The following is a 57,671-nucleotide window of genomic DNA, read 5'->3' on the forward strand; positions in this document are numbered from 1 at the left end:
CCTTACATTAACCTTAAAACAATTCTTTCATAAAAAGAATTGTTTTAGCAGGGCTTATATGGGTCATTCATTTACTGGTAATAAAATGACAAAAGGGACCTTTAAATAAAGATCCCTTTTGTCATTTTATTACGGCTATATGTTACCTGATTTTTAAGAATGGAACATAAGTCTTGACCATTTTTTTGTTAGTACAAATTTTTTATTCCCTCGAATGTTTCCTAAATATTAGAAGGAATTTTTTTCTGGTTGTCTTTCAACATAATTATTCTCTTTCTTCACCTTCTTCCGCTCGAAGCCTAAATATCGAGTTCCTTGAAAGTTTAATATTCCATTATCATTTTCAGAAAGTAACCCATACTCTTTACCAGAAACATGGAATTCCGAACGATCACCACTTTCGAACTCAAAAGTAACAAAGTATTTCGTTTGTGTACTTGAAGAATGGTGGTGATGGCTATCGTGTTGATAATGCATATCTGCCCTTCTGGATACATCTGCTCTTTTTGATTTAACAATAGCTGGCACGCTCAATTCCGGAGACTGTTCATTTTTATGCCACTGACCAATCCCTTTTAAAACAGAAAATAAAATACCACCGATAACTATCACAAAAATAATTCCAATAAAAATAGGGACAATTTGAAACATATGATCACCCATTATAAATGGATCTGACATGTAAACACCCCTTCCATTCCATCATTTATATCCTATACGAGTAAAAGTATGGAAAGTTTCATCAAGTAATGCCATCAAAAAAGCGTTTCTTAGTAATTGCATCAGTTCCCCTCAACAATCTAGCGCTTTTGATAAAATTAATTTCATCGACTGATCACCCAAATTTTGAAAGGTGTAAAAATCCTTAATTCTAGAAAGCTTACTTAATAAAAAAAGAACATAATTCCTAATGCTGAATTACGCTCTTTAATGGAACAATGAAGTATTTAATTTGCGTCTATTAGTAGATAACTAGCAATTAATATGTTTAATTTAAAGCTTTACTTCTACCTCTGTTCCATCCTTCAATTTCGTTTCAACAAGGATCAGTCCACTGCACTTAGATAATCCCTGCAGCAACGGCTTCAAATCTTTTCTATCAATTTCCGGAAAAATAAATTTGCTGCCATCCTTTTCTATGGCTTTATTTATTATTTGATTTATCTTTTTTGATGTAATAATTAAGCTGCCTAAATGTAAAACCGCATAGGGAACAGGAATGAAAAAACGTTTATCCTTTACCTTCACCTTTACTTTTAACATAATCTACTCAATCACCACAAAAACTTTATCACCATTAGCTGAGGTGATGTCAACAATCTGTCCGTCCAATTCATTTTCAATTGCCTCGATGAGCAGATCAACGTTAATATCTTTGACATATTTTTCTGCCTCAGGTATCCTCTCAGCAATATTTGTACCTACTTTTAAAACAGCCTTTACTAGGTTAATTGGTAAATTCACATTTACATTATCGCCTTCTTCAGATGTCACACGAATTTTTAACATCTTATTTCCATATGGGACTTCTTTTTTTAACGTCACTTGCTCTGGCTGCTTTTCACCTTGTAAAACATCAATTAATTCACTTGCTTTTTCCTTATCAATCTTTCCTTCTTCGACCAGCGTTAAGACTCTTGAAATTTCGTCCTTCATTATACTTCCCCCTCTTTTAATAACTGAATGGCTTTCTCTGCTGTAATTTCGCCTTTTTCCAATAATGACACAATTTTTTTCTTATCCACTTCCGATTTCTTTTGAGAGGAATACCCTAAATCAGAAATAATTTCATCTAATTTTCCTCTGACAGTTGGATAGGAAATTCCGAGCTCTTTCTCAACCTCTTTGATATTTCCACGGCATTTCAGAAATATCTCAATAAAATGCAGCTGTTCTTGGCCGAGGGCCGCCAGTTTTGAAACTTCAAATTCATTTTCTACTATTGTCTGGCAATGGGTACATTGTAACTTAGTAATTTTAAGTGCCCTGCTGCATACAGGACAATTAGTGAGTAAAGGATACGCCATACAATTCTCCTCTCTTTTATTTAATCATATCATACACTATTTTTCTCTATTATCAAACAAATAATTAAATTTTTTTATAAAATTTTATAATTTTATTAAATAAATTAATTTTAACATTAACTTATTTAATTTTATTAGTCAATTGAATTAAGTGGGAAACCGAATAATTGAAGTGTCTGTCAGATTGTTAAGACAACGATATGACATTTAATCAACACGCCAAAAAAATATTAGTGAGACAAAAGAAAGAATTTCGGGGGCTCCTGTTACCTCTGATTTGCTCTTTTATTTAAGCAAGCCAAGGTACATGAAAAAATCAAAGTAGAATTAAAAAAGCGCAGTATTATTGTCTCAAGATAAAGAGGTTTAAAAAATAAATAAATGGATAATACTTTTAAGCCTTTTAATATCCAGTGGTTTCTAAATGTGAAGGTCTGTCGGTATGACAATGCAGCAGCAGCCACAGTCATTTTCAAACAAGGTGCGACCAATTATAGGAAGCACCTTTTCGATAATGATTTAAATATTTGTAGTTTAATACTTCTTTTAAAGCCCTAATGAGCCTGGCGAACCAAACAAGCACCCATTTTAAATTATAAATGAAAGATAAGCTCAAGACCTGTTGGTTTTTTATAGAGTGGAGTTTGATATTCTGTTAACTTCAAATCTAGTCCAGAAATATTGTCAGGTAAAGGAGGAGATACAATAAAGTTATAACTTATATGCCCCTCCGTTCCTCCACCGCCAGTTGCTCTACAATCAAATCCTTCTCCTAACGATAACTCCCAAAAACTATGTCGAAGAAATCTTTCTCTAATTTGATCCTCTTCAGGTTCCCAATCAATATTAAAATTAATTACACTTGCATTTGCGTATTGCCGAATAAAAGTTACGGAATACAAACTCTGATCGTTTTCTACAGACTTTAAAACAGGTATATATTTTTGGAAATCAATTGGTTCTACTCGCGGTCGGAAATGTTCATCATTTTCTAATAAACCAAACAAAGACCTTAAGAGATCCTCGTACAAATCAAACTTTTCTGCCCATTTTGAAATATCTTCAAGCGGCGGAAAACCGGAATTATTATTTGAGACTTCCTTTCTTTGTTTTAGTAAAGAACATATTTGCTCATCAATTTGAATTAGTCGTTCATCATAATGCTCGGTCTGTTGATCAAAATGCATTCGTTTCACCACACAACACCTCTTATTTATGATCATTGTTTAAATATACTATTGGCGTTTTTGTGCTAATACTAACTTCGCTAATACCTGAATCATGCTTCTTTTGCTCATGTTTACCTGAAAACCTTCATTAGCTAGACAAAATACCCGATCGTAAATCAATCAAGGCTTTTGAATAACATTTCTTCTAAGTAAATAGGGTACTGTTGATTGACGTTTTATCAATCCCTTTGAATTGGTTACATGTATGAAATCTTCTGCTTTCTGAGAATCCATCCAAGTAATTTCTTCGATTTCGTCTGGCATAGAAATACTCATTTCTCCGCCGATGATTTTCCCTCTAAAAGTAAAGAAAATCACATGATGTCCTCTATCTTCGAAAAATGCTTCACTAACAGAAAAAACACCATTAATCTCAACATCAAATCCTGTTTCTTCTTTAACTTCACGGATAGCTCCTTCCTCAAGTGTTTCTCCTGGTTCAACTGCTCCTCCAGGAAGTGTGTAATAAGAAGAGTTTTCTCCTTTATTTTTTACCATCAAAACATTCTCACTCTGCTCATCAAAAAGAAGTACGTATGTTACATCTACTCGCTTCATAAATTAGAATTCCCCCATAAAGAATGATCGTTATCCTACTATATTTCCTAGTCTATCTATTAGGTTCAGTCTACACATTTCCATGCAAATTTGCTACTTCCAGATCATCCGAGGCTCCAAATATTTGCATCAGAATTATTCGAAACAAATCGCTATTTGTTTCATCTATAAAAACGATTGCAATCTATAGTTATTTTCGATATACGAGCGATTTGTGATAAATGTCATTCTAACTTTTTAGTTAAAGTGATATTTATTAATAGTTCATTAAAAAGAATAGAAAGGAAGTGAATAGAATATGGGTAATAGAAAAACTGTTATTCTAAATTATGGCGCTTTATGCATTGCTATGAATGTTGTATTAGGAACGGTCGTTTCAGCAATGAAAATCCCACTTTTATTTCTTGATACTATCGGAACAATATTAATGGCCGTTATCTTTGGGCCTTGGTGGGGTGCTTTAACAGGTCTGTTGACGAATGTTGTTTTGGGCGTTACAACAAGCCCAACAGCTTTCTTTTTCGGATTAGTTAATGTGGCAATTGCTATTGTTGTTGGATTCATGGCAAGAAAATTCAATTTCACAAAATGGTATATTGCACTTATAACAGGAATTCTTCTTTCTATTATTGCACCACTTATTGGAACCCCTATTGCTGTAGCTGTCTTTGGCGGTTTGGATGGAAGCGGCATGGATGTGATCGTTTTATGGATGAGGGCTGCAGGTGAAAGTATTTTTGCTTCTACCTTTATATCAAGAATCACCGGGAACTTTGTCGATAAAATTTTCACTTGTTTATTAGTCATGTTTATCGTTGTTAAATTACCTATGTTCAAAAAAATATATACAGGAAATCACCGACATGCAGCGTAATAAGAAAATTCTGCTCGTATCCCATTGCATTCTTAATCAAAACACCGTTATTAAAGGGGAAGCACGTAGTTTCGGTGCGATCCCTACGGCATTAGATTGGATTCAAAAGGAAGGTCTGGGGGTTATACAGCTGCCTTGTCCTGAATTCACATTTTTAGGATTAGAGCGCCCATCTATGACGTATGAGGAATATGATAATAAAGAATATCGTCAGCACTGCCGAAAAATTCTATTGCCAGTTATCGAACAATTGAAGGAATACATCAAATGCGGGTATCAAATGACTGGTATTCTCGGCATTCAAAGCAGTCCATCCTGTGACATGACTAAGGGAGTCTTCATGGAAGAGTTAAAAGAGCTCTTTATCGAACACCAGATAACAATTACTACTGAATGGTTTCTTCCGGATCATAAGAATCCAAATTTTAATAGTAAGGAACATTATATTAAGAGGGAATAAAAGATCACTTTTTTGAAAGCCAATTGTTTTGGCTTTTTTTCGTATTCGAAAACAAAAAAACCGTCAGAGCATACTGCTCCAACGGTCATTATTATTAATACATTGACATATATTGCTCACGCTCCCATGGATGGACCTGCGCACGGAACATATCCCATTCAATCTCCTTCGCTTCAACGAAGTGTTCATAAATATGACCGCCTAAGGCAGAAATAATTGTTTCATTTCCTTTTAATTTTTCCAGCGCTTCAGCTAATGTGGATGGAAGATCATCTATCCCTTCAGCAAGGCGCTCTTCCTTGCTCATTACATAAATATTGCGGTCTACTGATGCTGGAGGAACAAGGTTATTTTTAATGCCATCAAGACCAGCTTTTAGAAGAACAGCCATTGCTAAATATGGGTTTGCTGCAGGATCCACACTTCGAACCTCCACACGTGTACTCACTCCACGTGAAGAAGGAATACGAATTAACGGTGAACGATTCTGAGCAGACCAAGCTACATAGCATGGTGCTTCATATCCTGGAACTAATCGTTTATATGAATTAACTGTTGGATTGGTAACCGCTGTAAAACTTGTAGCATGCTTAAGAATCCCTGCAATAAATTGACGGGCATAATCACTCATTTGCAAATCACCTTTTTCATCAAAGAAAGCATTCTTGCCCTCTTTAAAAAGAGACACATTACAATGCATCCCCGAGCCAGCAACACCAAATAATGGCTTTGGCATGAAAGTGGCGTGCAATCCATGTTTACGAGCAATGGTTTTCACAACAAGCTTGAACGTTTGGATTTGATCACATGCTGTCAAAACATCCGCATATTTAAAGTCTATCTCATGCTGACCTGGCGCCACCTCATGATGTGATGCTTCAATTTCAAAGCCCATTTCTTCCAGCTCAAGAACGATATCGCGTCGGCAATTCTCTCCAAGGTCTGTTGGCGCTAAATCAAAATAGCCCCCATTATCATTTAGCTCAAGAGAAGGATCTCCATTTTGATCTAATTTAAACAAAAAGAATTCAGGCTCTGGCCCTAAATTAAAGTCTGTGAATCCTGCTTCTTCCATTTCTTTTAAAATACGCTTTAAATTATTGCGAGGATCCCCTTGAAATGGAGTCCCATCTGCATTATGAATATCACAAATTAAACGTGCAACCTTCCCTTTTTCAGCTGTCCACGGAAATACTACCCATGTATCTAAATCCGGGAATAAGTACATATCTGATTCTTCAATTCGAACAAACCCTTCAATTGAGGAACCATCAAACATCATTTTATTATCTAGCGCTTTTTCCAGCTGGCTTATAGGAATCTCAACGTTTTTGATTGTTCCTAAAATATCTGTAAATTGGAGACGGATAAACTTAACATTTTCTTCTGCTGAAATTCTTCTAATATCCTCTTTTGTAAACTTTGCCATACAAACATTCCTCCTTAGTTGTTAAAGCATCAGTGGAATAAGCGTGTTATACTCCCCTGGCCTGATAATGGTTGATTAAATCTACCTGCTTGTACAAGTTCTTTTCTAAGATGTCTTCTAATTTCATCATTAGACAGTTCTCTCTCTGATTTAGGTTTTAAATCAGATGCAATATTTTCTTGGTTATTCACAAAGAATAACTGTTTAATCCCCGCCATATTGATCCCTTGGTCTAAAAGATCTTTAATTTCAAGAAGTTTATCAATATCATTGAGCGAGAATAATCTTCTATTGCCTTCAGATCGAGCTGGAGAAATCAATTGGTGTTCTTCGTAATATCGAATTTGCCTAGCAGTCAAGTCTGTCAACTGCATGACAGGCCCAATTGGAAAAAGCGGCATGGAACGTCGAATATTGCTTCCAGTCACTTCTTTCTCCTCCTTTACATATTTTCTTTTCTTAGAATAAACGATGTAAGATTTCCTGTCAACTTTATGTTAGGTTTTCTTACATCACTTTTTTAAAATCATTATACTCTTAAACTATAAAAATAGGGGAACCCTTATTTTTCAAGGTTCCCCACTCTTTTAATAACTAAACACTCAGTGTTATTCAATATCTATAACAAATGCATAGGAAACTGTTCCATTAGACCATTCTGCTAAGACTTCATAAATATATTTTCCCTTACTTGAAGGAACGGTTATTTGATTAGCAACCTGTTCGATTTCTTTTTCTCTTCCGTTTTCATTCCATAAATAAACTGAAATTTCCGGTTCTTCTTCGATCTTAATATCAATTGTTTCATTTGGTTTTGCGCTAATAGATTTTATCTTGTTCGCCATTTGATACGGTGATGCGTGGTCAGTTGACACAACTTCAGTCTCTAAACCTTTTTTTCTTTCCCAGTGATAATTGCCCTCTTCCATTTGATACTCTATTCCGTCAATACGGACTAGTCCAGTCATAGCTGGCGGAAATTCACTTTCTACTCCTTTACCTTCTTTAACAGCTGTATTTGAACAACCCATAATCAAAAATATAGAGAATGCGATATTCACTATATACAAATATTTGATTCTCATCATACCCCTCCTTTATAAATTGGACGTTCATTACCTTTTGAAGTTTCACCTTCTAATTTTAAAACCCACCTAATATACAGTTGTAACTAGATACAAATTTTGACACACACGATATTTTTTACAATATCCCCTATAGAAAAAGCCGCATAATAAAAAAACTCGGATGATTCACATCCAAGCTCAATACATGTAATATATTTAAAAATCTGTTTCTATTTGACTTCAATTAACCCTTTTTCTAATAATCCATTAAGCGCATGACAGATAGCAATTTTCACATGAGAATATGTAAGCCCGCCTTGTACATAGGCAACGTATGGCGGCCTTATGGGACCATCTGCCGAAAGTTCAATGCTTGCACCTTGGATAAAAGCACCAGCAGCCATAATCACATCATCCTCATACCCAGGCATCGGGCTTGGATATGGTGTCACATGTGAATTGATCGGGGCCGCAAATTGAATGGCTTGGCAAAATGCCACCATCTTATCACGGTCATCAAATTGAACGGATTGAATTAAATCCGTCCTCTTCGCATCCCATTTTGGAGAAGAATTCATGCCAAATCGTTCTAAAATGGCTGAAGTAAACACTGCCCCTTTTAGTGCTTGACCAACAATATGCGGGGCCATGAAAAAGCCTTGATACATTTCCTGCAGGCTATATAGGCTTGCCCCTGCCTCCGCACCAATCCCAGGTGAGGTCATTCGATAAGAGCATGACTCCACCCACTTTTTCTTTCCGACAATATATCCGCCTGTCTTAGCAATGCCGCCACCAGGGTTTTTTATGAGTGAGCCTGCCATTACATCAGCTCCGATATGACAAGGCTCCAGCTCTTCTACAAACTCTCCGTAGCAATTATCTACAAAAACAATTACATCCGGTTTGATTTCTTTCACAAACCGAATCATTTCTTTTATTTGAGCAATTGTAAAGGATGGCCGTGTCGCATACCCTTTTGAACGCTGAATCCCGATCATTTTTGTGTTTGGTTTAATGGCAATTTCTACTGCTTGAAAATCAATAGAACCATCATTCTTCAAAGGAACACTATTGTAGGAAATACCAAATTCCTTTAATGAGCCATTGCCGCTTCCTCTAATGCCTACAATCTCTTCTAATGTATCGTAAGGCTTGCCTGTTATATAAAGCAATTCATCTCCTGGACGTAGAATGCCAAACAAGGCAATGGATATCGCATGTGTGCCAGAAATGATCTGCGGACGAACAAGAGCGGACTCTCCGCCAAATACTTCCGCATAGATTTTTTCGAGTGTATCTCGGCCAATATCGTCATATCCATAACCAGTTGTTGGGATGAAATGCGAATCGCTTACCTTATTATTTTGAAAGCTTTGTAATACTCTGTATTGATTATCGTCAATCCGCATATCAATTTGTTGAAGGACTGATGCAATATGCTGCTCCACTTCATTTACAATTGGCTGCAGCTTTTCCCCATATGATAGTTGTTGAAACATGTTGTTCTCCTTGTCTATTTTTTATATTTACTTATTTGTCCAGCAATTTGATGATCTTCGAGGTAATATCCTTTGCAAATGTAGATTTGCTTCTCATCATGAAAGGAAAGTTCGCGAAGGACCGTTTCATTTTTTAACTGTGAAAGAAACTTTCCTTCTGAAGAAGGCACCTCTACATGATAGAAACTCATCATACTTAGCACTGTTTCTTCCATTAAATTTTTTAAATGATTTCGATCCTCTTCAATGAATGCACTTATTTGTATGGTTTTCGTTTTTGCTGTTGGGACAAAATTCGGGTGCTGAAGATCTTTTTTATTATATACTACTATTTGCGGGATTTTTTCAATTTCTAAATCCTCTAACAGCTTGTTTACGGTTTGTTCGTGCTGGTAATAATCAGGACTTGAACTGTCAACCAAATGGAGCAAAAGGTCAGCCTCCTTCACTTCCTCCAATGTTGATCGGAATGCCGCAATCAGAGTGGTAGGTAAATCTTGTATAAACCCGACAGTGTCTGTTAACAGTGTTAAGAATCCGCTAGGCAAAATAACTTTTCTCGTCATAGGATCTAGTGTAGCAAATAACTGATTCTCCTCTAAGGAGTCTGCCTCTGTTAACCGATTAAATAATGTTGACTTGCCAGCATTTGTATAGCCAACAAGAGCAATTTGGAAAGCTTTGTTTTTTTTCCGTCTTTCCCGGTATCTATCCCGGTGTTTCACTATAACCTCAAGCTGCATTTTAATGTCATTAATACGATTTCGAATGTGACGGCGATCAGATTCAAGATTTGTTTCACCCGGTCCACGCGTCCCGATTCCGGCACCAAGTCTTGATAACTGTGTCCCCTGTCCCGTAAGGCGAGGAAGTAAGTATTGAAGCTGGGCAAGCTCTACTTGTAATTTCCCTTCTTTCGAACGTGCCCTTCCTGCAAAAATATCCAAAATTAATTGCGTACGGTCGATAATTCTTGCATCCAAGCCTTTAGAGAGGTTTCGAACCTGGCTAGGAGATAATTCATCATTAAAGATAATTATGTCTGCTTCCATCTCTTCCTTTAGAGCAGATAGTTCATTAACTTTTCCTTTTCCTATGTATGTAGCTGGATGGATACGCTCTCTTTTTTGTGTCACGGTTGCTAATACGTTTCCTTTTGCAGTTTCCGTTAATGAAGCGAGCTCCTCCATCGAATAACCAAATCGTTGATCATCTTCATTCGTTTGACAACCAACTAATATGACTTTTTCCAATTCCGTCTTTTGTTCCAATTAACAACCTTCTTTCATTCGTTGATCTAATAACCATCATATCAAAAATTATAGGGCAACTCTAATTTTCGTACAAACCCACGTTATATTTTATTATTTCCAACAGTAATCCTTAAATTATATTAAAAGCATTGTAATTTTCGATATTTTTGATAAAATCATAATGTTTGCATGGAAACTCGGAATCTATAAAAAGTATAAACTTTAGGGGTTCTGGCAAGTTTTACATTCCATCCCCTATTTCAATTGGTATTCATCATCTTAGAGGAGCAAAACTAATGACTTGGGAAGTTTTAAGTATGATTGGAACGATCGCTTTTGCCATTAGCGGAGCAATTGTTGCCATGGAAGAAGAGTATGACATATTAGGTGTGTATATTTTAGGCATCGTAACCGCCTTTGGGGGAGGAGCGATTCGGAACTTATTAATAGGTGTACCAGTATCCGCCTTGTGGGAGCAAGGACTATTTTTCCAAATTGCTCTGCTCTCAATTACTGCCGTTTTCCTTTTTCCTCAAAACTTACTAAAGCACTGGCAAAAATGGGGGAATTTTTTCGATGCAATTGGACTATCGGCTTTCGCTATCCAAGGAGCACTTTATGCTTCAGAAATGAACCATCCGCTAAGCGCGGTGATCGTTGCGGCAGTTCTGACTGGAAGTGGAGGCGGAATCGTGCGTGACCTTCTCGCTAGGAGGAAGCCGCTTGTTTTAAAAGCAGAAATATATGCAGTATGGGCGATTCTTTGCGGATTCGCCATTGGACTAAAAATTGCCGTATCACCATTTGAATTATATGCTTTATTTATTGTCATTACTGGATTAAGAGTCCTTTCCTATACATATAAATGGAAGCTTCCGGCCCGAAGACTAGGTACTTAGCATTCACTTTTCCTAAAAGAAAGGATTCCACAACGGCGGAATCCTTTCTTTTTGCTAATCCTCTTCAAAAACTAAATCATTGCTTCTTATCGTTATTAATTCATGCCGATCATACGTATTTTGCATCAATAACCTCATTGCTTGCGCTCGTATGGATTTTTCAATGACATTTCTAATATATCTTCCATTTGAAAAACTCACTGGGTTTAACACTGTTTTTACCCATATTAAATGCTCACGCAGCTTCTTTTCTGCTTCATGGCTGAAGATATATTCTCTTTCCTTCAACATCCGCTGGCCTATATCCATCAGCTGGATAATCGAATAATCAGGGAAATCGACGACAAGGGGAAAACGTGAATGCAGCCCGGGATTTAATGTAAGAAAATAGTCCATTTCCTTCGAATAGCCTGCAAGTATAAGAATAAAATCATGCTGCTTGTCTTCCATATGCTTGACAAGCGTATCAATTGCTTCTTTGCCAAAATCCTTTTCCCCGCCTCTTCCAAGTGAATATGCCTCATCGATAAAGAGGATTCCGCCAATCGCTTTTTTTATTAAATCACGTGTTTTTTGTGCGGTATGTCCAATATACTCTCCTACAAGATCTGCTCGTTCAGCTTCAATTAAATGCCCTTTTGATAACACATTCATTTTTTGAAAGAGCTTGCCGATTAACCGCGCAACTGTTGTTTTGCCAGTGCCGGGATTTCCTTTAAACATCATATGAAGTGCCTGTTTTCCTGCCTTTAACCCAGACTCCTCGCGTTTTTTATTTACATATATCCATGCATATATTTCTTTAATCATTCTTTTCATTTCTTCCATGCCGACTAATGTGCCAAGTTCCTCTTCAATATCTTTAAGTGCTGCATGTTCTGGTGGAATATCTTTTGGAAGAGGTTGAGATTCAGGTAATTCCTTCGCTAACGTCTTTCGTTTCTGTGAATTAAGGACAATACTGATCTGCCCATTATTTTTCATGCGAATCGGTTGGTCCAAAAGCGTTCACCTCACGTTCTCAAAACAGTATACGCCTAGAAGTAAATTTTTGTGACAAATGCCTATATAAGATCATGGGTTGACTCCTATAAAAAAATACTATATCTATATGTATTCAAGCCGTACTAACTTCATTAAAGATTTTGCTGAAAAACGCACAAAAATCCCCCGCTTCAGCATAAAGTCGTCGTGTGAGTATTACTGAGTTTAACTAAGGCAGAGAAACACACCTTAAAATATAATGCATTAGTATGACCATTCCAAAAATGTAATTATTATGCAGTATACTTTTCCTAGGGTAATTATTGGAAAATTCGGTATTTTTACACATTCTAATTTAATCAATATCCTTATATACTAGTAATACACCAAGAATCAAACTAAGGTCGCTTAACCAAAAATCACGACTTTAGGAGTGTGAAGTGCAAATGTTGTTGAACATGATCTTCGCTGTTTTGATTGGTGGACTAGTCGGTGTGGCAGGGCATCTAAGTAAAGAGGGGAAACTAGTAATGCCCCGAAAAACAAAAAAGTTTATTTATCTAGGATTTTGGGAAGAAGTCATCTTAGGGGCTCTTGGTGCTGTTTTTTTGGTTGTTTATACAGATCCTGATTCAACACTGAAAGTTATCCTCCTTTCCATCATTGCAGGCTTTGGAGGAGAAGCGTTGTTAAAAGGACTGGAGCTTTTAAAGATTCGACAAAAAGATAATAGATAATGGCATCCAAGTTATAGGATCTCTAGAATCCTTTCACAAAGCGTTTAATAATCTTTGAAAATGGCGAACAGTCTTAGTCACTGTTCGCCATTATTTAATTACAATGATTTAGCCCAGCATGCCATTTAAATTGAATAGAACCTGTTCTCTTCATTAAATTGCATTACAACGCTCAAGAAGTTTTTAGTAACCTTTGTTATTTTAAAAAAAATAATGACATCTATCAAACTTTTTTCTTACCCTTGGCGTCTATTTTATGTAACACAGCAAAGATACGTATCTAACAAAAAAGGGCCCTGTAAAACTAAATAATATGGTTGGTAGGGCGGTGTAAGAACCGCTCAAGATACCGCAAAATTAATTTACTATTAAACTGGAGATGATTTTAATGAAAAAACGATATAAATGGATTATTGGATTAACTTCTGCAGCAGCTATCTTTACAGCAAGCGTGAATACAAGCGCATCATTCGCGAAAACTTTATCAGATGTACCTGTAGTTGGGACTATTGTAAAGGGAGTTTCTTTTACCGCTGAAGGAAAAGATGTAGATGCCCAGCTACAAGTTCCTAAAATAGAAAATCTTGAAAATAAAGAGCTCGAAAGCAGCCTTAATCAAAAGTATTTAGCTGAAAACCAAAAATTATATGATGAGTTTAAGAAGGAAATAAATGAAATTAAGGAAAAAGGAAATGGGCATTTAAGCGTCCATACAGGTTATGAAGTAAAAACAGATGATGAACTTATATTTTCTATCGGACGATATACTGATAAAGTTAAAGGCTCTTCATCTACAATAATGAAATACGATACAATTGATAAAAAAGAACAAGTTCTATTAACACTTCCAATTTTATTTAAAAATAATGATTATATAGCAGATATTAGTGAAAATATTAAAAATCAAATGAAAGAACAAATGAAGAAAGATAGCAATAAAGTTTACTGGCTAAGCGATTCAGGCATCGAAGACATAAATAAAGCAGATAGATTCGAGCAAATTACTGCTGATCAGAACTTCTATATTAACAAGGATCATCAATTAGTTATCTCTTTTGATGAATATGAAGTTGCACCTGGTAATATGGGCGTTGTTGAATTCGTTATTCCTACTGAAATCATTTCTAAAGACTTAGTTGGCCATAAATACATTAAATAAGTAAAGGTTGTTAAAGGGGATTGGAATGAATTTATTCCGATCCCTTTTTGCCGAAAATTGATCTTTCCTTATTGAATGAGAGTCTTACAGCCTGTAAATTTACGTTAAATTAGAGCTGCACATAGACCTAGGAAATTACAAGACTCTTCCAGTCATAGCCCATATGGAAATGACGGTTTCGTCCGTATGGTTGAAAAATCGATGCGGAGTTGTACTTTTAAAGCGAATGCTGTCGCCTTCCCTTAATATATACTCCTGATTTCCGAGAAAAATTGTCATCTCACCTTTCACCACATAGCCACACTCCTCACCGGAATGCTCAACAAGCTGCTGATCCTCCTGTCCAGCTTCTAGATGGATCATAATCATTTCAATCGTTCCTTCGTTAATAGGAGTCAGCAATTGATATTTTGAATTAGATTTTGGAAAAGTGACTGTTTTCCGTTCATTTTTTCGTACAATTTGCGTCGTTTGTTCGTCCGTGCCTAAAAGAGTAGATATTGAAACATCCAATCCTTTACATAGTTTGTATAACGTCGTTAAGGTTGGATCTGTGTTTCTTCTTTCAATCTGGCTAATCATACTAAGACTGACCCCTGACTTTTCAGAAAGGTCTTTCAATGAAAGATTTTGTTCTATCCGCAATTGTCTTATTTTTTTTCCATCAAACATTGCAATCGCCTCTTCTAGTCTAGTATTTTACAACTATCATATCATAAAATTAACCCGATAGTTCTAGGACTATCGGGTTCGCTATATTTACAGAATCGTTGAAAACCAAAGACCTAATGTTGTGCCAATATAGTTACCTATAATGTAACCAATCGTTCCGACAACCAAAATGGGGCCAATCAAGTTTTTCCATCCTTTGGCGATTGCCATCGCAGCTGCTGTTGTTGGGCCGCCAATATTTGCATTACTCACCAATAGAATTTCTTCCAGATCGTATTTTAATATTTTTCCTGCGACTAGTGAAATAAGCATGTTAATGACGACGATAATCGCAACGAATACGAGCAGTAACGGAGCGTTTTGTACAATAAGCGGGATGGATGCTGGTATCCCAATAACTACAAAAAATAAATAAATTAAGAATGTACCCATTTCCTGGCTTCCATTAATACTTGCAAAATATTTTGGGAAAAGTGCTAGCACCAAAAATGTTAATGTTGTCAACACCAAATACTTATCCCCTATTAATCCCTTCAATAAGTTTAAGCCAAACGATACATCATCTCCTGATGGAATGACACTGCCGAAAAACGCTGCCAGCTTAAATGAAACAATAACAAGGAAAAAAGAAGTTCCAATGGATAACGCGATATCTTTCAATGATATATCTTTTCGTTTCCAATAACTTTCAGCAAGTGTTTTTCCATCTTCCTTAGATTTGCCGCTTTCCACTTCCCTTACATGAGGATGCGAAAAACGTTTTTTGAAAAACGTCATGGTTGGAATAATCATCAATACAACGAAGTATAGTGCCATCATTAAATTGTCCGCTACAACTGCTGCTGAAACCATTTCTCCAGGCGGAGAAAATTTAGCCGCCATCGCCGCGAAGTTCACGCCCCCGCCAATATAGGAAGCACTCATCATCGCTCCTATTTTATCAAGGTAGGGAATATGATCTTTTAATAAGAAAAAACTGATTATTGCCCCTGCAACCGTACCAATTGAGCTTAGAAGAAAGATGATTAGCAGTTTTCCGCTCTCTTGCCATATCTTTTTGAAGTTAACATGAAAAAGCAGGAGTGGAATCGCTAACGGGATTATAAATGTCCAAACCGCATCATAAACAGGAGATTCTGTCGGAATCACACCAGTATTCGATAAAATGATCGCACCGACAAGCGCAATAATTGCTCCTGAAATTTTCCCTGCCCAGCTATACTTCTGTTCTAAAAAAATACTTGCTGCTGCCCATACGACGATAATACCCCAAAGTGTAATCATATCGTCGGATTGAATGAGTGTATGCTTCATTTTCATTACCCCTTAAACTTTTATTTTCATATGCTTTTCGATAAAATGAAATGCATTATAGAAGCTGATTGCCTCTATCTCTTTATTCGAAAATCCTCTAGCAGCCATACGTTCGAGAAGATTAGGTATTTTTGTGACATCCTCCAAACCTTTTGTGCTTCCAGAAAATGGCGCACCTAATTCATAGGAGGATAAATAGTCGATAAAGTCAAAACCAAATGCTAGATGTTCTGGTCCTACAAGATCCGCTATATATATCGCATGATCGATAAAATGATCCAATGTCGGATTCGATTCTTCGACAAAACCGCCGTATGCATTTAATCCAATTATCCCTCCCCTTGAAGCAACCGCTTTTATTTGATCATTCGTTAAGTTCCGTTCATTATCACAAAGCGCTCGAGCATTACTGTGGGATGCAATAATCGGCAAACTGCTGATATGATGCATATCCCAGAAAGAAGCTTCATCTAAATGAGAAGCGTCCAAAATCCAATTCAGCTCATTCGCTTTCCTTACAGCCTGTTCACCCAATCTTGTAAGCCCTCTTTGTTTTGGTTCTTCAAGTGAACCTGTGCCACTCGCCAATAGATTCCATTCGTTCCATACAAATATGGCATGGCTGACATTGTATTTCTTCAGATCATCGAAAGCGTTTTCAACATTTTCCGATGCTGATTGATTCCCCCATTTTTCTACGAAGCTTAATCCTTCTATTCCTAAAAAAACATTAATTTTCCCTGAACAATCTTTATCTACCATATCATGAACAGTTCGGCAAATATTCGCATGTTCTGATCTTAGCAAGTCTTCCATTACCTCTTGAAAAATCGTTTGGAATCTCGCAATTGGATTGTTTCTAAAAGCAGGCTCAACCCAAAAAACACAAAGAATCGAATCGACTCCCCCTTTTTTCAGACGAGGATAATGAATGTTGTCAAAAATATCTCGTTCACCTTTACTTCTTCGCCAAGCTATATCCGTAAAAAGATCTGAATGAATATCGAATATTTTCAAAAATCACCCCTCCTTTAAAAGTTTATCATTTTCTAAACTTTTAATATATTATAAATTATTCTATATATTAAAACAATACTAGAATAATCATAATGAAATAGAATACTAATTTCTCCGGATCAATCCGCACCAACTCCCGTATACTGTCGATTCGATGCTCAACTTAATTGATATAGGATACTGAAGCGAAGAGGAAAATGAAGAAAAGGAGGATGGAATAGACCATTCCAGTTATTAAAAAGCACCCTCCCTCATCGTGCAGGAGCTGACTACTAACAATTAATTTTAGCTAGGTTAAGATTAATCTCAGCTTGCTAGAAATACTCTGGTTTAAAAACTCTCTCCTGTTTTCTATTTTTATAACTTTCCTACATACTAAAAAAACCCCCGCTCCAATAGAAGCGGGGGTCACGTTCATTTATTTATATAACAGACTTTTATTGGTTATCCATATCCAGCTGTACATTTCGCTGAGGGGCAAAAGTTGAAATAGCATGCTTATAAACAAGCTGCTGCTTTCCTTCAGATTCAAATAGTACAGTAAAGTTATCAAACCCTTTAATTTGTCCTCTGATTTGGAATCCATTTAATAAAAAGACCGTTACATTTGTATTATCTTTGCGAAGCTGATTTAAAAATTGATCTTGAATGTTGATCGATGTTTTCATTCTTTTTCCTCCTCTTTTATCTCTAATAATATGTATTCGATTTTAATTGCAGCTTTCCTTCAATATACGCGGAAATTTCATTAAGTTTTTTTTCAAATCCTTCTAAACCAACAGAGTCAGTCATATCAAACCAGTCGACATTCATTTTATTTCGAAACCATGTTAATTGCCTTTTTGCATAACGTCTGGAATTTTGCTTTAACTGTATAATTGCTTCTTCAAGCGTTACGTGCTCATTAAAGTATTCATAAATTTCTTTATAGCCTATTGCTTGAATCGATTGGCAGTCATTTAACCCCTTTACATATAATTTCTCTACTTCAGGGACAAGCCCCTCCTTTACCATTAAATCCACTCTCTTATTGATACGATCATACAGTTTTTCCCGTTCCATCGTTAAACCAATCATCGCAGTTTCATAGATCAATTCTGGCTGCTGGTTCTCCTGAAAATCGCTTATGGTCTTTCCTGTACAATGGTACACTTCCAAGGCTCTGATTACCCTTCGTACGTTATTCGGATGAATTTTTTGAGCACTCTTTGGATCAACTTCCATCAGTTCCTGATGAATTTTCTCATTTCCTTCTGCTTTTGCTTTCTCTTCAAGTTTAACACGGAAAGCCTCATCAGATGGAGCATCAGAAAATTGATAATCATATATGACTGACTGGATATATAAGCCAGTACCGCCAACAATCATTGGAAGCTTTCCCCTTTGACTAATCTCCGCAATTTTTAGTCGGACAAGTTCTTGAAACTCGGCAACTGAGAACGATTCTTCTGGATTCTTAATATCCAGTAAATGATGTGGAATTCCTTCCATTTCACTCGGTTTAATCTTTGCCGTACCGATATCCATCCCTTTATAAATTTGCATCGAATCGCCGCTTATTATTTCTCCGTTAAACCTTTTTGCTAATTCAATACTTAGTTTCGTTTTCCCCACTGCTGTTGGACCAATTAGTACAACAAGCTTTTCCTTTTTGTTCAATCTACTCTCACTGCCTTTACTGCCTACTATATTATCTATTTCCTAATTGTATAACAAGGATATTTTCCCTTATCGTATCATATTGATAAAATACTTTCCCGTTATTTATCATTCAAAAGCATATTCCGTTTCCACATCTAAACATTATTAACAGAAAATGTACCTGTTATTCACATTCTATTGGATATAATCTGCCATATTCATTTCATTTATTAAATATATTGGTAAATGTTTCTTCGTTTTTTACATTTGATTTACGTTACGATAACAATTCCTTTTAAACCCCCATTTTCATGTTAACGTATTAGAAGATTATATGGAATATGAATGAAAAGAAAATAGGTGGGAAACAATGATTACAACTTATGAACTTGGAATTGATCTAGGAACTGCGAATATTCTCGTATATTGTAAAAATAAAGGAATTACTTTTAATGAACCTTCTGTAGTTGCAATTGATACAGTGACACAAAAGGTGTTAGCTGTCGGTAAAGAGGCAAAAGAGATGATCGGAAAAACACCAGGTAAAATTATCGCAATCCGGCCATTAAAAGATGGGGTTATTGCCGATTATCAAACAACAACGGAAATGCTTCGGTATGTTATAGGGAAAGCTACAAAAAAAGCTGGATTTTCAATTAGGAAGCCAAATGTAATTATATGTACCCCTTCTGGTTCTACAAGTGTAGAAAGAAGAGCTATACAGGACGCGGCAAAAAATGCTGGTGCTAAGCAAGTTCATTTGATTGAAGAGCCTGTAGCCGCTGCCATTGGTGCGGACTTGCCAGTAGATGAGCCAATAGCAAATGTGGTGGTTGATATTGGCGGAGGCTCTACTGAAGTTGCCATCATTTCTTATGGTGGTGTGGTGGCTTGCCATTCTATTCGTATTGGTGGAGACAAGCTAGATGATGATATTATCCAGTACGTTCGCAGGGACTTCAATGTACTTATCGGGGAAAGAACTGCCGAACAAGTAAAAATGGAAATTAGCTATGCCTTAATTGATCATGAGGAAAGAACAATGGACATCCGTGGACGAGACCTAGTAACCGGGCTGCCAAAGACTATCACTTTGTCTTCATACAAAATTCGCGAGGCCCTTAAAGAATCGTTGCTTCACATACTGGAAGCAATCCGAGCAACTTTAGAGGATAGCCCTGCTGAATTAAGCGGGGATATTGTTGATCGAGGAGTTATCCTTTCTGGCGGAGGCGCTCTTATTAACGGAATGCAGGAATGGATTGCTAACGAAATCTCCGTTCCCGTCCATCTAGCTCCGAGTCCACTAGAATCAGTAGCGATTGGGACAGGCAAAGCGTTAAAATATATTGGTAAATTGCAGACAGCAGCTAAGTAATTGAGATAAAAATAGAGTGTACTCCTTCTTTAAAGAGTACACTCTATTTTTAACACACCTTAGTTTACATAATAAAATTATAATATATTAATATTAGTAGATATAATAAATCAGGGAAATATAAAAGGATTCAGTAAAAGGGAACATGGTATTCCCAACTTTAGGGAATTATATTTAAAAGTTACAATCATCATTTAGAAACAAAGGAGAACACGAATGGATAAAAGATTAGCGACAATTGAACAAAAGTTATCAAAGGAACAAAAAGACTTATCTATTTTCGTAAAACATGTATTTGATGAGTATGATAAGAAAGTAGATGAGCATAGACGGCTAATTGCCTCGAATGCATTAGCTGGAGTAAAGACATCTGGAGTTGAAGAAAAGGTTTTTTACGATACAATACAAGAAACAAAAAAATGGATGCTTGATGTCTTGGAACGAACGGCACAAGACTTTGAACACACCGGGGATAAAAACTGGGATAAAAATTATCCTGATGGTGTACATGAATAGTTATATTCTGTAAAAAACGATCCACTTTCCTTCTGATCTATTCCCAACTGATTTTTTTCAAAATAAAAGGCACCTAAATTTAGGTGCCTATCAGCAATTATTCACTTTCATTTAACGCATCAGGATATGCAATCGTATTAATAACCTCTCCGGTTGCCTCACTTTTGATAATAATAGTCACTTTATAATCATCTGCACTAACTCCATTAAATAGCTGATAGTACATTCCTGATAGGCCAAAACCAAATGCAACAAAGCCATCAAAACTATTCTCGTATTTTTCTTGATCGACAATTAATGTAAATTCTGAGAATGATTTATTATGAGTAACATCTTTAATTGAAACATAGTCCTCATTATTCTTAGCATCTTCAATAGATTCTAATAGTTCCGATTCTAATTCTTTCATCATTTCTTTATGCTTTGATTTTGACATCGTAAAAGTTAAGGAACCGTCGGCATTTTGTTTAATGTCATCGATCCCTTCATTCTTTGCATCTGCTATTACCCCATGAATATCTTGGTCTTCAAATAAAGAGGCTGGCAAAGTTATTTCAACATTTAATAGGCCTTTATCAACTTCTATGGATTGTTCTTCAGAATTTTCTTTACCTGTTTTCTCAGAAATATCATCTGACGATTTATTGTTGCCCGTTTCCCCCTGTCCGCACGCTGAAGTCATGGTAATCAATATACTAATCATTAATAAGCAAAATAATTTCTTCATTCGCTTCTCCTCCTTATGTCCTCCTATTATACTACCATAATTGTATACAAATGGAAGTAGGTGTATAACCGTAACTACCACAAGCTATTTAAAGTACAAAGGGTTCCTTTAAGAATCCATTTAATAAAACTCCCGATCTTTTATCAGCAAATGTCCTCTGGAGGAGTTGTAGCTTGATGATTAATTGACTTTATTGCTCCAGTCAAGGGTAAGTCATTTCAATCACCTCATAATAAATGATTGTAAAAATGTATTTTTAATCCTCACTGTTTGTCCATACGTAAATCTCATCTGCTCATAAACTATAACTAATCTTTATAGGAAAGGAGGGTGATTGATGTTGAGTATTAAAATTTCAAAAAGTTGTCAATGCAATGAATGTAAAAAAGAGGAAAATGAGCACCACAACAGATGTAAAGGTTGTATTTGTGATACCTTAAGAAAATTGCAACCTCAAACTGAAGTAGATGTTTTTCTCGATAGCGGTCAAGTGTTAGAAGACGTTCAGTTTATTAACTTAAACAACAGAACTTGTTGTGCTTTCTTCGTAGATCTTGAAACTGAACCAGGTTCAACACTAATTGTTGACTGTCAAAAAATTTCGGCTATTCGTATTGAAGCAGACTGATATCAGAATGGATTGCCATCCTAATGGATGGTAATCTTTTAAGTTTGTAAAAAACCGCGCTTATTGCTTTTATTGGATTTTAATAAGCTTCCTTACTATCATTGCTACTCTCAGGAATATATCCTAATAGAGATTTTCCTTTGGTTGCACCTTTATATAGGCATTGCATCCTTTTTAGAAGATCTACGAGACCAGCATTTATAGCTTTTTCTTCTCTTAAATGCACCGAATTAACACTATATTTCTCTTGCTAATGCAGCTAAAGTAATCTTTAATGTTTCAAATTCTTTATCTTCATTAATCCCAATTAGTCAATTCACATCACCAGCCACTTCCGTTCTTAAGGTTGTACTGCTTTTTTATTTGGTTTTTGTGATTTCCTAATTTAAACATATTTATGTTCTATTTACCAACAAAAAATATATAATCACTTTAGGGAGGTGATTATATGAAAAAGAAACTAGGCATCATCATATTTGCCGTAGCATTATTCGGTGCAACTTCTGCATCTGCAGCATCGGAAATTAAGCCAAATGGCCCTAATTGTTATTGGGTAGGTTCAGTATGGGTTTGTGATCAATAAGACATAATTATATAAACAAAAATACTTAGTACTTTTATTGCCACTTAGAGTGGTTTTTTTATTTAAAAGCAATGTATGTTTTTTGGAAAAAGAATTACTGCTAAACCCCAAATATAATATTAGGATTCTTATAACATTGGCAACATTTTTTTGTTTATAATGAACTTAAACATAATATAAACAGAAAGGATGTTTTTCTTGCTTTTTCCATTTCGAAACGTTCCTAGAAAAACTTTAATACCCTACCTAACCAATCTTGATGAAGAATGTTGGTTTATCAAATCAGATATTTATCCAAATAATCTTGCTTGGATAATTTCTCATATAACCAGCAGTGAGGATTTTTGGATTAATGAAGTTGCTCTTAAAAAAAGTTGTATTTTAAATGTTAACGAATACTGTTCCCCTAAAGAAATCTTAGAAAGCTATATTCAGATTAGAAAATATACAGATGATATCCTATACCAATTAGAAGATTCGCAATTAAATGAAATAGTGGAAATCCCTAAGTTTTCGGACGGATGGACACCACCTACAGTGCCAACTCTAAACTGGCTGTTTGATCATGTTTATTCACATGAAAAACACCATATTGGACAAATTGCTGTTATTGCCAGTATTAATGGTTTTCAAAAACCATTATTTTAAGATTATAACAGGAGGAAACCTTTTTCCCGTATTTACATTTTATGCTTCAAAACCGTACTATTTAAATTGCTTATTTTGTCTCTACTGAAACTTTCACAGTTTTTATTCGTATATTCCATTGAAAATAATGAAAATAATTCTAGGGAGATTACGATGAAAACTTTAAAAATACTATTTTTAATAACTGATATTGGCTTTATTATCTATTGGTTAGTTACATTTCTTGAATTAATTCCAAACGAGTATTTATATAATGACTACAATAACCCTATTTTAGTCGCTTGGAATTGGTCATTTTTCCCTTTAGACATACTCGTATCAATTACTGGTCTAACAAGCTTATATTTATATAAAAAAGGGAATAATATTTGGAGCAAAATGGCACTAATATCATTAGTCCTTACATTTTGTGCTGGACTTCAAGCGATTTCATTTTGGACTTTCAGTAGTGATTTTGATGTTACTTGGTGGATCCCTAATTTGTTCTTACTGATCTATCCATTATTTTATATTCCAAATCTTTTAAGAAAAGTTATATAATCTTATTTGTAGCTCATCAGCCTAGGATGGGCTTTTTTCATAGTCTGAGAGTTAATTACTGATCTATTTTTTTAGACTTATGTTGACAATCTTCTTGAAAAGGTAATTCTAAACGGTAACGAGCTTAATTTATTAAAAGTCCTTAGTCAAACTTGTATAGAAAATGTAAAGATACAAAGTATACAATATACTCACGGTGGTTCCATAATTTTATAGGATAACCAAAATATTACATAAAAAGAGGGGACACTAATGAGTGATTTGGAAAAAAATTCATTAGATAAAGAATGGAAAGAACTTATACTTCTTGCATTTAAAATGGGCATTTCCTTAAAAGAAATCAGAGAGTTCTTTGCCCAAACTTCTTCCGGACCTAAGTAGGTCCCCTTTTTTATTGAACCATTTAAAGGCTGCATAACCACGAAACTTTATCTCATGCATGTTCATTCATGCCTGCTTTTTTTAAACCTTATTTCTAAAAAAACGTAATAAGAATTAAAACATAAATATTAGGGGGATAATATGAATAACCAAATTCAAATTTGCAATTCTTGTGGGAGTAAAAAGTTCACAAAAGGTCGATTAGATGGTTATGCGAAAGTTAGACCACTTAACAAAACATTTTCATTAGGATCAGGTATAATTCTTACTTTTTGCAAAAATTGTGGTGAAGTATTTTCTATGAAAGTGGAAAATCTTAATAAGTTTTAAGAAAATTAGTAAATAAATAAGGAGAAGCCCTTATAAATCAAGGCTTCCCTATTCTTTAAAATTACATCACCCGTTTAAACATTTTCTCCATCTCATAAATTGAATATTGAATGATGATAGGCCGTCCGTGCGGGCATGTAAATGGATCTGAAGTGTGTCTAAGCTCATCAAGCAAAGCTTGGATTTCATCATTTCTTAAATGGTGATTTGCTTTAATGGAAGCTTTACAGCTCATCATGATGGCTGCTTCTTCCCTTAACTTTTTAATATCCACTCTTTTCATAGAAAGGAGCTGTTCAATCATGTCCTCGATAATTTCTTTCTCTTCCCCTTTCGGAAGCCATTGTGGATGGGAGCGAATGATAAAACTATTGTGTCCAAATGGTTCAAGGAAGACACCAACTTTTTCAAGTTCATTTTTATATTCGTCAATTTTAATATAATCGTCGGTGGAATATTCAAAAGTAAGTGGAATCAGCATTTCTTGAAGCTCACTCTCAACTTGTCCAACCTTTTCTTTAAAGTATTCGTATTTAATCCGTTCCTGCGCAGCATGCTGGTCGATAATATACAAACCCTTCTCATTTTGAGCAAAAATATATGTGCCATGCATTTGCCCAATTGGGTATAGAGGCGGGACTCTTGAAGCCTGAATCTGGTTGGGTTGATTAATGTTTAATTGGCTCGTCACCTCATCCAGTTTTTCTTCAATATTAGGTACATACGGATCAGCAGCATGATCCATTTCTTCGTACATTTCATTCGGATAACTAGAAGAAGCATCCCTTTTCGGCTCATTTTCGACCATATTTTCACGAATATAGGAAGGACTAGACTTTTCCACAGCTGCTTCGCGTATTGGATTAAAAACTGGAACATGATCCAATTCTAAAAATGTTTGTTCCTCCCTCGGCTTAACTGGTTTCGGTTCTGTAAAGCCTGTTGGGATTAATTCTTGTGACTTAAAGGCGTTCTTAATTGCACCAGCAACAAGTTCATTTAATTCTTGTTCTTTACTTAAGCGAACTTCCATTTTTGAAGGATGGACATTCACATCGACAAGTAACGGGTCCATCTCAATATTCAAAAGGACAATTGGGTAGCGCCCGATTGGCAGCAGTGTATGGTATCCCTCTTGAATCGCTTTTGCAAGCGTGTAATTTTTGATAAAGCGCCCATTAATCATTGTAGAAATATAATTCCGTGAAGCTCTAGTAATTTCAGGCAGGGCAGCATAGCCACTAATATGGAAATCGAGAGAAGTAGCGACTATCGGCACCATTTTCTTCACAATGTTCATGCCGTAAATTGATGCTAATACTTGACGGACATCGCCATTCCCATTCGTATGCAGTAATTTCCGATCATTATGAATGAGGCGGAAAGAAACTTCCGGATGGGCAAGAGCCAAACGATTGACCACATCGGTAATATTTCCGAGCTCCGTATGAATAGTCTTCATATATTTGAGTCTTGCTGGTGTATTGAAGAACAGATCGGATACGGTTAAATCTGTTCCCTTCCGTCCTGGAGCTTTTTCAATAGCTTCCACTTTTCCTCCCTCAACCTGAATGCGTGTCCCAATTTCTCCTGTCGAAGTTTTCATATCAATTCTCGAAACAGAAGCAATACTGGGCAATGCTTCCCCACGGAAACCTAATGTTCGAATTCGAAATAGATCTGTTTCATCTTTAATTTTGCTCGTTGCATGGCGTTGGAAGGCCGTCAATACATCGTCTTCCTCAATGCCATCCCCATTATCAATGATGCGAATTTTTGCTAATCCTGCTTCTTCCGCCTCTATTTCTATAATGGTACTACCAGCATCAATTGAATTTTCCACTAGTTCTTTTACGACAGAGGCTGGCCGTTCAACTACTTCCCCAGCGGCAATTTTATTTGAGAGTGCGTCATCTAGCTGAATAATTTTGGACATTGCCTACACCTCCATGTTCAAGCGGTTATCCTTTTAATTTCTTGTGTAGTTCATATAGCGTATTTAGTGCTTCCATTGGTGTCATATCTAAAATATCTATATCTCTTACTTTTTCAATAATCCGTTTTTCCTTTGTACTCAATGCCGCTGGTTTCTTCTCAACAGGTTCATCAAAGAAGGAAAGCTGAGCAGCATCTTCAGCGATATTATGCATGTTCTTTTCAGGAGGAGGCTGCGTTGTCTGCTCATCCTTCTGTTCAAGCTTCGTCAAAATTTCATTTGCTCTCGTAATTAGTTCCTCAGGTAGCTCAGCAAGCTGTGCGACGTGAATCCCATAGCTCTTGTCAGCAGCTCCTTCTTTTATTTTATGAAGAAAGACAACTTTGCCATTTTGCTCAATTGCACTGACATGGACATTTTTAACCATTGGAAGTTCTTCTTCTAATACTGTCAATTCATGATAATGGGTGGAGAATAATGTTTTCGCACCTAAACGGTTATGGATATATTCAATAATTGCCTGCGCTAGCGCCATACCGTCATAGGTTGATGTTCCACGGCCGATCTCATCAAAGAGTATAAGGCTATCCTGAGTGGCATTAACAATCGCATTTTTCGCTTCTAGCATCTCAACCATAAACGTACTTTGACCGGAGATAAGATCATCTGCTGCGCCAATTCTTGTAAATACTTGATCAAATATAGGTAGAACAGCTTCTGACGCAGGCACAAAGCAGCCAATTTGCGCTAAAATGGCAGTTAAAGCAATTTGTCTCATATACGTACTTTTACCTGACATATTTGGCCCAGTTATTAGCAGCATTTCTCTTTCTGCATCCATATAACAATCATTTGGTACATATTCTTGTGCGTTCATGACTTTTTCGACGACTGGGTGTCTGCCATCTTTAATCACAATTCTACGTTCCTTTGTGAACGAAGGCTTCACATAGTGTCTTTCCTCACTAACTGTAGCAAAGCATTGCAGGACATCAAGCTCACTTACCAACTTTGCAAGAGATTGCAATCTTGGGATGAATTCCTTCACATATTCACGGACTGCTGTAAATAATTCGTATTCCAGCTCTACGCTTTTTTCTTCCGCCTGTAAAATAAGTGCTTCTTTTTCTTTCAAATCAGGTGTGATAAATCGCTCAGCATTTGTTAAAGTTTGTTTGCGCTCATACTGCCCTTCTTTTAATAGATGTAAATTTGCTCTTGTCACTTCAATATAATAGCCAAATACACGATTGTAGCCAACCTTCAATGATTTGATACCCGTTTTCTCCCGCTCCTGTTTTTCAAGCTGGGCAATCCATGTTTTCCCATTCCTTGTAGCATCACGATATTGATCTAATTGCTCGTCGTATCCATCCTTGATCATATTCCCATCTTTAATAGACAAAGGCGGATTCTCTGCAATAGCACGATCCAAAAGATCGACAACTTCCTCACAGGCATCAAGCTTTTCAGCAAGTATTCCCGCCTCATCGTTAGAAAGCTTTCTGAGCAATTGTTTCAGCTCAGGAATCTGGAGCAAAGATCGTCTCAATTGGACCAAATCACGCGCATTTACATTCCCAAATGCTACTCTGCCTGCAAGACGCTCAAGGTCATAAACCTCTTTTAGCTTCTCTCTTAATTCTTCCCGTTCAAAAAAGGCGGCAATAAAGGTTTCAACAAGGGTTTGCCGGCGAATAATTTCCTTCGCATTTACAAGAGGACGATCTACCCATTGCTTTAACAGCCTGCCACCCATAGCCGTCTTTGTTTCATCGAGAAGCCATAGCAACGAACCCTTTTTTCCTTTGGAACGAATCGTTTCGGTTAGTTCCAAGTTTCTTTTGGAAAAATAATCAATTTTCATATATTGATTCGTTTGGTAAGTAGATACCGTCTGTAAATGATCTAAACTTCTTTTTTGCGTACGATATAAATAGTTAAATAGTCTAGCAGTTGTTTGACGAAGCTTGTCCTGATTAATCTCCTCTAGTAAATGCAGATAGCTCTCTTTGCTCGTACAATCCTCTTCGAACGAGATGGTCAGAACAGAACGCTCTTTCATTTTTCGCTGCCACTCTCCATTGAAATCGTGTGCAATAATTACTTCTTTCGCACCTGAAATGGATAGCTCATTCAATACCTCATCAAAGCCAGTGCTAATCATAGTGACCTTCGTTTCACCAGTCGAAAGATCATTGTAGGCAAATCCAAAGGTTTCATCAGCAAAATAGCTGATCGAAGCAATAAAATTGTTTTCCTTTTCATGAAGACCTTTGCCTTCCATCATTGTCCCAGGCGTTATTAATTGAACAACTTCCCGTTTAACGACACCCTTTGCTTGTTTCGGATCTTCCGTTTGTTCACAAATAGCTACTTTATATCCACGTTCAACTAATTGTTCAATATAATGTGGTGCAGAATGGTATGGAACCCCACACATCGGAATGCGGTCTTCTGAGCCGCCTTCCCTGCTCGTTAAGGTGATTTCCAGCTCCTGTGATGCTTTAATGGCATCGTCGAAAAACATCTCGTAAAAATCTCCAAGACGAAAAAATAAAAAGGCATCCTCGTAATCTGCCTTTACTCTCAAGTATTGCTGTATCATAGGCGTATAAGCTGCCATAATATCCTCCAAATGTTCAAATGTAACTTTTTATATACCTATTATATCATAAAGTATTATTTATTTTTGTTTCTTATAACAAAGAAAAGCAGGATCATAAAATTAAGATCGCTGCTTTCACTGATTCAATTATTAATATATTTTTCAAACACATAACCAAAATCTTTTACATTGTATTTCTTTCTGCTATTCATAAGCCAATTAAATGCGGTTTCATTTAATACTCTAAAGTTATCTACAAAATTATTATCCTGCGGAATTGCAGAACGGCTAAATGTATTTGAAGTTAATTCCAAGCTCCTTTCGGCATAAGACATGGACACTTCATTTTCATGGCAAATTTCCGAAATACGAATAAGTGCTTTATATAGATCTTTCAATTCTTCAATATACTTTTTGTGAACATCAATCGAAAAATGAACAGGCCCGATCACAAATTTTATCTCCACATCCAAATCAACCGTGCCAGCTGTTTCAAGCATTACATCTGAAATCGCATGTTCCTTGTATGCATATCGCTTTAAAGTTCGCTTTTTACTCATTGCACTCGTGCCGTCTAAATGAATTAATGCTTTATTGGTGAAGCAATATTCATCCGATTTTGATTTAATTAAGAAGTAAATTTTTTCGTTGTCCTCATGAAGAACGTAGTCATCTGCATCTACTTTGTCATAATCAACAGGCTTGATCACACTTCCAACATCACTTAACCCTAATACATCTGAAGCAACTTTTTTGAACATAAGCCTACCTCCTAGGTTTCTTTCAATTAATCATTTTAACATGTGAAGGAAGAAAATAGGATACACCGATTGTAAATAAGGACTATTTAACCAATCAAACTAGTTCTTTTCCAAAGCTAATTTTAAACCAAATAGTATCAATACTCCTCCTGTCACCCCTTCTACTGCCTTTATCGTTGAAGGCTTCTTCATAAAGTCACTTATAAAATGAATTAAGTATATATAGAAGAAAAACCAAATCAATGTTAATAAGGTATAGGTTAAGCCTAGTGTTAAAAATTCAAAAAATGCATGATCACCTTTTCCGGCAAATTGAGGCAAAAAGGTAAGGAAGAATACTGCTACTTTTGGATTTAATAGGTTCGTTAAAAACCCTTGCCTAAAGTTTGATTCTTTACCATATTTGTTAACCTGCTCAGAGTTAGCAGCAGCTTGTGGCTGTTTTTTTATAATAAATAAAATCGATTTGCAGCCAAGATAAATCAGGTATACAGCTCCTGCATATTTAAGAATAGAAAAAAGGAAAGCCGATTTAACAATCAGAGCGGATAAACCAAACACAGCTGCCGTTGTATGAATGAGTAATGCTACAAGCGTGCCAGCAGTTGTTTGTAACCCTGCAGATTTTCGCTTGGTGATTGTATTTTTTGTAATAACCGCTGTGTCCGGGCCCGGTAAAATTATCAGCATAAATGCCATGAATATAAATAGAAAATAATTCCCCACCAGGAAAGCCTCCCTTTTTAAATTTTTATTTATTATAATCTAAATTTACAGACAATTAAACATGAAACTTGCTGCTTTATTTCGCATAAAGGGAGATGATCTGACAAATTGAAAGAGGATTAAGATTGGATAAGATATTTTCGAGATTTTTATTATTCATAGACCACAAAATTATTTATTGATGAGAGGGAAATTCCATACATTTCTAGAAATAATTTGATTGTAATAAAATTTGAATGGGGGTTCGTTCATGTCTAAAATATTTCAACGGATTGACACAGTGTTTGTTCCAACAAAAGATATTGAAAAATCACTAAACTGGTATGTTGAAATCCTAGGAGGAATTCCAGACTGGAAAAGTGAAAGAGGAGAATATCAGTGTGTGAAATTCGGGGATACATCTATTACTTTATTCCTCACTAACGATCAAAATTATTTTCAACCAAGACGAAGTTCTTTTAACTTTTATGTACCTAACGCACAAATAGCTTATGAATACTTAAGAACTAACGGAGTCAAAGTTGAAGAAGTAAAGGAATATGGCGCTAAATACTTCCAATTTTTTGATGTAGACGGGAATTGTTTAGAAGTATGTGAGTATTAACACAATTCTAGTTAGAACATACAAATATAAAGGAAACTTCTAACTCCTACAATCACTTAACCATTAAAGATAAAAGAAAGGCAAGTGACCTATTCAATAATAGATGATCATTTGGTTGCTTTTTGGTCACTTGCAAATTTTTAAAAGAAACAAATGCTAGATTGATAATACTAAAAAAGAAAAAACTAGGAAGCAGGCCCTCCTAGTTATTACTCTTCTTCATCTCCAACTAAAAAATCTGGATTTAAATCTTCGAATGCATCATCTTCGACTTCATCTAAGCCCCATTCATCATCATCACAATCACATTGATCATGATGAACAGCTACACATACTTTCGTTTCACCAATCACTTCAACGAGAAATTCTCTTTCCACGTGAACGATAATTTTATTTCCATTTGGTGAAATCACACATTCACAGCAGTTAGGCTGCTGCAATACGCGTGCCACTACTTCATGGTCGTCAAGGCAATCAGGATCACGGTATTTTAATTTAATGACATCTTTATAATTAACACGTTCTGTAACAACCTCTGTTTTTGTATTATTATCAAAGGAATACCAAACGTTAATGTCATAGTAGCCGCTAACCTCGACTGTTTTACCGACCTTTTTCGCCTCGTACGTATGGTTTATAATCCAGCAGCCAAGGATGCTTGACGGATGGTGTTTAGGGCATATCGTATGATTGGACTGGGTGAATTTTCGTCCTTTTGCAACGACCGCCTTTGTTATTATCTCTCTGTATTCTCCCATTGCGAGCGAACCTCCTCATTCATTTTCAATTCATCCTATGCGGGATATTAGACTAGTGTGCGATATTTCTTGATGAATGTTAGGTAAATGTATTGGCATAATTCATAGTATGCTTTTTCAGGGCGAATGTGCCATATTACTAAATTAGAGAGCACATATCTTATAAACAGGTAATTGTTCGTAGAATAGGTTTCCTTTATAGACATATTTTTTCATCATTTGTTCTTTTGCCAGTTGCACCGTTTGGCAGTTTCATAAAAATATATGTTTGCCCTCATTAAAACGCGGATACAGCTTGGCTTTTTCACCAATATAATACAGTAACGAGAAGGAGGTGATCAGCATGGCCAACTTAGATGGTTCCAATTTGAAAATAAATTTCAATGGCAAAGAAATAAATGGAGAAAAAGCCAAAGAGTTAGCAGATAAAATTTCAAAAACTTTAGCAGAGTCATTGAATGGACTTGTTTCTAATAAGTTAAGTAACTTATCAGCAAATCCCCTGAACGGAAATCTTTTCAATGGAATAAACCCATTAAAAAACTTAAACGGAATATTCAGCGAAAATTCTTTAGGGTCTAACGGTGTTCAGAATATTCTCCCAGCACTTAGCAAATTATTGCCTGTATTTGAAACATCTGATGATAATAAGAAAATAAAACTTTCATTAAATGGTGTATCATTACTTGATTTAGATCTTACTGATCTTACAAATAATAACTCCACTGAAAAGGAGTAAGGAACAATTAATACATTGGAGGAGGTGAGAAATGATGTTGGCAAATAGATGTTATGAAGACTCTCAGACAAGCCCTGTAAAGAATGAAAGACAAGCTGTTAATGGCGTCAGCAGCAACGGAGATGCATTTAAGGCCTTTACTTTCGCAGCGCAGGGAAATAGTCCGCAGGTGAACATCCCTGTACAAATCCCTGTTTCACTTGGCGGTTTTGCAGTTAATGCATCACTAATCAATATTCCAATCCTATCTGCTCAATTTAATGTGGCAAATGGTGGTGATTCACAAGCAATTTCAGTGAACAACGCAAATCAAGTAGAAAGCAACCACGCTTAGAAAGGGAAAGGCGAATTGCCTCTGTCCTGAAAAGCACAGTAGAACCAGTGATTGTCCAAAGAGAAGGGAGGTATGGAAAATGCTTGATAGAAATAAAAATAATAAATTACAATTAGATCCCGAAGTACTCAAACAACTTGGAGTTCCTGAAGAATTGCTTGAAATGGCTGCTGAAGCTGGTATCCCCTCTATTAATAACCATGCTGCAGGCGGAACGGGTGGACGTGCCATCAATTTAACCTACGTAGATAATTATTCAACCTTGCTTCTCGTATATACTTTCCTTCTCAACTATTTGGGCAATGATTCCAATCAAAATGGTTCAAAAACTTTAAATGAATCTTTACTTTCCACGCTGAATGCTGCGCTACAGGATCAGCAAGAATACAGAAAAGAATTTTTAAGAGCAGTAGATCTGCTTAGAAATAATTAGCCTCCACAACCCGAACCAGGCCGATTATACCTCCTTTTAACTATAGAGAAACCCCCTGAATAATTTCAGGGGGTTTTCCGTCTATCTAATGCTGTCTTGCTTCAGCGCCTATCGCCTATCGTACTTCAGATCCCCTCCCTACGATAAGTCAACATCGATTCGCCTAACGGCTTATCGTGTTTCCTTTATCTCAGTCAGGGCTCTTCCAGTCCGTACGGCGATGAACAAGGCGCTTTTCGCATTACTAATGATGGTGTGAGCAATCGCTATTTTTTATTTGTGACCCCGTTTCGCCGCTCAGCAAATCTCCACCTGTTGAAAGGATCACCTCATCAGTTACTGTGTTAGAAATCGCATTAGCAACCATTTGCAGCAATTCATTCACTTCAATTTGAGATTGCTTGAATTCCTGTACAACTGGGATTTCATCTAATTCATTTTGAAGGGCTTCTAGCTTATCTTCTGTTTTTTTCAACGCTTCCTTTTTACCAAAGTGCTGTAAGTTAACTGCTTGTTTTTGCAAGCCCTTTATATTTGAAATCGTTGCACGAACTTTTTCATTCTCGTTTATTTGTGCCTCTGCACGCTTAAAAAAGTCTACCTCTTCCGTTTCTGCAATCATTCGTGCAAGCTCTTTCGCTCGAGCAATAATGTCATCTTTTGTATATTTTGCCATTTCACTCCACCTCTACCACATCAAGTTCTTCTATCATTTCTCCGTTTAATGACCATGTTTTTGCATCGGTAACTTTTACTTTCACAATTTTCCCAATAGCAGATTTTGGCCCAATAAAGTTGACAAGTTTATTTTTTCTTGTATAGCCTGCTAATACATCAGGATTGTTTTTACTCTCTCCTTCTACTAGAACTTCAACAATTTGACCCTGATACTTTTTCATCGCTTCAGCGGAAAGCTCATTTACAAGTCCATTCAAACGCTGTAGACGTTCTTTTTTCACTTCCATAGGAACATTATCCTGCATTTTTGCTGCTGGTGTTCCTTCTCTAGGAGAATAAATAAACGTATAGGCAGACTCATAACCCACTTCACGATATAGTGAAAGCGTTTCTTCAAACTGCTCTTCTGTTTCATTCGGATAGCCGACAATAATATCTGTAGTAAATGTTGCGCCTGGAACAGCAGCCTTGATTTTACGAATTAGCTCCAAATAATGTTCTCTCGTATATTTTCGTGCCATGATTTTAAGCACTTCATTTGAACCAGATTGAACTGGCAAATGAATATGTTCAACGAGATTTCCGCCTTTTGCAAGTACTTCAATTAAGTGATCATCAAAATCGCGAGGATGACTTGTTGTAAAACGGATACGCGGAATATCAACTTTGCGAATTTCGTCCATTAGGTCGCCTAGACCGTATTTCATATCCTCGAAGTCTTTCCCATAAGCATTAACATTTTGACCAAGAAGGGTGATTTCTTTATATCCTTGGGCAGCTAATTGCCTAACCTCTTGGATGATATCTTCCGGACGGCGGCTGCGCTCTTTCCCGCGTGTATAAGGAACGATACAATACGTGCAGAATTTGTCACATCCGTACATGATATTAACCCAAGCTTTAATATTCCCTTGACGTACTTTCGGAAGGTTTTCAATCACGTCGCCTTCCTTAGACCATACTTCTACAACCATTTCCTTTGACATATATGCTTCATGCAATATGTTTGGGAGGCGATGAATATTATGTGTTCCAAAGATAATATCTACTTGATTATATGTTTTCAAAATTTTATTGACTACAGACTCTTCTTGGGACATACATCCACATACACCTAGAAGTAAGTCTGGCTTTTCTTTTTTCAAATGCTTCAAGTGACCCAGTTCACCAAACACCTTGTTCTCGGCGTTTTCCCGGATTGCACATGTATTTAATAATATGACATTGGCATCCTCAACAGTATTTGTCGGTTCATAGCCAAGTCCCATGAAGATCCCTGCCATAACCTCAGTATCATGCTCATTCATTTGACAGCCGTACGTACGGATATAGAATTTCCGTCCATTTCCCATCCCATGGAATTGTTGTGGAATATCAAAATCCTTATGATAAGTGACTTCTTCTTTTCCTCGCTTTTTCGCTTCCTTTAAGGATGGTGGTGTATACACCGCTTCAAAATATTTGCTATAATCCTTTTCGGATTTTTTGTCCGATGGATTAGCTGTTTCCACTTGCTGACTATCTAGTCGTTGTTTTTCATTCATAAATTTTGTCCCCTTTCTCTGTTTTGTACCTGCGAGAAAATCTATTGGAAATTCTTAAGGTTCTATAATAAAAAATATCGTAAGTAAGATTAACTACACACATTATTATAGTATAAAGCCTTTATGAATTGAAAACAATAGAAATCCTAGCATGGGACTAGTGTTCATTCACTGATCTACACTCATTTTAAAAAAATGAGATGTGTCTATTCACAAATAATAATATTATACGAATTTATCGAATTTGAACGTGACGATCATCACATTTCAGAAAAGTTATTATTGGTCAGACGGATCATTCTTCCCATAAAAACAGCCCAGGAATCTACCCTGGGCTGTCGTTATATTCTACATAAATTCTTCAACAAGCTTATCAAAATGTGCCTGATCAAGAGTTAAGTCTGCTTGAACTAATGGAATTTCTGAATATCCATTTAATAGCTCTTGATATGACTTACGCTCTGTATCTTGATAAATAAGACCTGTAACTAAGCCATTATGCTTCATTAATGTTTGCATAGCCATTTCTTTATTAGAAGAATCATAGCCTTCCACATCGCTCAATTTTGTTAAATTCTCTTTAAACCAGTCATATGTATTAACTTTATTATAAGTAACACATGGACTAAATACGTTAATTAAGGAGAATCCCTCATGTTTAATCCCAGCTTCAATTAATGCTGTCAGATCCTTAAGATCCGTAGAGAAGCTTTGGGCAACAAAAGTCGCACCAGCAGTCAATGCCATTTCCATTGGAGCAATCGCTTGTTCAATTGAACCTTCAGGCGTTGACTTAGTTTTGAAGCCTGTAGCTGATCTTGGTGATGTTTGCCCTTTTGTTAAACCATAAATTTGGTTATCCATTACAATATAAGTGATATTTACGTTTCGGCGAATCGCGTGGATTGTGTGGCTCATTCCAATTGCATAACCATCTCCATCTCCGCCAGAGGCAATAACCGTTAAGTCACGGTTAGCCATTTTGACCCCAGTTGCAATTGGAAGTGAACGTCCGTGAATTCCATGTAAACCATATGAGTTAATATATCCTGAAATACGGCCAGAACAGCCAATTCCAGAAATAACAGCTAAGTTTTCAGGTTCTAGTCCTACATTTGCTGCCGCACGCTGAATCGCAGCTTGAACGGAGAAGTCGCCACAGCCAGGACACCAGTTTGGTTTTACACTATTACGAAAATCTTTAAATGTTGCCATTTAGACCAACTCCTTGCATCTTGTATGAATTTCATGCGGCAAGAATGGATTTCCGTCGTACTTTAACATTTTTGTCATTTTTTCAGCATGACCGACGTTCATCTTAATCATATTTGCCAATTGCCCAGTCGCGTTATTTTCAACCACCACGACCTTTTTCGCAGAATTTACAAGCGGCAATAATTCATCAGACGGGAATGGATAGATTAAACGAATATGTGCATGATTCACCTTTAAACCATCTTTTTCCAAACGGCCCATTGCTTCTTCAATCGCTCCGCGAGTTGAATTGAAACCGACGATTAATAGATCTGCTTCCGCATGCGGAGCATTTTTATAAACTGGCGTATCAAATTTAATATTTTCAATTTTACGGAAGCGCTTGTCCATTTGTGCATTTCGGTTTGCTGCAGATTCGGACGGCTTGCCCTGTTCATCATGCTCAACACCTGTTACATGGTGGATACCATTTTTCGTTCCAGGAATTGTTCTTGGTGAAACGCCATCCTCTGTTACCTCATAGCGCTTAAAATACCCTTTGTTTTCGATTTCAGGTAATTCTTCGGTTACTAGCTTTCCACGGCGAATCTCAACCTTATCATACTCAAGAGGTTCAACCGTTTGCTTACCTAATGAAAGTTGTAAATCAGATAAAACAATAACAGGGCATTGGTATTCTTCAGCTAAATTGAATGCTTCTGCTGTATCATAGAAAGCCTCTTGTACAGTACTTGGCGCCATAACAATCTTCGGAATCTCCCCATGTGTACCATAGATCATCGCCATTAAGTCAGATTGCTCCTGTTTTGTAGGCAGACCTGTTGATGGACCCCCACGCTGTGTATCAACGATAACAAGTGGAGTTTCCGTTATACCGGATAGGCCGATCGCTTCCATTTTTAATGATAGTCCCGGACCTGATGAAGCAGTCAGCGCACGCACACCACCATAGTTAGCACCAATTGTCATTGTAACAGCAGCTATTTCATCTTCCGTTTGAATAACCGCTCCGCCAACTGGTGGAAGTTTTTTGATTAAGTATTCCATAATATCTGATGCTGGAGTAATTGGATATGCAGCCATGAAGCGGCAGCCGCCAGCCAATGCGCCCAGTGCAATCGCATCGTTACCAATCATAAACATACGCTTCTTGCCGTCTGCTTTCTCAAGCTCCATTAATTCCGCATTGCTTCCTAAATGTTCTTGCATATTATCAAAGCCTGATTTAATGGCTTCCATATTTTTTTCAACAACTTGCTGGCCCTTACGTCCAAAAATTTCTTGCACAACTTCTTTAAAAACGTTAATATCTAAATTTAAGACTGCACATGTTGCCCCAACAGCAACCATGTTCTTCATAAGGGATGTACCTAACTCCGTTGCTAATTCCGTAAATGGAACAGCATACATCGATGCTTTAGTATCTTCTGGTTTTATTGGATTGAACTTTGCATCCGCAATAATAACCCCTTTTTCATGGAGCTCTTTGTAGTTTAAATCGATTGTTTCTTGGTCGAATGCTACCAAAATATCAAGATCGTCAGAAATTGAACGAACTTGAGTTGTGCTAACACGAATCTTATTGTTCGTATGACCGCCTTTAATACGAGATGAGAAATGGCGGTAACCATACAAGTAGTAGCCTAATCGGTTTAAGGCAATGGCAAAAATTTCACCAGTACTCTCAATACCTTCCCCTTGTTGCCCGCCAACTTTCCACGAAAGTTGATTGATCATGACTTACACCCCTTTAGATACGTTAGAAAAATATGTAAAAACAATACAATAATTGAAATGTAGCACTCTTTCAGAAACCTTATTTGCGATATAATGAACAACCTCTTAAATAAGGAATTTGAATGGGTACTAAACGCTTTCAATTCTAGACCTAAGTCTAAAAAAAAGCAACCCTTTCATACTAATTATTGTCGAAAATATGAATATTTTACAACTAATTAAATAATTATAGATTTGTGCTGTTTTTAGCCCCTAAGTCTCGATAAAAGCGCTACATTTTTCATGATGATAAGTCGATTAGCCCTTTCTTAATACTTATTTTTTGGATATCTACTAATGAAGTTCCTAAACATAAAATTTTCAACCTGTCTACTAGAATAATATTTTACCAACTCATTTATTAAATGGTCAAAATCCTTCACATTCATTAATCCTATTGGCAGCTTTCCATCAGTCCCATCAAAATCCGATCCAAAGCCAACATGCTCTTCTCCTCCAAGTGAGCAAACATATTCAAGATGTCTTAATACATCAGTCACTGTTGCCGATTGCCTGCTTGTTAAAAATTCAGGAACAAAAGTAATTCCTATTACACTATCACGATCAATAAGGGCTGCAATTTGATCATTCGTTAAATTTCTGGGATTCGGGCAAAGGGAATAACAATTCGAATGAGAGGCAAATGGATAGTCACTACACTCAATCACATTCCAAAATCCTCGTTCAGACAAATGAGAAACATCACACCATGTTTCGGTTGAATTTAAAACGCTGACTACTTTTTTTCCAAAGGATGATAACCCTGCACCTCTTTCCTCAAGAATCCCGTCAGCGACATAATTACTATGATTCCAAGTTAGTCCAACTGATGTAACACCTAATCTTAAAAGCGTTTTTAATTTAACTAAATCATTTCCTATCGCATCACATCCTTCTAGAGTTAAAATAGCACCTATTTCATCCTCAGCTAGATTATCAAGATCAAACCGGTTCATAATCACACGTAAATGTGAGGAAGGTTTGATTATTCTTTCATAAAAGAGCTCAATCATGTATAGTGCCGCATTAAATCGCATTTCATAATGGACGGAATCAGGGATAAATAAAGCAAAGCATTGCACTTTTACCCCCCCAGATTTCATCCCATTTAAATTGACATCAAGTTTCTCAGAATTGTGAAAATCAATACTTGCATCCAGAAACATTTTGTAAAGCACGTCACAATGGGCATCAAATATTTTCATTCTTATTTACACCCTTCCGGCTGGCATTTGATTATTAAAAAAAGGACCCGCTTGCTTTTACGGCAAACAGGTCATGTTTAATTGATTACAATATAGCCTTCTGTTGTAATATAGTAAAAAGATTATTTCCAATAAACAAACCCTGATGTCCAATATATTTACCTAGGTTCAACAATTAGCTTTATTGCCGTTCGCTCTTCCCCATCAATCTTAATATCTGTAAATGCAGGGATACAAATCAAATCCACTCCGCTAGGCGCTACAAACCCTCTTGCAATTGCTACTGCCTTTACCGCCTGGTTTAATGCACCTGCACCAATCGCTTGGATTTCGGCACCGCCTCTTTCACGCAGAACACCAGCAAGCGCACCTGCTACAGAATTAGGATTAGATTTTGCTGAAACTTTTAATATTTCCATTCCTAGCTCCTCCTTGTTTTCCCCTCCCGCGTGCCCATGACCTCTTCTTAGACAGCTTTAATCCCATTCAGGTGTGATGCTCTTTCACCTAGTAAAGGGTATGTTTATAAGATAATGCCTTTCGGAAATGAACACGTCAGTATAAATCATTCCATTGCTACTATATTCAGTTCATAAATCACATATTCCGGCTTGGACAAAATAAAGACATAAATCAATTAAAAAAAGACTGTATCCGATAGCCTAATTGCTTTCAGATACAGTCTTTTTATGTTATGAAAAAAACGGATGATCATCATTAATTAATATTCTATTTATTTTTTTGGCTTTTCCACTGATTTTATCAATTTCGATTAACACAGCACTTAACTGCTTACGTCCTTCTTTAGGTACTTCAAATCGAACGGGTAAGTTTGTTAAAAACCTTTTTAACACCGCATCCCGTTCAACACCTAATATTCCGTCATATGGGCCAGTCATGCCAACATCTGTTAAATAAGCAGTCCCATTTGGTAATATCCGATTATCGGCAGTTTGTACATGCGTATGTGTGCCTATAACTGCTGAAACTCTCCCGTCTAAATACCAACCCATTGCTTGCTTCTCGCTCGTTGCTTCGGCATGGAAGTCTACAAAAATCGTCGATGTTCTTTTCTTCGCTTCTTGAATTAATTCATCCGCTTTTTTGAATGGACAGTCTATCGACGGCATGAACGTCCTTCCCTGCAAACTTATTACTGCAATTTCCTCAGTATTAAATTTCAGATAAACAATTCCCTTTCCAGGATTCCCTTCCGGAAAGTTTGCTGGTCTTACTAAATATTTAGCCTGATCGATAAATTCAAAGATTTCCTTATTATCCCACGTATGATTTCCAAGAGTCACAGCCTGTGCTCCTGCTTCTAAAAATCCACGATAGATCTTTTCAGTTATTCCCTTGCCACCTGCTGCATTTTCACCATTAATAATGGTAATTTGTGGCCTGTATTTCTCTTTAAGCTTCGGGACATATTCAGTAATCATGTCACGCCCTTGCGAACCGACAACGTCCCCTACAAACAAAATATTCATTGTACTGCCCTTTCTTTATATGTATTTCTACTAGTTATTGTACCACACTCTGTATCTTTCCACTCTTTTAAGAAAAGCGCAAGCGCATTGATCATCGCCTTGAAAACGCAGAAGGGCTAATTCTTTCAAAAAGGGAGACACAATGAGCGAAAACAAATGGATGTCGACTTAGGATCTACAGTTAATAAGAGATCGGCTGCTTGCAATAGACCATTCTCCTACTTCAACCTTATACTTACTTATCTTCCTCAAAAATAATAAAGCGATGCATTAAGCATCGCCTTATTTCGCATATTCCACGGCCCGTGTTTCACGAATAACCGTTACTTTAATATGTCCTGGATAATCAAGCTCTTCTTCAATCTTTTTTCGAATATCTCTTGCTAGTCGATGTGCCTCAAGATCGTCGATTTGCTCAGGTTTTACTAAAATACGAATTTCACGTCCAGCTTGAATAGCAAAGGACTTTTCAACACCATCATAAGATTCAGAAATCTCTTCAAGCTTCTCAAGACGGCGAATATAATTTTCGAGTGTTTCTCTTCTTGCTCCTGGACGAGCTGCTGATAACGCATCTGCTGCAGCAACCAGAACAGCAATAATTGAGGTAGGTTCAGTGTCTCCATGATGGGAGGCGATGCTATTAATCACAATTGGATGTTCCTTATATTTCGTAGCAAGTTCTACCCCTATTTCAACATGGCTTCCTTCTACCTCATGGTCAATTGCCTTACCGATATCATGAAGCAAGCCTGCACGGCGGGCTAATACTTCATCTTGACCAAGTTCCGCAGCTAGTAAACCTGAGAGCTGTGCAACTTCCATTGAATGCTTCAGTACATTTTGACCATAGCTTGTCCGGAATTTAAGTCGACCAAGGATTTTAATAAGATCCGGATGGAGGCCGTGAACACCTACTTCAAAAGTCGTCTGTTCACCAATTTCACGGATATGCTCATCCACTTCTCGGCGAGCTTTATCAACCATTTCCTCAATCCGTGCAGGATGAATTCGTCCGTCCTGTACTAGTTTGTCTAAAGCTAAACGAGCAGTTTCTCGGCGAATTGGATCGAAACCTGATAAGATGACAGCCTCTGGTGTATCATCAATAATAAGATCAATACCCGTTAAGGTTTCAAGCGTTCGAATGTTTCGGCCCTCTCGTCCAATAATTCGGCCCTTCATCTCATCATTCGGCAGATTTACCACAGATACTGTTGTTTCAGCCACATGATCGGCAGCACAACGTTGGATTGCCAGTGACAAGATATCCTTCGCCTTCTTATCTGCTTCTTCTTTCGCGCGAACTTCGCCCTCTTTTATCATTATCGCGACATCATGAGCCACTTCCTGCTCGACTCGCTCCAAAATGATGGACTTCGCCTCTTCACGAGTTAAGCCCGAGATGCGTTCCAGCTCAGCTTTTTGTGCACGTACCATCTCGTCCACTTTGCTTTCCATCTCTTCAATATGCTGTTGTCTTTTGTTAAGAGAATCGTCCCTCTTCTCTAAAAGTGTTTCGCGTTTATCTAACGTTTCATCTTTGCGATCAAGATTTTCTTCCTTTTGCAGTAAACGATTTTCTTGTTTTTGCAATTCACTTCTTCGATCACGAATCTCACGTTCTGCCTCTGTTCGAAGCTTATGAATTTCATCTTTCGCCTCAATTAGAGCTTCTTTCTTTATTGCATCCGCTTCTCGCTTTGATTCTTCTAAAATCTGCTCTGCTGCATCTTTAGCTCCTGCAACTTTTGCCTGAGCAATGGACTTACAAACAAAATAGCTAACAACCGCACCAACGAATAGGCCAAGCAAACTGGAGATGATGATTGCTGTTAAAAGTTCCATCATTTCACCTCCTCTTGCTATGAACTTTTTGTGTTACGTTTTTAAAGTGTGGGCATGTACAAGGAAACTACATACACCACTTAAGCTTTTCAACGTTTTTCATATCATCATAAAATGTAAAATATACATTTTTAATTGTAAAGCTGTGGTATTTCATTGTCAAGGCTTACTCTAGTACACACCTGTTATTTATCTTCATTATAAAAAAGCAAAGCTCTCAGCTTTGCTTTTTTCGCCACTATATTAATCAATTAGTTGAAATTCCTCTTGTTCATCATCACCGCTTACAACATGATCTCCATCGAGACCATAATGGTCACGGATTTGCGTTTGAATTTGCTGACGGATTTCAGGATTTTCTTTCAAGAACAGCTTAGCATTTTCCCTTCCTTGGCCCAGACGCTCATCATTAAAGGAATACCATGATCCACTCTTTTGAACAATATCCAATTCAGAGCCTAGATCAATAATTTCGCCGTCCTTTGAAATTCCTTCTCCATACATAATATCGACTTCAGCTACACGGAATGGAGGTGCAACTTTATTTTTAACAACTTTAATCTTTGTTTTGTTACCAACAATATCTTGTCCTTGCTTTATCGCCTCTGCACGGCGCACTTCAAGACGGATTGTTGAATAGAACTTCAACGCACGTCCACCTGGAGTTGTCTCTGGATTTCCGAACATAACCCCAACCTTTTCACGGATTTGGTTTATGAAAATAGCAATTGTTTTCGATTTATTGATTGCACCTGATAGTTTACGAAGGGCTTGAGACATCAAACGTGCTTGTAATCCAACATGCGAGTCCCCCATTTCACCTTCGATTTCTGCTTTAGGCACGAGGGCTGCAACTGAGTCAATAACAAGAATATCAACTGCACCGCTTCTTACAAGTGCTTCAGCAATCTCTAACGCCTGCTCTCCAGTATCTGGCTGCGAAAGCAATAATTCATCGATATTAACGCCAAGCTTCTGCGCATAAACTGGATCAAGCGCATGTTCTGCATCGATAAATGCAGCCTGTCCGCCAGCTGCTTGCACCTCCGCAATGGCATGTAGGGCAACCGTTGTTTTACCTGAGCTTTCTGGTCCATATGTTTCAATAATCCGTCCTCTTGGATACCCGCCAACTCCAAGTGCAATATCCAAGGCAAGAGATCCGCTAGGAATAGTAGAAACTTTCCGATCTGTTTGCTCCCCAAGCTTCATGATTGAACCTTTACCAAATTGTTTTTCTATTTGTTTTAACGCCATTTCCAGTGCTGCTTGACGATCACTCATTCATACTTCCTCCTCTTTAACTTTCAAAAAGTCTAAGTTTTGCTCTCGTTCAAAACCTAAGTCTACTATAACCGTTTTCTTGCCGTTTGTCGAGCAAAAAAGCGAACATCTATTCTTCTTTTTTTATTGCTTGCTCATTGATAAAAATGAAAGAATCATAGGAGAGAAATGATATTTTCAAAGTAATTTCATATAAAAAATGAAACAACACAATCGTGTAATTAAAAAAAATCAGAATGCACTACTTGGCATTCTGATCTCCTTTTAATCGCCGGATTAAAAAATGGCAGGCATACTTAACACTTCTTACTCGGATGGCCTCCCTTGATCCACCAAAGTTTAGCTTTTCAACTTGTACAGGTTTATTCTTTATGGAAATACCTATGTAAACTGTCCCTACCGGCTTGCCTTCTAACTCATCAGGACCCGCAACACCTGTAAAACTGATGCCAATATCCGCATTCATTAAGGAGGCGACGTTTTTAGCTAATTCACGAGCACATTGCTCGCTCACAACACCATTTTCAGCAATTGTTTCTTTCTGAACATTTAACACATTTGCTTTTACTTCATTCGTATAACAAACAACTCCGCCTTTTAGAAGTTCTCCTGCTCCAGGGACTGCTGTAAATTCCTGCTGGAACATCCCTCCTGTTAAACTCTCAGCACAAGCAATCGTCAGCTTTTCTTCCTTCATTCGCTTTATTAATTCATGCATCAAGGATGTTTCATCATAACCATATAAATATTCGCCAACTCGAGAAATAATTTCATTTTCGGTCTCATCTAAAAGTCTTAAAGCAGTATCCATTTGCTCATGCTTGGCTGTTAAACGAAGAGTTACCTCTCCATCAGATGCAAGAGGTGCAATCGTTGGATTGGTTTGAGCATCTATTAAATCTTCAATTTCTGTTTCAAGCATCGCTTCTCCAATCCCGAAAAATCTTAAAACACGAGATAGAATCACATCGTCCTCTTGAAGTATGGATCGAAGAGCCGGGTAGCCATATTTCAAAAACATTGGCTCCATTTCCTTCGGCGGTCCTGGGAGAAGCATATAGATATGTTTATCTCCTTCAAGCAGCATCCCAGGAGCCATCCCATGATCATTCGGAAAAATATGTGAATCCTCCAAAACAATCGCCTGTTTTTTATTATTTTCTGTCATTATTTTGTTTGTTCGTTCAAAAAAAAGTTCAATTGACTGGAGAGCTTCATTATTCATAATCAGCCTTTTATTCACATGCTTAGCGATCGTTTCCTTCGTTAAATCATCTTTGGTCGGTCCTAGACCCCCAGTGAAAATTAGAAGATCCGAACGATCTTCAGCAATTTCAATCACTGCTTTAAGGCGATCCGGGTTATCGCCAACACAAGTATGATAAAAAACATTAATCCCCAAATCGGCAAGCTGTCTTGACAAAAAGCGTGCATTTGTATTAACAATCTGCCCAAGCAATAGTTCGGAACCAACTGCAATTATTTCTGCATTCATGTAAACGCCACCTTATTTATATAGGATGAAAAAAGAACATTATTTAGAATTGATAAAGGCCCCCTTATTTTTGGCAAAATAGTCCCAGCCAGACCAAATCGTAAACACGAGTGCTACCCAAAGTGCTATATCATCAAAAGGAATCGAAAGCATTTCAAATATAATGTTATGCAGCAATAGTGCAGAAATAGCGACAATTTGTGTCCATGTTTTGATTTTCCCCAACTGATTTGCTGCCACAACCTCTCCTCCGCCCGCAAGAATAAGGCGCAAACCTGTAACAGCGAATTCTCGGCTAATAATTACAATAACAATCCAAGAAGGTGCGAAGCCAAGCTCAACCAGCACAATTAAGGCTGCAGACACAAGCAGCTTGTCAGCAAGCGGGTCAAGAAACTTACCTAAATTCGTAACAAGATTATATTTCCTGGCAAAATGCCCATCCACCCAGTCAGTTGCTGAAGCGATAATAAAAATGAGTGCTCCAACTAGATGAGTGACAGGAAGCGTAGCTCCCAATAATGAAAGCTCCCCCCATGAAAAAGGAACAAGCATTACAATTAAAAATAACGGGATTAGAAAAATTCTAGAAATAGTGATTTTATTTGGCAAATTCATGATTGTACCTCCAATATAGTAATAACGCGAAAAATAGTCATCGGACGATGACTATTCGTTGTTCGGTAAGTAGCGAATGGTAATATTCTGCGTAACCGATTGAGTCGGAGGAATAGCGTACTCAACTTTTTCATCATTTACATAGATTTCTGTCTCAGTTGATTTACCGATGACAATTTCAGCTTCCATTTCCTTAGAAAAATCTATTACCTGACTTTCATTTTCGCCCTTTTTCAGCGTCCCAGAAAAAAAGGACGTACCTTTTCCATTTAAAATATTGACCCATGTTTCTCCAGTAGAAACGACCTTCAATTCAAACCGGTCCGTATTTTTCAATTCATATACAGTTTTTTTGCCGCTTGATTGGGCAACAGTGATCTCTTGCTTAGGAGCTTCAATCTCCTCTTCAGCAGTTTCTTCTTCAGTCGTCTGATCTTCCTGTGTTGCTGAATTTCCACTAGTATCTCGTTCGGTGTCTTTTTCATTATCCTTAGCAAATTCATCCGATTCCTCAATACGTACAGGCTCTTTTCCAGTATTTTCAACGGGTTCCTTCGAATTGTTCCCATCAGTAGATTTTTGAAAAAAAGCGTAAGCAACAGCCAATGCCCCAATTATAAAAATTACAATTAATATTTTCGGAAGAATTTCAAAAACTTTTGATCTTCCTGTAGAAACATTCTGTCTCGTTTGGACGCGTGAAAGCTTTTCTGGAATATCATCATTTATCGTAGAAGGTATTTCACTTTTAAACTGCTCGAAAACCTCCTCAGGTTCAAGCCCTACTGCCTCCGCATACTGCTTAATAAACGCCCTTACATAAAACTGTCCGGGCATCATACTATAATTTCCTTCTTCAATACCAATTAAATATCGCTTTTGAATTTTAGTATCTGCCTGCAAGTCATCAAGACTCATGTTCTTAGCCAATCGTGCTTCCTTCAGTCGATTACCGAGTTCTGTCAATTTACAACACCTTCCAACTCACTTAAAAATCAAATCCGCCAAATTCAGAATCAGAAAACATCTTGCTTTTATTAACAATGTCATATTTTATTTCTTCTTCTGGGTCATGACGAAGCTCAATAATATAATCGAAGTCATCGATAGAATATTGAGTGTTTTCTACAAAAATATCTGGGTGCTCCACCACTTTTATTGCGGGAAGACTCATTATCTCACGGACAAGCTGCCAATGCTTTTCATTCGCTCTTCTGGATGAAACAATCCCATCTATTATGAATAGATTGTTTTCATTGTATTCATCATGAATAAGCTGATTGCGAATCGTTTGTTTTAAAAGAGTTGAAGAAACAAATAACCATCGCTTATTTGCGCAAACACTTGACGCAACAATTGATTCTGTTTTTCCTACTCGCGGCATTCCTCGTATTCCTATTAGCTTGTGCCCTTCCTGCTTAAATAATTCTGCCATAAAATCAACTAATAATCCAAGCTCGTCCCTTACAAACCTGAAAGTCTTCTTATCATCAGCATCTTGTTGTATGTATCTTCCATGCCGGACAGCTAAACGGTCCCTTAATTTCGGAACACGCAGTTTTATTAATCTTATTGTATCCATCGTATGTAATATTGACTCTAACCGAACAATTTGTTCATAGTTTTTTGCTAAAATTAATAAGCCTCTGCGGCCTTGTTCTACCCCGTTAATCGTTACAATATTTATCGAAAGCATTCCGAGAAGGGAAGAAATATCACCAAGCAACCCTGGACGGTTCTTTGTTATTTCATATTCCAAATACCATTCTGTTTTACTCATAAAGACCTCCTTTAGCCGTTGCCAATCGATTTTTCTTACCTCCTATATCATAAATGATTTCCTTAAAAGATGAAAGGATAAACCTATGCAAAAATTGCCATTATACATTTTTCGAAAAATTAAAAAAGAGAGGAGCTTGCCTCTCTTTTTTAACCAACTTATTTTTGTGTCCCGTTATCCTCTACAAGCTTTACCATCATGCTCGCAATGGCTTGCTGTTCATCCTTACTAGCAACAGACCAAAGGTCAGCGAGAATTTTTTCTTGTTCATTTTTCGGCTCCACTTGTTTCGCTAAGTAATCGCCAATTTGATAAGCAAGGTTATTAACCGTGTCTTTACTCATTCCTTGCTGCTGTCCCTGATCGAGACGATCACCAAGAAAGTCTTTCCATTGCTGCCAATTGTCAAGTACAGACATGATATTATCCTCCTTCATTAAAACAATGTTGTACACCATTGTACATTGTTATTTTGGATGTCGGAGAGACAAAATATGCATGATATTTATTTACTGTTGTATGAACATATTACGTATGCCAGCCTCCATTGACAGCAAGGACTTGACCAGTTATATAAGATGCCTGATCTGAAAGCAGAAATGATACTGAATCAGCTATATTTTCAGGTGAAGCGAGTCTTCCCATGGGAATATCATTTTTTATTCCCTCAAGCTCATCAAAGGAGAAGCCGTCGAGCATCGCTGTCTGCACAGCTCCAGGAGCGACGGCATTTACTCTAATTCCATTAAATGCTACTTCCTTACTTAACGCTTTAACAAAGGCTATTTGCGCCCCCTTTACGGTGGAATACGCTACTTCACATGCAGCTCCCGTCTGCCCCCAAATCGAGGACATGACAACAACATTTCCTCCCCCATTGGAAAGCAGCTTTGGTAAAAGCTCCTTTGTTAGTAAAAGCGGTGTTCTCACGTGGATATTTATTAATGAATCCGCCTGCTCTTCATCCAATTCGTGCAAGAGTCCATAATGACTTGTTCCGCTGTTATGTATGATAGCATCAACGGAAAAAATGTTTTTCACCACATGCTTATACCCTTTAGTTGTCGTAAGATCCGCTTGAATTGGAATATATTCTCCTCCGAAAAACTTCAATTGTTCTAATAACTGTTCAATGGCATTCTTATTTTTATTGTAATGCAAATATAAGGAATAACCTTGCTCAGCTAATTTAATCGCAATTGCTCCTCCAATTCCCCCGCTAGCTCCCGTTATTAATGCGAACTTTTTCATTTTTTCTACACCCATTTCCGCAAACTGAAGAAAGCGCCACTATATTAGCGCTTTTTCCTTCTATACATCTTAATTATTTTTTGGGAACAACCTGGCAAACCGTAAATTGCTCTTCTGAAATCAGTTCATCTGCCGCCAGCTCTATATCTGCTAATGTAATGCTTTCAAGCGTTGGCACCACATCAAATAAATCCATATCATTAAACGCATACCTAGTAAATTGGTTGGCGATATATTCAGGTGAATTAACAGCCCGTAAAAAAGTGCCGATCTTCTTCTTTTTCGTTCGCTCAATGCTTTCGTCAGTAATCGTTCCCTTTGCTCCTAAAATGATCTTTTTGATTGAGTCGGCAAGTTGATCAGGATTGCTTGTATCCCCGCCAATCATCGCAAAACCAAACCCATTCTCCTCTGTGTAATCAAAGGAAAAGGTTTCATCAATCAGCCCTTCATTATACAACAAACTGTAATGTTCTGAACTCTTTCCAAATAAAATATCGAGCATCACATTTAAGCTCAATTCCTTTTTTAGCATTTCTTTTCCTGATTGATTAGTGTTTCGCGCTTTTATTCCTACTAAACATTTAGATGTTTGCACATTCATCTCTAATACCTGTTTTTTCTCAACAACCACTGTAGGCTCATCTTCAAACTGTCGTTTAATTTCGGGCAGCTCTTTATAATCTTTACGTTCTTGGTTATCCTTTACCATCTTCATGATTTGTTCCTGATCGACAGGTCCAACTATAAATAATAGCATATTGCTCGGATGGTAAAACGTTTCATAACACTCATAAAGCATATCCTTTGTAATATGAGAAATCGATTCAATTGTACCAGCAATATCAATTTTTACTGGGTGGTTTTTATACATGTTTTGAATGAGCCCAAAATATAAACGCCAATCTGGATTATCATCATACATGGTAATTTCCTGCCCAATAATCCCCTTTTCCTTTTCAACCGTTTTCTCAGTAAAATACGGCGCTTGCACAAAATCAATTAACGTTTCAAGATTTTTCTCTACATTTGATGTGCTTGAAAATAAATACGCCGTTCTTGTAAAAGAGGTGAAAGCATTTGCCGAAGCTCCCTGTTTGCTAAATTGCTGAAATACATCGCCATCTTCTTTTTCAAACAGCTTGTGCTCTAAAAAATGGGCTATTCCGTCGGGAACTTTTACAAAATCCTCTTTTCCCGGTGGCAGAAAATGATTGTCTATCGATCCATATTTCGTAGTGAATGTTGCGTATGTTTTATTGAATCCTTGTTTTGGTAGTATATATACATCAAGTCCATTATCCAGTTTTTCATAGAATAATTCTTCCTGCAACTGTTCAAATATGATTTTTTTCATTATTTTACATCCCCCTTTCCAGTTAAAAAGTAAACAGTATCTAAGTTAATCTTTTTTGCAGCAGCAATAATATCTTCCTTTGTCACAAGATCCATTTTTTCCAACCACTCATCGAGAGAGATGTCATTCTTAGAAATAACATTATGGTAAAGAATTTCGACCATCCCTCTTGAAGTATCAACCGTTTCTAGTAGCTGGTTTTTAATGACTGCTTTCGTTTGCACAATCTCCTCTTCGGAGAAATCTCCTATTTTCATTGCATCCATTTGTTCATGAATGATACGTACTGCTTGATTATAATTTTTATTATCGATTCCTGACATGACCATCATTAATGCTTTATGGCTTTCAAGTCTGCTTGCAACATAATAGGCAAGACTTGCTTTTTCTCTAACATTGATAAATAGCTTGGAATGAGAGAATCCGCCAAATATCCCATTAAATACTTGCAGGGCATAATAATCCTCATCTCCGTACTTAATATTTGTTCGGTAGCCAATGTTTAATTTTCCTTGTTTTACATCTTGCTCTTCGATTACTTCATGTACATTATCTTTCGCATTATGACTAGATGAATCAATTAGTAGAGGCGCTCGATCAGAAAAATTGAATATGTCGGTAGCTACACTATATACCTCTTCCTCGTTCACGTCTCCGACAATATATAGATCAAGCTCATCCTGCTTCATAGCGTTTTGATAATATTCATATAAGCTTTCTGCTGTAATTGCATCTACTGCGCCCATTTCCCCATGAACATGGAGAGAGTACGGTTCCTCTTTACACATTTCTTGGACCAACCGAAAATTTGAGTAGCGCATTTTATCGTCATAAACAGATTGTATTCTTTGTTTTAACGTTCGTTTTTCATTATCAACTGTTTCTTTATGAAAAGCTCCTTCTTTCACATTCGGTTTTATTAATAATCCAGCTAAAAATTCAATTGCTTTTTTTAAAAGGGGTGTCGGATCGGATAAAAACTTTTCATTAGCAACTTCCAGTGAAATACTTATGATATGGTACTCACCCTTTTTGGCTAAGTCCACATATAAACTAGCCCCATATAGCTCATCTAGAAAAGATCGCAGCTTTCCTGTTGTCGGAAATTCCTCACTGCTGCTTTGTAACACATAAGGCAAAAGTGCCCGCAAGGTAGCATCTTCTTTATTTAACGGTGCCTTCATTTTCCATACGATCATATTGGTTTTATACTTATCGGTTTTTACAATATGAACTTTATAGCCAGCCATTGGTTTAACCGTTTCTGCAATAATATTCATATGACGCCCTCCTAATTGTATGTATGTATCTCGTCCAAGATTTATTTTCTGCAAACTCCTTTAAATTAAATCATATTCTAACTATAACTTGCCCTATTTCTTATTTTCAAGTTATTACCTGCAATAGTATGCTTGTAAAATCATATTAGATTACGACATGCCCAGAACCTTATCGGTATTGAGTTTTTCATACAAAATACATAGTAAGAATGAGAAATTACTAAATATTTTATTGAAATAATATATTGTGTCTATTATCCTTATATGTTATTTTATTTAAGCGATAAATAATAGTGCCCAGGAATTGGCAGAAACTTTTAAAAATTATTTCTAAATAGTAATTTTTAAAATAATCGATTTAAAAGGGGAATTAGCAGAAGGGGGGAGTAGTTGTGAATCAAAAGATTCCAACTTCTTATATTTTTGTTTTAGGGTTAATGCTTTTTGCGTTATTTTTTGGAGCAGGAAATTTAATATTTCCAATTATGATGGGTCAGGAAGCAGGAGAAAATATCTGGATAGCTATGGCTGGATTTGTCATTACAGGTATAGGATTACCAATATTAACTGTTATTGCTTTAGGTTATTCTGGGAAAAGTGATATTCAATCATTAGCGGCTAGAGTTCATCCAATGTTTGGGTTAATATTCTCTATTATTTTATACTTAGCTATTGGGCCATTATTTGCGATACCAAGAGCAGGAACGGTTTCCTTTGAAATTGGTATTCGTCCATTAATTCCAGAATCTATGGATACGATGGGGCTATTAATTTTCTCAATTATTTTCTTTGCAATCGCAACATTGCTTTCACTAAATTCTTCAAAAATTGTTGACATCTTAGGTAAATATTTAACACCTATTAAAATTAGTTTTTTGTCTCTTTTAGTTATAGTGGCAATCATTAAACCACTTGGCGCCCTTCAAAAACCTATTGGTAAATATACAGAAGGTTCATTCTTCGGTGGTTTTTCAGAAGGATATTTAACGATGGATGTTTTAGCAGCTTTCGTATTCGGTATCATTATTATCAATTCACTTCGCTCTAAAGGTGTGGAATCAGGCAGAGTGATTATGGTATCTACAATGAAGGCGGGTTTAATTGCGGCAGTTCTTTTAGTATTCTTTTATAGTGCATTAGCATTTATGGGAGCAAGCAGTGTTTCGGAATTAGGTATATTGGATAATGGCGGCTCCGTTTTAGCTGGAGTAGCTAATCTCTACTTTGGTTCATTTGGTGGTGTCATACTTGGCGCTCTCATCACTATTGCTTGTATGACTACTAGTGTAGGGCTACTCAGTTCTTGCGCTTCCTATTTTAATAAAATTTTGCCTAAAATTTCTTATCGGAGTTTTGTTATCATTTTTGCCATTTTTAGTACAGCTGTTGCAAACTTTGGATTAAGCCATTTGATTTCTATTTCTACACCAGTACTTACGGCCATTTATCCATTAGCAATTGTTTTATTAATATTAACCTTCTTCCATAATGCATTTAGCGGGAAGAAGATCGTCTATCAATTAGGGATGTTTTTTACATTTATCGTAAGTTTCTTTGACGGATTGAATACAGCTGGATTCGGTATAAAACCAGTTGACCAATTATTTACTTCTATCCTGCCATTATATGACGTTGGGTTAGGCTGGGTATTACCTGCGTTTATAGGGGTAATGCTAGGAATTATTATTGGTTTGTTTAATCCGAAGAGGAAGGAAAAAGAGGAAGAACAATTAATTTAATAGCCATTAAAGGTAGCCACAAAATATTAAAGTTTTTCTTTAATATCTGTGGCTTTTTTATTTAGAAAAATTGAAAAAAATCTGTTTCGATTATGGATAGGAAAAAATTCTAGAATCGTATTAAAGGCAAAGAAAAAGACCCACTCTTCATTTAAGAGTAAGGTCTTTCAAACGTTTTAACGGTTTCCTTTAATATATGGTACTCCAGATGCTTTCGGTGCGTCTGCACGGCCGATAAACCCTGTTAACGCAAGAATAGTCAGCACATATGGAGCAATTAATAAATATACATTAGGAATGTTCTCAAGGAACGGCAAGCTTGAGCCAATAATACTTAAGCTTTGCGCGAAACCAAAGAATAAAGCTGCACCCATCGCACCAAGCGGATGCCATTTACCAAAGATCATCGCAGCAAGTGCCATAAACCCTTGTCCACTAATCGTTGCATGGCTGAAATCAGATGTAATGGATTGTGCATAAATTCCACCGCCGATTCCGCCAAGCGCACCGGATAAAATAACGGCTATATAACGAATTTTTGTTACATTAATCCCCATTGTATCTGCTGCCATCGGATGTTCACCAACTGAACGGAGCCTTAAGCCAAATGGTGTTTTGAAAATAACATACCAGGCAATAATTGCAATAATAATTGCCACATAAGAGGTGTAATATGTGTTTGAGAAGAATATTCTTCCTAAAATAGGGATATCACTCAGAATCGGTATATCTACTTTGCTAAACCCTTTTTGAATGATATCTGTTTGTCCTTTATCATACATAAATTTCACAAGAAACAATGATACGCCTACCGCTAATAAGTTAATAGCTACCCCTGAAACGGTTTGGTCTGCTCTGAAGGTAATAGAGGCAACCGCATGAATAACTGAGAAAAGTCCCCCAACAACCATCGCTGCCAATAGAGACACCCAAGGAGTCATATCCCCAAAAACATCAGCAAATGTCAGATTAAAAACGATTGCGGTAAATGCACCAATTACCATCAAACCTTCTAGACCGATGTTAACTACACCGGAACGCTCTGAAAAGGTACCGCCAAGTGCTGTAAAAATAAGTGGTGCCGCCCACAGCATGGTTGAAGGGATAACAATTGATAGTATATCCATTAAGTTCACTTACTTCGCCCCCTTTTTGCCGATACGATCAATAAAGATGCGGATCATATAACTTGCAGCTACAAAGAAAACGATTAATGCAATTATGATATCGACAAGTTCATTTGGTACACCTGCTTCAAGCGGCATATTCAGCGCTCCTACTTTTAATGAACCAAATAGAACTGCAGCTAAAATGATGCCAATTGGTGTATTTCCGCCTAGTAACGCAACGGCGATTCCATCGAAGCCGACACCTGTAAAGCCACCTCTTATAGAAGCATAGCCAAATGTTCCAAGGCCTTCCATTGCACCAGCAAGACCGGCAAAAGCTCCAGAAATAACCATGGATAAAATGATGTTTGATTTTACACTCATACCCGCATATTCTGATGCATGTTGATTAAAGCCTACTGCTTTCAATTCATAGCCTCTAGAAGTTTTTTCTAACAGGAACCACATAATAAAAACACATATAAGTGCGACGATAATTCCCCAGTGTAACCGTGAATAATCTGTTAAACCTTCAAGAAATGGAGAACGAAGAGAAGCTGATTCAAAAACATCCGCTGTCCGGTCACTATTTTCTGAAAGTACTTTTCTTATAATATAGTTTGCAACATGCAATGCTACATAGTTCATCATAATTGTAACAATAACTTCATGCACTCGAAATTTTGCTTTTAAAAGACCGGGTATAAAAGCCCAGAGTGCACCTGCTGCTGCAGCTGCTAGGACAGCTAATGGAAGGTGAATCACTTTAGGTAATTCAAAAGCCACTCCAACCCATACTGCTGCAAGCCATCCTACTATTAATTGGCCCTCTACACCTATATTGAAAAGACCTGTTTTAAAGGCAAATCCTACTGCAAGACCAGCAAGAATATATGGAGTCACCTGACGAATTGTTTCCCCAGTATAATAAATATCTCCAAATGCTCCATCCCATAGAGCAATAAATGCTGCACCAGCATCATAACCGGTTATTAACATAATAATTGTACCGACAATAATCCCCAATAGAACGGCAAGAATCGGCACGATAATATTTTTCATACGACTAGACATCTGCTTTTTCACCTGCTTCCTTCCGTTTAGAACCGGCCATCAATAAACCTAATTCCTGTTCCGTCGTTTCCTTCGGATCAACAATCGCAACGATCTGCCCTTCATAAATTACAGCAATACGGTCACTTACATTCATAACTTCATCAAGTTCAAATGAAAGTAAGAGAACCGCTTTTCCATTATCACGCTGTTCAATTAGACGCTTATGAATAAATTCAATCGCTCCGACATCAAGACCGCGTGTAGGCTGTGCAGCAATTAGCAAATCAGGATTTCGATCGACTTCACGTCCAATAATCGCCTTTTGCTGATTCCCTCCAGATAATGCTCTTGCAGGTGTATATTCGCTCGGAGTACGGACATCAAACTCAGAAATTAACCCCTTTGCTTTTTTATAAATTTCTTTATAGTTTAATATTCCACCATTAGAATATGGTTTTTGATAATACGTTTGTAAAACCATATTTTCCCCAATCGGAAAATCAAGAACTAGTCCATGTTTGTGACGATCCTGTGGAATATGTCCTACACCAGATTCGGTTACCTTCCTCGGTGAAAAATTACGAATTTCCTTCCCATTTAACAGGATTGAACCGCTCTCAGACTTTCGGAGACCTGTAATTGCTTCTAGCAATTCGGTTTGGCCGTTGCCATCCACACCAGCGATGCCTACAATCTCCCCGGCTCTGATTGTAAGGTCTAAGCCATTAATTGCTGGCAGCCCGCGGGCATCTTTTACTCTTAAATCTTTTATTTGCAGAACTTCCTGTTTTGGACTGGCTTCTATCTTTTCAGTTTTAAAAGTTACTTCACGGCCAACCATCAAGCTAGCTAAATCATTCGGATTCGTTTCACTCACATTAACCGTCCCAATACCAACGCCTTTACGAATGACCGTTACCCGATCACACACTTCCATTATTTCTTTTAACTTGTGCGTGATTAATATGATTGACTTCCCTTCTTTAATCAGCGTCTTCATTATTTGGATTAGCTCGTGAATTTCTTGCGGAGTAAGAACGGCAGTTGGTTCATCAAAAATTAAGATTTCAGCACCACGGTATAGCGTTTTCAATATTTCGACACGCTGCTGCATCCCTACAGAAATATCTTGAATTTTCGCACGCGGGTCAACAGCTAAACCATATCTCTCAGATATTTCACTAACCTTTTTTTCAGCTGTTTTAATGTCAATTTTCCCGCCTTTTGTAATCTCACTGCCAAGGATAATATTTTCTGTAACTGTAAACGGATCAACAAGCATAAAATGCTGATGGACCATTCCAATTCCCAAATCATTGGCAATATTCGGATTAGTAATTTTAACAGACTTGCCTTTTACACGAATTTCGCCCTTTTCCGGCTGATATAAACCGAATAGGACGTTCATTAGTGTAGACTTACCTGCTCCATTTTCACCAAGCAAAGCATGGATTTCACCCTTTTTTAACTGCAGTGTAATGTTATCATTTGCTA

61 protein-coding genes (1 of these 61 running past the window's edge) are annotated in these 57,671 nt (G+C 37.0%); 18 read left to right on the forward strand and 43 right to left on the reverse strand.

Features of this window, described 5'->3' with window-relative positions:
* Positions 1-228: 228 nt before the first annotated feature.
* The 6 genes from RUH74_RS01915 to RUH74_RS01940 all read right to left on the reverse strand — a co-directional run bounded on the left by RUH74_RS01915 (position 229) and on the right by RUH74_RS01940 (position 3,814).
* Positions 229-681, reverse strand: a complete 453-nt coding sequence (locus tag RUH74_RS01915; RefSeq protein ID WP_313798563.1) for a DUF2500 domain-containing protein — start codon at positions 679-681, stop codon at positions 229-231.
* Positions 682-993: 312 nt separating this feature from the next.
* A complete protein-coding gene (locus RUH74_RS01920) occupies positions 994-1,263 on the reverse strand; it encodes a hypothetical protein (RefSeq protein ID WP_313798564.1) in 270 nt (89 codons plus the stop codon).
* Between the two features lie 3 nt (positions 1,264-1,266).
* Positions 1,267-1,656 (reverse strand): SHOCT-like domain-containing protein, encoded by a 390-nt coding sequence (locus tag RUH74_RS01925; RefSeq protein WP_313798565.1) that lies wholly within the window; start codon positions 1,654-1,656, stop codon positions 1,267-1,269.
* Positions 1,656-2,027 carry a DUF2089 domain-containing protein gene (locus tag RUH74_RS01930; protein WP_313798566.1) on the reverse strand — a complete coding sequence of 124 codons (372 nt, stop codon included), beginning with the start codon at positions 2,025-2,027 and terminating at the stop codon, positions 1,656-1,658. The genes RUH74_RS01925 and RUH74_RS01930 overlap by 1 nt, the downstream gene beginning before the upstream one ends.
* 593 nt (positions 2,028-2,620) lie before the next feature.
* On the reverse strand, positions 2,621-3,226 hold the full coding sequence (locus tag RUH74_RS01935; RefSeq protein WP_313798567.1) for a hypothetical protein: 606 nt from the start codon (positions 3,224-3,226) through the stop codon (positions 2,621-2,623).
* Between the two features lie 150 nt (positions 3,227-3,376).
* The gene (locus tag RUH74_RS01940) at positions 3,377-3,814 is read right to left on the reverse strand and encodes an NUDIX hydrolase (protein ID WP_313798568.1); all 438 of its coding nucleotides are present in this window, start codon (positions 3,812-3,814) and stop codon (positions 3,377-3,379) included.
* Between the two features lie 298 nt (positions 3,815-4,112).
* On the opposite strand from RUH74_RS01940, the gene RUH74_RS01945 reads away from it, so the two are divergent.
* Together RUH74_RS01945 and RUH74_RS01950 are read left to right on the forward strand one after the other, a co-directional pair.
* Complete coding sequence (locus tag RUH74_RS01945) at positions 4,113-4,688, forward strand: CD3073 family putative ECF transporter S component (RefSeq protein WP_313798569.1); 576 nt, start codon at positions 4,113-4,115, stop codon at positions 4,686-4,688.
* The gene (locus tag RUH74_RS01950) at positions 4,678-5,148 is read left to right on the forward strand and encodes a CD3072 family TudS-related putative desulfidase (RefSeq protein ID WP_313798570.1); all 471 of its coding nucleotides are present in this window, start codon (positions 4,678-4,680) and stop codon (positions 5,146-5,148) included. Before RUH74_RS01945 ends, RUH74_RS01950 begins: the two co-directional genes overlap by 11 nt.
* A gap of 94 nt (positions 5,149-5,242) precedes the next feature.
* Here RUH74_RS01950 and glnA read toward each other — a convergent pair whose 3' ends face one another.
* The 5 genes from glnA to hflX form a co-directional block, all read right to left on the reverse strand.
* Entirely contained in the window at positions 5,243-6,577 is a 1,335-nt protein-coding gene (gene glnA / locus RUH74_RS01955; protein ID WP_313798571.1) for a type I glutamate--ammonia ligase, read from the reverse strand.
* 29 nt (positions 6,578-6,606) lie between these two features.
* Positions 6,607-7,005: a MerR family transcriptional regulator gene (locus RUH74_RS01960; RefSeq protein WP_313798572.1), complete on the reverse strand. Its 399-nt coding sequence runs from the start codon at positions 7,003-7,005 to the stop codon at positions 6,607-6,609.
* A 180-nt stretch (positions 7,006-7,185) separates the two neighbouring features.
* Complete coding sequence (locus tag RUH74_RS01965) at positions 7,186-7,665, reverse strand: hypothetical protein (protein WP_313798573.1); 480 nt, start codon at positions 7,663-7,665, stop codon at positions 7,186-7,188.
* A gap of 209 nt (positions 7,666-7,874) precedes the next feature.
* Positions 7,875-9,146: a methionine gamma-lyase family protein gene (locus RUH74_RS01970; protein WP_313798574.1), complete on the reverse strand. Its 1,272-nt coding sequence runs from the start codon at positions 9,144-9,146 to the stop codon at positions 7,875-7,877.
* Positions 9,147-9,160: 14 nt separating this feature from the next.
* On the reverse strand, positions 9,161-10,417 hold the full coding sequence (gene hflX, locus RUH74_RS01975; protein ID WP_313798575.1) for a GTPase HflX: 1,257 nt from the start codon (positions 10,415-10,417) through the stop codon (positions 9,161-9,163).
* Between the two features lie 278 nt (positions 10,418-10,695).
* Here hflX and RUH74_RS01980 point away from each other — a divergent pair, with 278 nt between their 5' ends.
* Positions 10,696-11,298, forward strand: a complete 603-nt coding sequence (locus tag RUH74_RS01980; RefSeq protein WP_313798576.1) for a trimeric intracellular cation channel family protein — start codon at positions 10,696-10,698, stop codon at positions 11,296-11,298.
* A 54-nt stretch (positions 11,299-11,352) separates the two neighbouring features.
* Here the strand turns inward: RUH74_RS01980 and spoVK are convergent, their stop codons facing one another.
* The gene (gene spoVK / locus RUH74_RS01985) at positions 11,353-12,300 is read right to left on the reverse strand and encodes a stage V sporulation protein K (RefSeq protein ID WP_313798577.1); all 948 of its coding nucleotides are present in this window, start codon (positions 12,298-12,300) and stop codon (positions 11,353-11,355) included.
* Between the two features lie 428 nt (positions 12,301-12,728).
* On the opposite strand from spoVK, the gene RUH74_RS01990 reads away from it, so the two are divergent.
* On the forward strand, positions 12,729-13,019 hold the full coding sequence (locus RUH74_RS01990; RefSeq protein ID WP_313798834.1) for a DUF4257 domain-containing protein: 291 nt from the start codon (positions 12,729-12,731) through the stop codon (positions 13,017-13,019).
* A gap of 388 nt (positions 13,020-13,407) precedes the next feature.
* Positions 13,408-14,178 (forward strand): anti-sigma-V factor RsiV, encoded by a 771-nt coding sequence (rsiV, locus tag RUH74_RS01995; protein ID WP_313798578.1) that lies wholly within the window; start codon positions 13,408-13,410, stop codon positions 14,176-14,178.
* 135 nt (positions 14,179-14,313) lie between these two features.
* On the opposite strand, the gene RUH74_RS02000 is transcribed toward rsiV, so the two are convergent.
* From RUH74_RS02000 to miaA, 5 genes are all read right to left on the reverse strand, one after another.
* Positions 14,314-14,850, reverse strand: coding sequence for a helix-turn-helix domain-containing protein (locus RUH74_RS02000; RefSeq protein WP_313798579.1), 537 nt, complete (start codon positions 14,848-14,850; stop codon positions 14,314-14,316).
* 87 nt (positions 14,851-14,937) lie between these two features.
* Positions 14,938-16,164 carry a DUF819 family protein gene (locus RUH74_RS02005; RefSeq protein ID WP_313798580.1) on the reverse strand — a complete coding sequence of 409 codons (1,227 nt, stop codon included), beginning with the start codon at positions 16,162-16,164 and terminating at the stop codon, positions 14,938-14,940.
* A gap of 12 nt (positions 16,165-16,176) precedes the next feature.
* Complete coding sequence (locus RUH74_RS02010; RefSeq protein ID WP_313798581.1) at positions 16,177-17,181, reverse strand: dipeptidase; 1,005 nt, start codon at positions 17,179-17,181, stop codon at positions 16,177-16,179.
* A gap of 437 nt (positions 17,182-17,618) precedes the next feature.
* On the reverse strand, positions 17,619-17,849 hold the full coding sequence (gene hfq, locus RUH74_RS02015; RefSeq protein ID WP_053475754.1) for an RNA chaperone Hfq: 231 nt from the start codon (positions 17,847-17,849) through the stop codon (positions 17,619-17,621).
* Between the two features lie 22 nt (positions 17,850-17,871).
* Positions 17,872-18,840: a tRNA (adenosine(37)-N6)-dimethylallyltransferase MiaA gene (miaA, locus tag RUH74_RS02020; RefSeq protein WP_313798582.1), complete on the reverse strand. Its 969-nt coding sequence runs from the start codon at positions 18,838-18,840 to the stop codon at positions 17,872-17,874.
* A gap of 352 nt (positions 18,841-19,192) precedes the next feature.
* On the opposite strand from miaA, the gene mreBH reads away from it, so the two are divergent.
* Positions 19,193-20,200: a rod-share determining protein MreBH gene (gene mreBH / locus RUH74_RS02025; protein ID WP_313798583.1), complete on the forward strand. Its 1,008-nt coding sequence runs from the start codon at positions 19,193-19,195 to the stop codon at positions 20,198-20,200.
* Between the two features lie 216 nt (positions 20,201-20,416).
* On the forward strand, positions 20,417-20,716 hold the full coding sequence (locus RUH74_RS02030) for a hypothetical protein (protein ID WP_313798584.1): 300 nt from the start codon (positions 20,417-20,419) through the stop codon (positions 20,714-20,716).
* A gap of 97 nt (positions 20,717-20,813) precedes the next feature.
* On the opposite strand, the gene RUH74_RS02035 is transcribed toward RUH74_RS02030, so the two are convergent.
* On the reverse strand, positions 20,814-21,443 hold the full coding sequence (locus RUH74_RS02035) for a hypothetical protein (protein WP_313798585.1): 630 nt from the start codon (positions 21,441-21,443) through the stop codon (positions 20,814-20,816).
* A gap of 337 nt (positions 21,444-21,780) precedes the next feature.
* Between RUH74_RS02035 and RUH74_RS02040 the strand changes: the two genes are divergently transcribed.
* The 6 genes from RUH74_RS02040 (at position 21,781) to RUH74_RS02065 (ending at position 24,553) form a co-directional block, all read left to right on the forward strand.
* Positions 21,781-22,071, forward strand: a complete 291-nt coding sequence (locus tag RUH74_RS02040) for a hydrolase (RefSeq protein WP_313798586.1) — start codon at positions 21,781-21,783, stop codon at positions 22,069-22,071.
* Positions 22,072-22,519: 448 nt separating this feature from the next.
* Positions 22,520-22,654, forward strand: coding sequence for a hypothetical protein (locus RUH74_RS02045; protein WP_313798587.1), 135 nt, complete (start codon positions 22,520-22,522; stop codon positions 22,652-22,654).
* A 189-nt stretch (positions 22,655-22,843) separates the two neighbouring features.
* Positions 22,844-23,302, forward strand: coding sequence for a DinB family protein (locus RUH74_RS02050; RefSeq protein ID WP_313798588.1), 459 nt, complete (start codon positions 22,844-22,846; stop codon positions 23,300-23,302).
* A gap of 153 nt (positions 23,303-23,455) precedes the next feature.
* Complete coding sequence (locus RUH74_RS02055) at positions 23,456-23,842, forward strand: YvaD family protein (RefSeq protein ID WP_313798589.1); 387 nt, start codon at positions 23,456-23,458, stop codon at positions 23,840-23,842.
* Positions 23,843-24,094: 252 nt separating this feature from the next.
* The gene (locus RUH74_RS02060) at positions 24,095-24,223 is read left to right on the forward strand and encodes an anti-repressor SinI family protein (RefSeq protein WP_313798590.1); all 129 of its coding nucleotides are present in this window, start codon (positions 24,095-24,097) and stop codon (positions 24,221-24,223) included.
* 141 nt (positions 24,224-24,364) lie between these two features.
* On the forward strand, positions 24,365-24,553 hold the full coding sequence (locus tag RUH74_RS02065; protein WP_313798591.1) for a transcription initiation factor TFIIIB: 189 nt from the start codon (positions 24,365-24,367) through the stop codon (positions 24,551-24,553).
* 61 nt (positions 24,554-24,614) lie between these two features.
* On the opposite strand, the gene mutL is transcribed toward RUH74_RS02065, so the two are convergent.
* From mutL to RUH74_RS02085, 4 genes are all read right to left on the reverse strand, one after another.
* Entirely contained in the window at positions 24,615-26,489 is a 1,875-nt protein-coding gene (gene mutL, locus RUH74_RS02070) for a DNA mismatch repair endonuclease MutL (RefSeq protein WP_313798592.1), read from the reverse strand.
* Between the two features lie 25 nt (positions 26,490-26,514).
* A complete protein-coding gene (gene mutS, locus RUH74_RS02075) occupies positions 26,515-29,115 on the reverse strand; it encodes a DNA mismatch repair protein MutS (protein WP_313798593.1) in 2,601 nt (866 codons plus the stop codon).
* 125 nt (positions 29,116-29,240) lie between these two features.
* On the reverse strand, positions 29,241-29,858 hold the full coding sequence (locus RUH74_RS02080) for a PH domain-containing protein (protein WP_313798594.1): 618 nt from the start codon (positions 29,856-29,858) through the stop codon (positions 29,241-29,243).
* Between the two features lie 99 nt (positions 29,859-29,957).
* Positions 29,958-30,584, reverse strand: coding sequence for a LysE family translocator (locus RUH74_RS02085; RefSeq protein ID WP_313798595.1), 627 nt, complete (start codon positions 30,582-30,584; stop codon positions 29,958-29,960).
* A gap of 250 nt (positions 30,585-30,834) precedes the next feature.
* On the opposite strand from RUH74_RS02085, the gene RUH74_RS02090 reads away from it, so the two are divergent.
* The gene (locus tag RUH74_RS02090) at positions 30,835-31,188 is read left to right on the forward strand and encodes a VOC family protein (protein ID WP_313798596.1); all 354 of its coding nucleotides are present in this window, start codon (positions 30,835-30,837) and stop codon (positions 31,186-31,188) included.
* 209 nt (positions 31,189-31,397) lie between these two features.
* On the opposite strand, the gene RUH74_RS02095 is transcribed toward RUH74_RS02090, so the two are convergent.
* A complete protein-coding gene (locus RUH74_RS02095) occupies positions 31,398-31,946 on the reverse strand; it encodes an outer spore coat protein CotE (RefSeq protein ID WP_313798597.1) in 549 nt (182 codons plus the stop codon).
* Between the two features lie 343 nt (positions 31,947-32,289).
* Between RUH74_RS02095 and RUH74_RS02100 the strand changes: the two genes are divergently transcribed.
* The 3 genes from RUH74_RS02100 (at position 32,290) to RUH74_RS02110 (ending at position 33,452) form a co-directional block, all read left to right on the forward strand.
* Positions 32,290-32,685, forward strand: coding sequence for a hypothetical protein (locus tag RUH74_RS02100; protein ID WP_313798598.1), 396 nt, complete (start codon positions 32,290-32,292; stop codon positions 32,683-32,685).
* A 31-nt stretch (positions 32,686-32,716) separates the two neighbouring features.
* Entirely contained in the window at positions 32,717-33,019 is a 303-nt protein-coding gene (locus RUH74_RS02105; RefSeq protein WP_313798599.1) for a hypothetical protein, read from the forward strand.
* Between the two features lie 79 nt (positions 33,020-33,098).
* Positions 33,099-33,452: a hypothetical protein gene (locus RUH74_RS02110; protein WP_313798600.1), complete on the forward strand. Its 354-nt coding sequence runs from the start codon at positions 33,099-33,101 to the stop codon at positions 33,450-33,452.
* Positions 33,453-33,696: 244 nt separating this feature from the next.
* Here the strand turns inward: RUH74_RS02110 and RUH74_RS02115 are convergent, their stop codons facing one another.
* The 17 genes from RUH74_RS02115 to yfmF all read right to left on the reverse strand — a co-directional run bounded on the left by RUH74_RS02115 (position 33,697) and on the right by yfmF (position 52,273).
* A complete protein-coding gene (locus tag RUH74_RS02115) occupies positions 33,697-34,128 on the reverse strand; it encodes a YlbF/YmcA family competence regulator (protein ID WP_313798601.1) in 432 nt (143 codons plus the stop codon).
* A 1-nt stretch (position 34,129) separates the two neighbouring features.
* Positions 34,130-35,674 carry a tRNA (N6-isopentenyl adenosine(37)-C2)-methylthiotransferase MiaB gene (gene miaB, locus RUH74_RS02120; RefSeq protein WP_313798602.1) on the reverse strand — a complete coding sequence of 515 codons (1,545 nt, stop codon included), beginning with the start codon at positions 35,672-35,674 and terminating at the stop codon, positions 34,130-34,132.
* Positions 35,675-36,022: 348 nt separating this feature from the next.
* On the reverse strand, positions 36,023-36,889 hold the full coding sequence (locus tag RUH74_RS02125; RefSeq protein ID WP_313798603.1) for a 2-oxoacid:ferredoxin oxidoreductase subunit beta: 867 nt from the start codon (positions 36,887-36,889) through the stop codon (positions 36,023-36,025).
* Positions 36,890-38,626, reverse strand: a complete 1,737-nt coding sequence (locus RUH74_RS02130; RefSeq protein WP_313798604.1) for a 2-oxoacid:acceptor oxidoreductase subunit alpha — start codon at positions 38,624-38,626, stop codon at positions 36,890-36,892. It abuts the gene before it with no gap.
* A gap of 308 nt (positions 38,627-38,934) precedes the next feature.
* Positions 38,935-39,870 carry a dipeptidase gene (locus RUH74_RS02135; RefSeq protein ID WP_313798605.1) on the reverse strand — a complete coding sequence of 312 codons (936 nt, stop codon included), beginning with the start codon at positions 39,868-39,870 and terminating at the stop codon, positions 38,935-38,937.
* Between the two features lie 158 nt (positions 39,871-40,028).
* A complete protein-coding gene (gene spoVS, locus RUH74_RS02140) occupies positions 40,029-40,289 on the reverse strand; it encodes a stage V sporulation protein SpoVS (protein WP_009791522.1) in 261 nt (86 codons plus the stop codon).
* Positions 40,290-40,562: 273 nt separating this feature from the next.
* Positions 40,563-41,360 (reverse strand): TIGR00282 family metallophosphoesterase, encoded by a 798-nt coding sequence (locus RUH74_RS02145; protein WP_313798606.1) that lies wholly within the window; start codon positions 41,358-41,360, stop codon positions 40,563-40,565.
* A 282-nt stretch (positions 41,361-41,642) separates the two neighbouring features.
* Entirely contained in the window at positions 41,643-43,208 is a 1,566-nt protein-coding gene (gene rny, locus RUH74_RS02150; protein WP_313798835.1) for a ribonuclease Y, read from the reverse strand.
* 243 nt (positions 43,209-43,451) lie between these two features.
* Positions 43,452-44,492, reverse strand: coding sequence for a recombinase RecA (gene recA, locus RUH74_RS02155; protein ID WP_313798607.1), 1,041 nt, complete (start codon positions 44,490-44,492; stop codon positions 43,452-43,454).
* Between the two features lie 241 nt (positions 44,493-44,733).
* Positions 44,734-45,987: a competence/damage-inducible protein A gene (locus RUH74_RS02160; protein ID WP_313798608.1), complete on the reverse strand. Its 1,254-nt coding sequence runs from the start codon at positions 45,985-45,987 to the stop codon at positions 44,734-44,736.
* Positions 45,988-46,026: 39 nt separating this feature from the next.
* Entirely contained in the window at positions 46,027-46,605 is a 579-nt protein-coding gene (gene pgsA / locus RUH74_RS02165; protein WP_313798609.1) for a CDP-diacylglycerol--glycerol-3-phosphate 3-phosphatidyltransferase, read from the reverse strand.
* 51 nt (positions 46,606-46,656) lie between these two features.
* Positions 46,657-47,571, reverse strand: coding sequence for a helix-turn-helix domain-containing protein (locus RUH74_RS02170; protein WP_313798610.1), 915 nt, complete (start codon positions 47,569-47,571; stop codon positions 46,657-46,659).
* A 22-nt stretch (positions 47,572-47,593) separates the two neighbouring features.
* Complete coding sequence (locus tag RUH74_RS02175) at positions 47,594-48,385, reverse strand: DUF3388 domain-containing protein (RefSeq protein WP_313798611.1); 792 nt, start codon at positions 48,383-48,385, stop codon at positions 47,594-47,596.
* Positions 48,386-48,543: 158 nt separating this feature from the next.
* On the reverse strand, positions 48,544-48,804 hold the full coding sequence (locus RUH74_RS02180; protein ID WP_313798612.1) for a DUF3243 domain-containing protein: 261 nt from the start codon (positions 48,802-48,804) through the stop codon (positions 48,544-48,546).
* A gap of 109 nt (positions 48,805-48,913) precedes the next feature.
* The gene (ymfI, locus tag RUH74_RS02185) at positions 48,914-49,636 is read right to left on the reverse strand and encodes an elongation factor P 5-aminopentanone reductase (RefSeq protein WP_313798613.1); all 723 of its coding nucleotides are present in this window, start codon (positions 49,634-49,636) and stop codon (positions 48,914-48,916) included.
* Between the two features lie 73 nt (positions 49,637-49,709).
* Entirely contained in the window at positions 49,710-50,993 is a 1,284-nt protein-coding gene (gene yfmH, locus RUH74_RS02190; protein WP_313798614.1) for an EF-P 5-aminopentanol modification-associated protein YfmH, read from the reverse strand.
* Complete coding sequence (gene yfmF / locus RUH74_RS02195) at positions 50,993-52,273, reverse strand: EF-P 5-aminopentanol modification-associated protein YfmF (RefSeq protein WP_313798615.1); 1,281 nt, start codon at positions 52,271-52,273, stop codon at positions 50,993-50,995. Before yfmF ends, yfmH begins: the two co-directional genes overlap by 1 nt.
* Before the next feature lie 392 nt (positions 52,274-52,665).
* On the opposite strand from yfmF, the gene brnQ reads away from it, so the two are divergent.
* Positions 52,666-54,012, forward strand: a complete 1,347-nt coding sequence (gene brnQ, locus RUH74_RS02200; RefSeq protein WP_313798616.1) for a branched-chain amino acid transport system II carrier protein — start codon at positions 52,666-52,668, stop codon at positions 54,010-54,012.
* A gap of 176 nt (positions 54,013-54,188) precedes the next feature.
* Here brnQ and RUH74_RS02205 read toward each other — a convergent pair whose 3' ends face one another.
* The 3 genes in view from RUH74_RS02205 to RUH74_RS02215 are tightly spaced (each overlapping or abutting the next) and all read right to left on the reverse strand, a layout consistent with a single transcriptional unit that may run on beyond the window.
* Positions 54,189-55,148 (reverse strand): ABC transporter permease, encoded by a 960-nt coding sequence (locus tag RUH74_RS02205; RefSeq protein WP_313798617.1) that lies wholly within the window; start codon positions 55,146-55,148, stop codon positions 54,189-54,191.
* The gene (locus RUH74_RS02210) at positions 55,149-56,195 is read right to left on the reverse strand and encodes an ABC transporter permease (RefSeq protein ID WP_313798618.1); all 1,047 of its coding nucleotides are present in this window, start codon (positions 56,193-56,195) and stop codon (positions 55,149-55,151) included. It lies immediately after the preceding gene.
* Positions 56,188-57,671: the 3' portion of an ABC transporter ATP-binding protein gene (locus tag RUH74_RS02215; RefSeq protein ID WP_313798619.1), read on the reverse strand. The gene runs 52 nt beyond the window's last position; the window shows 1,484 of its 1,536 coding nt (coding positions 53-1,536); the start codon falls outside the window, past its right edge; it ends in the stop codon at positions 56,188-56,190. Before RUH74_RS02215 ends, RUH74_RS02210 begins: the two co-directional genes overlap by 8 nt.

It is taken from the genome of Cytobacillus sp. (assembly GCF_032154635.1).
In the GTDB taxonomy this organism is placed as follows: Bacteria; Bacillota; Bacilli; order Bacillales; family Cytobacillaceae; genus Cytobacillus.

Coding starts and splice junctions, on each gene's coding strand:
- RUH74_RS02055 (WP_313798589.1), top strand. CDS start 23,456: ATGAAAACTTTAAAAATACTATTTTTAATAACTGATATTGGCTTTATT.
- RUH74_RS01950 (WP_313798570.1), top strand. CDS start 4,678: ATGCAGCGTAATAAGAAAATTCTGCTCGTATCCCATTGCATTCTTAAT.
- RUH74_RS01925 (WP_313798565.1), bottom strand. CDS start 1,656: ATGAAGGACGAAATTTCAAGAGTCTTAACGCTGGTCGAAGAAGGAAAG.
- spoVS (WP_009791522.1), bottom strand. CDS start 40,289: ATGGAAATATTAAAAGTTTCAGCAAAATCTAATCCTAATTCTGTAGCA.
- RUH74_RS01940 (WP_313798568.1), bottom strand. CDS start 3,814: ATGAAGCGAGTAGATGTAACATACGTACTTCTTTTTGATGAGCAGAGT.
- RUH74_RS01920 (WP_313798564.1), bottom strand. CDS start 1,263: ATGTTAAAAGTAAAGGTGAAGGTAAAGGATAAACGTTTTTTCATTCCT.
- RUH74_RS02005 (WP_313798580.1), bottom strand. CDS start 16,164: ATGAAGCATACACTCATTCAATCCGACGATATGATTACACTTTGGGGT.
- RUH74_RS01980 (WP_313798576.1), top strand. CDS start 10,696: ATGACTTGGGAAGTTTTAAGTATGATTGGAACGATCGCTTTTGCCATT.
- RUH74_RS02095 (WP_313798597.1), bottom strand. CDS start 31,946: ATGGGAGAATACAGAGAGATAATAACAAAGGCGGTCGTTGCAAAAGGA.
- mutL (WP_313798592.1), bottom strand. CDS start 26,489: ATGTCCAAAATTATTCAGCTAGATGACGCACTCTCAAATAAAATTGCC.
- RUH74_RS02000 (WP_313798579.1), bottom strand. CDS start 14,850: ATGTTTGATGGAAAAAAAATAAGACAATTGCGGATAGAACAAAATCTT.
- rsiV (WP_313798578.1), top strand. CDS start 13,408: ATGAAAAAACGATATAAATGGATTATTGGATTAACTTCTGCAGCAGCT.
- RUH74_RS01915 (WP_313798563.1), bottom strand. CDS start 681: ATGTCAGATCCATTTATAATGGGTGATCATATGTTTCAAATTGTCCCT.
- RUH74_RS02135 (WP_313798605.1), bottom strand. CDS start 39,870: ATGAAAATATTTGATGCCCATTGTGACGTGCTTTACAAAATGTTTCTG.
- RUH74_RS02035 (WP_313798585.1), bottom strand. CDS start 21,443: ATGAAGAAATTATTTTGCTTATTAATGATTAGTATATTGATTACCATG.
- RUH74_RS02110 (WP_313798600.1), top strand. CDS start 33,099: ATGCTTGATAGAAATAAAAATAATAAATTACAATTAGATCCCGAAGTA.
- mutS (WP_313798593.1), bottom strand. CDS start 29,115: ATGGCAGCTTATACGCCTATGATACAGCAATACTTGAGAGTAAAGGCA.
- RUH74_RS01945 (WP_313798569.1), top strand. CDS start 4,113: ATGGGTAATAGAAAAACTGTTATTCTAAATTATGGCGCTTTATGCATT.
- RUH74_RS02065 (WP_313798591.1), top strand. CDS start 24,365: ATGAATAACCAAATTCAAATTTGCAATTCTTGTGGGAGTAAAAAGTTC.
- RUH74_RS02180 (WP_313798612.1), bottom strand. CDS start 48,804: ATGTCTGTACTTGACAATTGGCAGCAATGGAAAGACTTTCTTGGTGAT.
- RUH74_RS02030 (WP_313798584.1), top strand. CDS start 20,417: ATGGATAAAAGATTAGCGACAATTGAACAAAAGTTATCAAAGGAACAA.
- RUH74_RS02160 (WP_313798608.1), bottom strand. CDS start 45,987: ATGAATGCAGAAATAATTGCAGTTGGTTCCGAACTATTGCTTGGGCAG.
- ymfI (WP_313798613.1), bottom strand. CDS start 49,636: ATGAAAAAGTTCGCATTAATAACGGGAGCTAGCGGGGGAATTGGAGGA.
- RUH74_RS02060 (WP_313798590.1), top strand. CDS start 24,095: ATGAGTGATTTGGAAAAAAATTCATTAGATAAAGAATGGAAAGAACTT.
- RUH74_RS01965 (WP_313798573.1), bottom strand. CDS start 7,665: ATGATGAGAATCAAATATTTGTATATAGTGAATATCGCATTCTCTATA.
- RUH74_RS02100 (WP_313798598.1), top strand. CDS start 32,290: ATGGCCAACTTAGATGGTTCCAATTTGAAAATAAATTTCAATGGCAAA.
- RUH74_RS02080 (WP_313798594.1), bottom strand. CDS start 29,858: ATGTTCAAAAAAGTTGCTTCAGATGTATTAGGGTTAAGTGATGTTGGA.
- RUH74_RS02115 (WP_313798601.1), bottom strand. CDS start 34,128: ATGGCAAAATATACAAAAGATGACATTATTGCTCGAGCGAAAGAGCTT.
- yfmH (WP_313798614.1), bottom strand. CDS start 50,993: ATGAAAAAAATCATATTTGAACAGTTGCAGGAAGAATTATTCTATGAA.
- RUH74_RS02210 (WP_313798618.1), bottom strand. CDS start 56,195: ATGTCTAGTCGTATGAAAAATATTATCGTGCCGATTCTTGCCGTTCTA.
- yfmF (WP_313798615.1), bottom strand. CDS start 52,273: ATGAATATTATTGCAGAAACGGTTAAACCAATGGCTGGCTATAAAGTT.
- RUH74_RS02130 (WP_313798604.1), bottom strand. CDS start 38,626: ATGATCAATCAACTTTCGTGGAAAGTTGGCGGGCAACAAGGGGAAGGT.
- rny (WP_313798835.1), bottom strand. CDS start 43,208: ATGGAACTTTTAACAGCAATCATCATCTCCAGTTTGCTTGGCCTATTC.
- RUH74_RS02175 (WP_313798611.1), bottom strand. CDS start 48,385: ATGAGTAAAACAGAATGGTATTTGGAATATGAAATAACAAAGAACCGT.
- RUH74_RS02105 (WP_313798599.1), top strand. CDS start 32,717: ATGATGTTGGCAAATAGATGTTATGAAGACTCTCAGACAAGCCCTGTA.
- recA (WP_313798607.1), bottom strand. CDS start 44,492: ATGAGTGATCGTCAAGCAGCACTGGAAATGGCGTTAAAACAAATAGAA.
- mreBH (WP_313798583.1), top strand. CDS start 19,193: ATGATTACAACTTATGAACTTGGAATTGATCTAGGAACTGCGAATATT.
- glnA (WP_313798571.1), bottom strand. CDS start 6,577: ATGGCAAAGTTTACAAAAGAGGATATTAGAAGAATTTCAGCAGAAGAA.
- RUH74_RS02145 (WP_313798606.1), bottom strand. CDS start 41,360: ATGAATATTTTGTTTGTAGGGGACGTTGTCGGTTCGCAAGGGCGTGAC.
- RUH74_RS02050 (WP_313798588.1), top strand. CDS start 22,844: ATGTTTTTCTTGCTTTTTCCATTTCGAAACGTTCCTAGAAAAACTTTA.
- RUH74_RS01930 (WP_313798566.1), bottom strand. CDS start 2,027: ATGGCGTATCCTTTACTCACTAATTGTCCTGTATGCAGCAGGGCACTT.
- RUH74_RS02125 (WP_313798603.1), bottom strand. CDS start 36,889: ATGGCAACATTTAAAGATTTTCGTAATAGTGTAAAACCAAACTGGTGT.
- hfq (WP_053475754.1), bottom strand. CDS start 17,849: ATGAAAACATCGATCAACATTCAAGATCAATTTTTAAATCAGCTTCGC.
- miaB (WP_313798602.1), bottom strand. CDS start 35,674: ATGAATGAAAAACAACGACTAGATAGTCAGCAAGTGGAAACAGCTAAT.
- RUH74_RS02045 (WP_313798587.1), top strand. CDS start 22,520: ATGAAAAAGAAACTAGGCATCATCATATTTGCCGTAGCATTATTCGGT.
- RUH74_RS01970 (WP_313798574.1), bottom strand. CDS start 9,146: ATGTTTCAACAACTATCATATGGGGAAAAGCTGCAGCCAATTGTAAAT.
- RUH74_RS02090 (WP_313798596.1), top strand. CDS start 30,835: ATGTCTAAAATATTTCAACGGATTGACACAGTGTTTGTTCCAACAAAA.
- RUH74_RS01990 (WP_313798834.1), top strand. CDS start 12,729: ATGTTGTTGAACATGATCTTCGCTGTTTTGATTGGTGGACTAGTCGGT.
- RUH74_RS02040 (WP_313798586.1), top strand. CDS start 21,781: ATGTTGAGTATTAAAATTTCAAAAAGTTGTCAATGCAATGAATGTAAA.
- pgsA (WP_313798609.1), bottom strand. CDS start 46,605: ATGAATTTGCCAAATAAAATCACTATTTCTAGAATTTTTCTAATCCCG.